Here is a 56,704-nt window from a genome sequence, read left to right on the forward strand (position 1 = left end):
GGATAGCCGTGCAAAGCAACGTGGAATACGTCGTGGATGAAACGCCCGATCCACCGAAATTCGAAGCAAGATCAATAGCGCTTGGCGGAGGGTAGGTCCGCCTAGCTTTTTGGCCTTCGACCGCCTTTCAACGGCCGAGGCGCCACTTCGCCGGATCTAGGCACTCTGAATAGTTCTTCAATATTGGCGGACAACGCTTTGGCAAGTCGCTCAAGGACTGCCACGCTTGGGTTTTCGAGATCGCGTTCAAGGCGGCTAACATAAGTTCGATCAATCGCAGCATCTACGGCGAAGACTTCCTGGGAAAGTCCGCGCGCGACCCTCAACCGACGAATATTTCTTGCGACAAGAGCGCCTGCTTTCATGGGAGCAGGCCGACAGGGTGGGGCCTATTAAACCACGGACAATAGCGCTATGAATTTGGCTGCTGTCTCTTCGAGGTTGAGGGCTCGGCACTCCGAGGGGCAGTGTGATTCCGGAGATAACCGCGTGGTTATCAGACTGCCAAACGCAAGGGGCACATCATTTTCACAATAGCTGGCGGAATTCTGCTCGCGGTTTTGATGCTATCCGCCCGATTTGCAAGATGCGGCTGTTCAGACGGTGCTTCGTCAGGCAGAAGCTTTATCTGCAAGTTGGGCGGTCTAACGGCAGGCTGGGCGAGCCCCGAATGTTCATCTTGAGATTCGTCCGTCCGGAAACAGCACTATTCCGATCGGCTGGGCCTAGCGGACTTCCGAGCGGCCCGCATTAACAATACCTCCGACCGATGAGGCTTTTCGTGGTCATAACGAGCAAAAAGCAGAAACCCACGCCCGAAATGATGGAAGCGTATCTGAACATCGCCCTGCAGATGCGATTAATCATGATGCCCTTCGTTATGCCGCTCGTCCGAACCGACGAGGATGGTCCGACCCATGTTGGCAGCGGCGGCTACATCGAGTTTTCCGGACATAAGTTGGCGCTGACCAACGACCATGTTGTGCGGGAAGGTCAGGGCCGCCTTGCGCACAAGTTCTACGATTCCGACACTTACTTTGGTTTTCCAAATGCTTTCGCCTCCGAAGCGTTTCCCATCGATTTGGCGGCGTCTTCCGTCGATTTAACCTGGACTGCGACTACACACAGCGCGATGGCTTTCCCGGAACATCGAATGGCACTGATCCATGCACCGGTAGCGCGGGAGCTCCTGTTTCTAATGGGATTTGCGGGATCTCGAGCTTACTTTTCACCCATCCTCAACATCATCGTGACCAATGGAACGCCTTATCTGAATCAGGAGTTCGATCCGCAAGCAGAAGAACGCGATATTCGTTGTGAGCACTACGATCCCAACCTTCATTTCGCGATACCGTGGGAGCCTGAACAGATTGAAGTCGTGGATCGCGACGACAAGGCGATACCAGTTAACGCAAATGGGTTTAGCGGCTCGCTGGTTTGGAATACGCGATATGTCGAATATGCCGCGGCCGAAAAGCCGTGGGATCCGAATGTTGCGCAACTGACCGGTGTCGTTTGGGGGTGGCCTCAGCAAGATCGGGTGCTGCTCGCTACGCGCATCGAGCATGTCCGGACCTTTCTTGCAAAGAGTTCAAAATGAGCGCAACCCGGCCCCGCAAGATTTTCCTAGACGCCAACGTTGTCATCCGCGCCGGCAAGCCACCCGGCGGACCGCTAATGAAACGCGTCGCCGACCTGGTCGATGCCGGCTATGTGAAGGTGGTTACCACCGATCTCACCAAGATGGAAATTGCGAAGAAGCATGCTAGTAACGACTTCGAAACAATCGCCGACGTGGCCAAGAAGCGTTTCCGCGACTTGGCGGCCGAGATACTGAAAGTCAGTCTGCCTGCAATCTCTCCAGCGGACCTTCATCAGAAACTGCTTGAGAAATACCAAGCGGCAGTCGAAGAGATGTTCAAGTCGCTCCGGGCCGAAACTCTCTCGATTGACAGCATCAAGCCTTCAATAGTTTTCGATGCCTACGCCCGTAGGACCGGACTGTTCGGCGACGAAGCCAAGAAAGACCAATTCCCGGACGCCTTCATCTTTGAGGTTCTGAAAGCGGTTGCAAGGCAAAGCGATCCGCTCACTATCGTCTCGGACGACAAAGATTTCGCAGTCGTCACTCAAGGGGCCGATCATATCTCTCGACTAAAGTCGATTCCGGACTTATTCGCCGACCTAAATCTTACGATTGAAGCGGCTCCCGACGTCAACGACTTTGTTGAGAGGAAGCAAGAAGAGATCGTCGCTACCGCTCACAACGAGCTTAATCAGTGGGGCCTCCAGGTCAGTGACGTCGATGATGCGGAAATCGATGAATCTACAGTCGAGAACGTGAGCTTCATCGATTTTCGCACCTTCCGGACGGCTGGCGACGGAAGGGACATCCTTGTCGTCGGTCGGTTAGAGATGGACGTCAAGGTTTCCTACCATCATCCCGACTGGGACACTGCGACCTATGACAGCGAGGACAAGGTGCTACTCCCGCACCACACCGTAGAGGGCGAAAAGAACATCCAGGTGGAAGCCGATTTCAGCATGACGTTGAAGGTTGACGGGCATGGTAAGCCGGCTTCGATCGCGGAGTTTTCGTTCGACGACGATAACTACATATGGGTGTCGATCGGGCATAACGACTACGATTACAAATAAGCCAGGTTGTAGCAAAGCAGTTGATCAGGTTGCCAGCCGGAGGCTGATTCAAGCTTCTCGCGCTCAACGCGACCGCGCGCGGCGACGTTAGTTCTCCGCTGTGCCATGAAGAGCTTATCGGGTGGTCTGTCGGCGAATGTTGCTCTAATTCGGGGATGATGCCGTGGAGCAAAACGGAGAAACGTCAAAACATTCAGAAAGATCAACAGCATTCGGAGGATGCTGCATCCTCCCAATGCGGTTGAGACAAAAAGGGCGTTCGGCCCGCGTTTGTCTAAATATTCGTTGAGTGGAATGCGCTCAGGTGAGCCAACAGGGACACCAAGGCTCTCACAACCTGGCGTCCCGCGAGGGGCAAAGGATCAGATCTGATTGTTTCAACGAGAGAACGAGGCCGAAATCCCGCAGTACGCGCGCACGCGAGCCGCCATCAACAGATAACCGTCGCCGCGTGCCAGACGCCCCCGGTGGGGGGCGCCACTCTAAGCTCGTTGAGTACCGTGGCGATCTTGCGCGCTGAACCGGAGGACAGAATCTGTGTACACTAAGTAGGTTGCTGACCAACAGGGCGGGGGCTTTGTGTCGTGATGAAGTATCTTATTGCTGGCATCATCAGGCCACGGCCCCGTTCTGAATCTCGCCCGTTCATCAAGCGTCAGATACTGAACAAGAACAATCCGCTAGCCGATGCCACAGGCGGAAGCCAGTTCTCGGAGCCAGATTTGCTTCGCCGACGCAGATAATTGGCATGCGCAACGCATGAGAGAATCGGGCGGACTCCTATCGATCGGTCTGAATCGATGAAACAGGGCTTAGGGAGAGAAACAGGTGCGCTTCCAGTCAGGCAAATACGAGGGAAAGACTACGGAGGAGGTGCTGCTCAAGTATCCGGACTGGGCGCGCTGGAATACGCAAAACTATCGTGAGGCTAAGCACTCAAGAGAGTTCGGTGCGCTGGCTAAGAAGTTTACGGCCAAGCCGTACGTCGTCGAATGCGCCAGCACGCACTGCGGTAATAAGGCCACAAGGGCAAGTGCCTATCAAGGTAGTGGCGACTTGATGTTTTGGTGCGATGGCTGCAACCCGGGTCAGTCAGGAGCAGAGTCGCCGAAGTTGAGGATCGTGAAGACGATCGGCGATGTATTGGACCATGTGGAGTTCACTATGGATGCTAGCCGCAGCTGGGCTAGAATAATCGTGCGGTCCTTGACGGAAGCAAAGGGACTTCCGAAGCGAGTCGGTGAAAAGCAGGCTCTCGCGTCCTTCCGATAGCTAAACAATGCAGACAAACTTTGCGACTTCCAGCCGGGCTAGACGCCCGTCATCGCAGGTTAGTGCATTTAGGGCCTGGCGTTCGCCGGACCTGGCGAAAGAATTTCGACGGCGACTGAAGCGCTAAATTGGGGGACGCGATGGAAGGGTTTGGAATCGTATTTCAGTCGATAGGGGCGATCCTGCTCATGTACTCGCAGTTTGAGATGAACCGGACGGTTTCGCTGTGGCTGCAATCACTTGATTTAACAGTTGATCAAGTCGTGAGCGGTTCGGACATCACTCGAATCCGCGGGATCGACAAGCACTGGGGTCGTGATCTGAAGTGGGATAGGTGGCTCTCGCTATTCGGCTGGCTGTTTTTCGTTGGCGGCTACTTGTTGCTTATCTGGCACGTCGTCAACGTCAGGGAGTGACACTTCTTTCTACTCTCACGTCTCTGCGTGCTTAGTGAGTTCGATGTCCGTGTTGGCTGCTCCCGTAGACCTGCGCCAACGTGCTTCATCGCTGCTCTGGGAAGAGTCGCACTGATAAGTCTTTGGATTGTGGGGTAGAGCAAAGTTTTTATGGGTTATGTAGGCCCGTAAAGTGCTGAGGCGACTCCGGGGAGGATTGCTATGTCGATAATCGACTCCAAATACGAAGCCGAAGAGAACGATCAGTTTGCACAATCGCGGAGTCACGAGGCATCAAAGATAGCCTACGACTTCGGGAAGTCTTCGGCTCAAGCCTGCTTAGTCATCAATGGTGGTGCCGCGACCGCTGTAATTGCCCTGGTGGGTAAGAGCGATGTCAGCAACGTTCGCGTGATTGGTTGGTGTCTGGTGCTGTATGCGATCGGAGTGGCTGCCGGTGCTTTTATGATGTTCGCCTCAATGCGAATGGCCGATCACTGGAATTACTTCTGGTACCACATGTCCTATACCGGCGAAGAGGAGCGCGGTCGGCAGCATGAAAAACATGCCAGTAGATGGGACAAGGGGGTGAAAAGCTCGTTCGGCCTTTCGATCGTCTGTTTTATCGTGGCCAGCATTATACTTTCATACTCGCTGACCGCCAAGATCACTGCAGGACTTTCGGCAGCACCATGACGATCTGAACGTCGCACTTGATGATGAAGGCGGCGATGATGGAGATGTGCAGGGCAAGGTTGTCCTCGATCTCGGCAGCGGTCTCCTCATCCTTGGCATAGACGAAGAGGATATCGTTATCCAGCTCATCGAGCCTGATCGAAGGTCTTTGCACCGACGACGAGCGCCATGCGAGCCTGGATTGCCTGATCATGGATATCGGTGAGCTTCATCATACCGATTAGATAAGAGTCGGCCGTCTCAAAACAAGGTGAAATAAATGCGGGCAGGGTGCTTGATGCTACGATTCCTCTCCGCAAGCTTGCGCGTTGATGTTGGAAGCACACCGTGTCGCCGTAGATTACGTGCACGTCCTTAGCACCGATCGGCTCGCTGTGTGCGGCGGCTGCCGTGAACATCATGATTGCTGCTGCTGTTACAGGCGCTTCATATCGAGATTCCGAGCCGTTCGAGTTCTTCAATCACGCCGGGCTCTCGCATCGCGATCGCCCTGGATATGATGTGGTCGAGCACTGCGTCAATCTTGCTGTAGTCGTAGCCTTCTACGCGCCCGCGCTGCTTGATGAATTCGCGAGCATAGCGTTCCTTATTGACCAACTCGCCCTGATAAGCATCGATTTTGGAGACGTAGCTGGACCATCGGACACGCGCATCGGACGGCAAATCCAGAAAGCACTCAATCGCAGCCGCGCGGCCAATGATGTCGGCTTCGCCATCGCCGTTTGGCCCTTGCGTCGGAAAGCGCGCAAATTCGGGGCGATCCGGGAGTTTGAGAACCGCCATGTTGTCGGGAACTTTTAGGCTGAGCGTGCGCTCGTAGTTCGCGAGGCCTTCCGCATCATTGTCATAGATCACAATGACGCTGTTCAGGACGCGAATGCTTATGAGGCCCTGAATAAACCGAAAGACGTTGCCGGTGCCGGAAAATGGATAGCCTTCCTCCATATCCACGAAATCAAAGAAATCCGCGATGTGGGGTCGCAGGAGTGCGAAGGCTTTTCGCAAGATCGCCGCATCGGAGCTGCCTTCCGTTACCAGCAGGAAGCGGTGCGTCTGGTCCAGGGGCCGCACAAAGTCATCTCGCTTAGCCCAACCACCATCCTCAACGTCATTGAACGCCCATTGCACGTTCAGCTTTTGGGCCGTGGGATTGTCTGCCAGCAGGTGGAGGATTGTGTAGGAGGTCAAATTCTCCATGCCTTGGGCAACGCCACTGAGACCCATTGGGTCGAGGCCGCCTTGCCTCAAGTTGAGGCGAGGTAGAATCTCCCGGCGGAAGAACTTGCCGAAATCCTCACCCCCTTCGCCGTAGTTGGGCGACAGCGCGGTCCCGTCCAGCGTGCTCAACGCCTCACGCAAATCATCGAAGGTGAAACTTGCTGCGTCGAAACCATTGAATTCCGCGAGCGCGGCGAATTCCTTTTCGCAAACCGCGCGGGTATGGCCCAGCAGATTGATCCGGTCGATCACTTGAGCAAGGGGCTTCGAAAGCCCAGCCTTCATTTCGGTGATGACTTCCCAAGCTCGTTCACTATCCTCGCCTTCGATTTCGTCGCCCGCGTAGTAGTACGGCACAGCTGCAACATCGCTCGTTTGGAAAAGCGCGCTGTGATCGACAAATCCGCTGTTCTTGCCCCAGTCGATCTCAAGCCGACCCACGGCAAGGCTAATCATTGAGCCCATTTAGACCGTCCATTCAGGAGAAGGCGCGGTACCCCGGCGCCTGCTGTTCCAGCATTCGGCCTCAGTCGCCCGATGGTCAAGGCACTTCTCACCGCTGCAGAGTCGTTCTCGGTGGGAATGCCGCGACGTTGTTGGCAACATGAGGCGTGCCATCGGAGTACGCTCCTCCACGGCTGCCTCGTCGGGGATTTCCTCCCGAGCGGCGGCCCGACCAGAGGCACGCGTCGCCGCCGAGAGATCAAGGGCGACAGCGCCGGGGTCAGCAGCTGCACTGCCCACTCTGCTCCTCCACTTTTTCGGCTGGCGGGTGGGTCTCATGGTGCGAACGAGGAGGGCGAAGCTGGCCGCGCAAAGCAACGTGGAATACGTCGTGGATGAAGCACCCGATCCACCGAATTTCAAAGCGAGATCAATAACGCTTGGCGGAGGGTAGATCCGCCGACTCGCCAGTTGGTTTAATCCGTCAGTGTCGATATGGTGAGCCTGACATGGGATGGGCACAAGCGGATCAATGTCTGGCTGACGACAAGGCTCACCACTGAGCCCGCCTGCGTCTGGATGTGGACGGCAAAGCAAAAGACGATGGCCCGGTGACGACGCAAGCGTCACGCGGTTTCCTGTCATCGATGTGAGCAAGATCAGCGTTTGCTCCGCTCGCGCCGATCTCTCCCACGGCCGTATTTTGTTCACCGTCTCCCAGCCAGCCCCCCGACTTTCGCCTAACACCTGCTCTCGTTGAGGTTTGTGAGCCGCAAGTGTTAGTTTCGCTGATCCGGCCACCGGTCGGAGGGGGGACGGGGGGCTCGGTCAGGTGCGGACATGCCGGGCCCCTCCGAACCATCACTGATTCATCGGCCCAGATGGTAGTCGCCGTCACACCGGCGCGGCCGCCCGTGCGGCAAACTCCAATTCGGCCCCCCCTCCAGTCACAACCCCGACCTACACTTTCGCGTGTTGAGATAAGCCCCTGGTATTGTTAGGGCTTTCTTGCACCGAGAAAAATAGGACGCGAAACGAGGACCAATGACTGACCTGTACCCCATCATGAAAGGCAAGGCCTACCGCCTCGCCGAGTCCATCATCGCACCGAAGCATCAGGGGGAGGATCTGCTAGCCACAATCATGTCGAACAGGGACCACACCCGTCACGTGGCGTTCCTGACGATGCTACCGACCGTGATCCCGGCCGACGCGCATCGCCAGATTCTGCTCGACGGCTTGGCCCGGGAATATGCTGGTGTCGATAGCTGGATGGCCTATGTCGACCGCGAGGTGTTGTGATGACCAAGGTCGTCGTTGATAACTCCGCACCCGAGGCGCGCCAGCGACAGCTGGAGGCGCAAGTGCAGGTGGCCTTCGCCAAGGCTGCGAGCAAGGTATTGGCTTTTTTAGTCGGAAAGGCTGAGGGAAATATGATCATGGCAATGCAGGAGTTCATCGCCGTTCATGAGGCCGCCGAGCAAGAGAGCATTGACCCTAAGGGTATCGCGATCCGTGTGCCGAAGCTCGGCCGTACCGGCAACGACGAAAACGAGCACATCAACATGATCCTGCGCGGCTCACTGAATACGGTCGCCGCAATGCTGAAGATGAACGCCAAAATCCCAACCAAAAACCGGGGGGGGCAGGCCGTGGACCAAGACAGAAAAGCGCGACTACAACAAGGCGCTGGAGGAAATTGGAAAGGGGATTGAACTGCAACTGGAGGCGCGGATGGCTAGTGCGCGCCCCTCGCGCCGAAGCCGCAGGCCTTCGCCCGATAGTCAGCCTAAGCTCTAGCTGGATTTTCAGACGCGAGATTTGGCCCTTTGCCGCAGAGTTGCCGTTTTAGTTAAGTGTGTCCGTTTCGCTGGGAGTGCAGATGGCCTGCCCCATTAACCCGCGAGGAAGATGAAAGTGCCGAAGTACAAGATTGTAAAAAAGACGTTCACCTATCTCGTCTATGATGGTGAAGCCTTGCGCCGTAAGGCCCACAAAGTCGCGGCTGAGCAAGACAAGGACTTTGACGAGAATCATCCCGATCTCAAGGACGATGACCGCTATCTGAAGCATTGTGAGCATCTCGCCGAGGCCGAAGCCGATGCTGCAGAAGCAGGTGACGAAGGCGGAGCCATGTCGGCATGGCTAGATGAAGCTCTCATTGCAGCCGACGACCCTGAAGCCGATGGCGACGGCTACACGCTCCTGCATACCCTTGCCGAAAATTCGAACGAGCAGCCATCCGACTATGAGCTTGGCGTTCTCCGTCTCGGCATCGAGATTGGTCATAAGCTGGTGCGTCGGAATGCCGATGGATCGACAGACATCGTCGCAGTACGCAAGGTAACGCCGCACGACGTCTATATCGAGGGTGACGAACGGCGCTACTGGAGCGTTGGCGAGTTTCCCCTGACCCACTCCGAAACTGCCACGACCCTAATTGGCTTCGCCGATAATGTGGTACCGCTCGGCAATACGCGCCGAGACATCAAACCATCACTGCGCGGATATCTGCGCCATGAAGCGGCTTATATCATCCTTCGGGAGCGGGGCGAGCCCATGACAACAGCCGATCTCGTCGCCGAGATGCAGAGCCGAGGCCAGCCGTTTTTCGGCCAATATCCCGTCGAGTCCCTACAGCGAGCGATCCGCAAACATGCGGACCGCGACGGCTCAATGGTCTATCACGACAGAAAATGGTCCATTGCGAAGGAGTTGACCATCCCGCCACCATCCAAATGGGACTAGCAACGAGTACTATCTGATCTCCATTCGTGCAAAGAAATCGCAATGAAGCTCGAACGCAATGTTATGATCGGAGGACAGACTGCGAAGCTGGTCCGCGATTTTCTGGGCGATGCTAGTAACTCGGATGGTTTCTACATCGGCTTGGTCAACGATCATCTGCTAAAGGCATGGTGGCGCACAGCCATCGAGGAGCTAATAGAAGCGGGCAAGATGGACCGGCGCAAGCGTGGTCTTTGCCTGCGCAAATGGACTTGGGCGCTCAGGAACGACGAGATATGCGGAGCGCGTTTGCCGAAAGTGCCGGAATTCATGGCTCCGGCGCGGAAGCTAATAGAGGCGCTTCTTGCGCACGAACTGATCCACGAGGATAGCCAAGAGGGCGACGGCCGCACGCTCAATCGTGTCACCGATAAAGGCAACGCGGTTGGGATGAAAATACTCGTGCGGCGCATGGGCCGCGCCAAGAAAGCGGCTTCGTGAGATGCGACCCGTACTCGATGCCTCGCCAGCGCTGATCGACCCGTCGAGAATGTACTCTTCGCTGCCGGAGTCGCTCGACTATCTCAGCTCGTTGGAGCGCTCCGGCCGGCCGGGCCTCGCGCCGTACAAGGCGGAAGTGAAGCGCCACTTCGCGCTGCTCGGTCGCGATTGGGTCGGCAAGCCGCACCCCCGGGTGACTGACGGCCTGCCAGGGCGCCTAGCGCCTCACCCTGGTGCAATTATCTATTGATGTCAGCCCACACGCGCGCGTACTGCGGGGATTCTCGTTATTCTGTTGTTGAATCAGTCGGTTCTGACCATCGCCGGGCGCCAGGTCGAGAGGGCCTTGGTGTCCATCTTAGGTCCCCCGCGCGTCTTCTACTCATCGCTTATTTGAACAAGCGCGGGTCGAGCGGCCTTTTTTGATCTTTCTCCAATGGCGAGATTTCGTCTCATCGCCTCGCGCGGGTCGAACTGGGATGGCGCCGTGGAGTGAAACCGAGAAGCGTTCAAACGCCCAGCAGAATCAAACGCATTTAGAGGATGCTGTATCCGCCGATGGTCAATAGGGCGGCGGCGAGACGGTGAGGGGAGCGTGTTCGATCGTCTTCGCGAAGCTGCCTTTCAAGTAGGCCTCGATACCCGCGAATATCTCGGATGGCTCTACATCGCCTAAGCGAGCCGCCTCAATCGCATCGAGCACGCCGCGCAGTTGCGACCACTCTTGCGGCGCTAACCCGTCCTATTCGTGAGAGTGCGGCTTTTGGGCCCGATTGATGCGGCCGCACATCTTGTCTGACGAGGCGCACAGGATTGCCTTCGGCTTTTCGCCGCCTGACGACCGGTACTTTGCAACGCGCTTGAGGGATGGGTTGGGCGAACGGGGGCGGACGCCCCGCCGGTCAAGGACCGAGCGGCAGCAGCGCGCCGGGCAAGCCGCAGATCAGGTCGGCTTCGGGACATGCCGCGGCAAACGCAAGGCGAATGCGGCTCGTGGTCTCGACGACACGGGCGGCGATTTTCAAGAGCCGAAGACGCAGCGTCGCGAACTCGGCAGCGGCCAATTCCCGGGCTTTGGGAATGGCGTCGCGCACGGTCAGCATCAGCCAATAAGCGGCCGTATGGAGCACGAGACGGACCTGGTTGGCGAGCGCCGAACGGCAGCTGGTGCGATCGGAGGCGAGCTGCGTCTTATGCAGCTTGATCAGATTCTCGGCTTGGCCGCGCGCGCAATACAGGCTGTCGTAGATCCACTCGGCCGAGCCGACATCGAGGCTGGTGACGACGAAGCGGATGTCGAGGCCGAGCATCGTCGCCTCAATACGGGCGACAGTGCGCCGTTCGCGATCCCAGGACTTTGCCTTGTGGCGCGTCTCGGTATAGCCACGCAGAACCGGCAGGTTCTCGATGGCGCGTCGCGTGCGGATGTCGTCGGCGACCTCGTCGACTTTTCTGGCGAGAGGCTTGGTGCCGGACAGACCGAAGATGTAGTCGATGCCGTTGGTCTCGCACCACGCCATGGCCTCCGGCCGGGCATAGTGCCCGTCGCCACGGAACGTAATTTGCGTGTTGTGCCATCGCGTCCGGATATGCCGTACCAGGCGGCGCAGATGGGCACGCACCTCGACGCCGCCCGGCGTCTTGCCGGGCCGCAGCACGACGGCCACGGGCCGGCTCTTCTCCGTGTCGTAGACGTGGATCGGCAGGAAGCAGCGTTCGTCATAATGAGCGTTGAACAGCGAGAGCTGCTGATGGCCGTGGACGACGTCGCAGGTATCATCGATGTCGAGCGTGACGGATGCCGGCTCGTGGGGGTAGCTATCCATCCATGCGTCGACCAAAATGTAGGTCAGCCGGATCACGTCGCGCAGGCGCGGAGCATTCTCCAGCCGCGACAGCGTCGGCTGGGAACACAAATCCCGGCCCGTGTCCGGCAGCCGTCCGCAGGCCAGTTTGAATGCCGGATCGGACCTCAGATGATCGAGGTCGTCGGCGTCCTCGTAGCCGCAGCAGATCGCGAACATGCGAGCGCGGAGCATATCGACCAGGCTGTGCACGACCCGCGTCGGATCGCGCCGATCCGGGAACACCCGGGCCAGATTGTTGGCCAAACCGAGACGCCGCTCGGCCATCGCCAGAAGCATCACGCCCCCGTTCGAGGTTAGGCGCCCACCATCGAAGGCAGCTGTGACTTTCTTGGCGTGAACGGCTGGAAACGAGAAGGGCGGAATCGTATCGTCGGTCATGGCGGGCGTGGCGTTCGCGGTTGGAGGTGATGGGGTTGGCTTCGCAACCGAATCCTACGCCGCATCAGCGCTTTACCCCTCAGGCGCACTCTTACGAATAAGACGGGCTAAGTTGCCAGGGGTGGCTTGCTGGACCTGCACGAACACGTCGCGCGGCATCAGCCCGAACGCGATCGTTGCGAACTTACCAGGGTCTTCCGTCGCCAGGTGTTGCAGCACCGCGGCGCCGTGCGTTGACCAGGTGTCGGCCAAATCGGCAATCAGCCGCTCGGCGATCTTCTGGCGGTTCGTCGGGCCGCGTCCCTTTGGGTTCACGGACGGCGCACCGGGGCGCATGTTCGAGTTTCCACGGGCAGGCAATTGGTTCATTGGTTTACTCCTATTCGTACTCAACCGCTATTTGCAGTGACCCGTTGATTTTGATCCGTCCGAAGCGCGGCGACACTCATTGAAACGCATTTTCCAGGTTTGATGCTCATCGCCGTTTAAGCCTTTGAAGTTGCTGTGTAGCGTGTAGCAAAGCGTAGCAATGCTACGGGCCGTGAGTGTAGCGTAGCGTAGCAAACCCCTATAAGGGGTTGCTGCTACAGCGCTACGGCTACGCAGGACACGTGGGTGTGTTTCCAGGTTGAGTTTTGATCCGAACAAGTCCGGTCGGCTCTTCAAATATGTGTTGACTCAATCCCTTTCGAATTCGCGCAAAAGTTGCGCGCGGGTTTTTGTCTTCCGGCCTTATCAAACCATCCCTGGCCAATTCCCCTTTCCAGTAATCTGGATGTACGGCGCCGTCCTGACCGTGCGTCGTGATCACACGCGCGAGCGCGTCCAAGGCCTGCGTCTGTTTGCCGGTGGTTCGCTGTGAGGCTGTACGGGCTTCTGTGGCCGGCGTAGCCGCCGCCAGGATGGCGACGGTGTACGGGTCGCGATCGGAGCCATCCGACCATTTGCTGCACACCACGACCTCTTCCATCTCGAATGACGCAATCAGTCCTTCGGGCTGGTCGTTGGCCTTGACGATCGTCGCAGTGCGTACCTTGTCGCCAGATATTTGCACCGCCATGTCGACGTGCCCAAGCTTAGCGTTGCTGCCGCGCTCGCCCGCCGACGGGTTCTTGCCGGTATGACCAATCGTTGCGATATGAGCGCAGCCGCACAGGCGATCGTGTATTCGCTGAATGTTCATCGCCGCAAGGTTCTGCGTTTGGGCTTTGTCTTCGTCTCCTCCCGCGATGGCCTTTGAATATGTGTCGATAATGATGAGCGCGATGTGTGTCCCGGTCGTCTTCTCGAATTCCTCGACCGTTCTTACGACTCGGTCAACGCAGGCGGGGTCCAGTAGGTCAAGCGGCTCGGAAATTACAGCAATGGGAAGCTTGCTTGGTAGTTGGTCGCGAAACGCATGGGCTACTATGCGACGCCCCGTGAGTTCTGCGCGCTCCAACGCGAAATAAATGACGCCCCGACTGTCGTCTGCGGGATCAGGATTATGAGAAAACCTGTACCCCCTCCAATCTCTCCCGGCAGAAACGCTTACGCCGATGTCAGTCAGCACAGCGCTTTTAAGTGAACCCGGTGGACCGAACCAGGACGAGGTGTCGCCTTTCGCTAATAGATTTTCCAAGACCCAAGACTTCGGGGCCTCGTTATAGAGAAGGTTTTCGAGAGTGCTGAATTCGAACACACCAACGTCGGACATAATTAGGATTTCTGCGGCACGAACGTGCAGCGGTCAGAAACCCAACCGAGAAGAGCGCTTGATTTTTGGAGCTAAATCCAGTAGAAGAGAAGCGTTCCGCACTTCTTTAGAAATGAATTCAGCCCCGGTCGCGCGCGACGCGGTCGGGGTTATTCGTTTCAGGCGGCTTCGGCTTCGCGTGCGGCTCGCCAGGAAATGTAGGCTTCCCGGCTTATGCGCCGATTGCTGCCGACCGGATACGTCCGCGGCGCCTTGCCCTGCGATTGCAGCTTATAGAAGAAAGCGCGTGAGATTTTCTCGGCGGCGCAAAACTCGCTGATCGTGAAAGCTTCGTCCATTGTTGGTATCCTGACATAGCGAAGCGTGCGCGGAAGCGACGCATTCGCGGGTTGAACGGATGTGATGGGCGCGCGCGGCACAATCGCCGTGTGCCCATATGCATAACCATGGCGCTCTAAAATTCACCAAAAGTAAAACGAAATTCCGATTTCAGGCGCCGTTGCAATAGGCGGCCCACGTCGTCATCAGGTCGCGTCGCTTTGCCAGGGCGGTTGATCGCCGATAGGCCGCCTCGGTTTCGTCGTCGACCGCGTGCGCGAGTGCCATTTCAGCGATTTCGCGGGGAAAGCTCGTGCAGTCGCCGGCCCAATCTCGGAAGGTCGACCGCATGCCGTGCGTTGTCGCCGTCGTGTTCGTGTGGCGCGCGATGCAGTTTGAAAGCGTTACGTCCGACACCGGGCGGAACGGAAGCTGTGCCAACGCCAGGTTCGTCAACGGCACCTTGTGCTCACGCTCCGCTTTCATGCGAATCGCCGGGATCGTCCAAAGCTCGCCTTTCACTTCGGCGGCCGGATCCATGTCGGCAGATTCGTTGAAGCGGCACGCGGTCAGGATGATCCAGCGAAGCATTCGGGCGGCTTCGCTCGTGTCGCTGGCCAAGGATCGCCAGAACTGCGGCATCTCTTCATACGGTAACGCCGGGTGGTGCTTCACGTCTGACTTGCGGCGCCGGGCAAGCACCTGGTCCAGATGGCCGCGCCAGAGTGCAGGGTTTTCGCCTGTTCGCAGGCCTTCCGCTTTTGCGGCGTTCAAGATCGCCTCAATTCGCCCCCGAACACGGCGCGCCGTCTCTTTCTTGACGTTCCAGATTGGGCGCAGAACCTTCAAGACCGCCTCAGTGTCGATGTCCGAAACGGCGAGCTGCCCGATGATCGGATGAGCGTAGTCCCGCAGACTATTTGACCATTGCTGGCGGTGCTTCTCGTTTTTCCAACCTACCTCTTTGCCAGCGATGTATTGCTTTGCGTAGGCCTCGAAAGTGAGTGTCCCAGTTGCGGCCGCCTTGGCCTTGGCGCGTTCACTGATACGGTGTTCGATCGGATCAACATGATTGCGCACCAGGGCGCGTGCAGCGCTGGCGGCCTCGCGAGCCTCCGCCAACCCGACGTCCCGCAGGGGACCAAGTCCCATGAACCGCTCTTTGCCGGTTACGGGCGACTTGAATCGGAAGACCCAGCTCGCGTTACCGTTCTTGTCAACGTCGAGTCTCAGCCCATCGCCATCAGCGAGCTTTTCACCCGGCTTCGCATGTTTCACCCGCACCGCTGTTAGAATCCCCATCTGCCGTTCTCCAAAAGTGTCCGCCTAAACCCACGTCCCAACCCACGTCGGCACCGCAGATGCCGGTTGACATGCGAACACATTGAACGACACGAAATTGAAATTTCGCTTTACGTCTCAACGGTTTAGGTGTCAGGGATGGACGCGTATAGACACTGATGGATTAGCAGGTGGCGGAAGGGGTGGGATTCGAACCCACGGTACCCTTGCGGGCACGCCGGTTTTCAAGACCGGTGCCTTAAACCACTCGGCCACCCTTCCGGACAGAGAATGGTTGTCGCTTAACGCAGTCGACCGCGCAAGGCAACGCGAAGTTGGCGCTTGCGGGGGAAAACCAAGTCCGATGGGGAAACGGGCCGGGAAGGGCGGAGCTCGGCTTCGTCGAGCAGTCGTTCGGCGCGGATTCGCTCCCGGTGTGGCTCGGCTTCATCCCACGACGACTGGAAATGCACGCTACGCTCAATCACGCAGCGTTTGATGACCGGACACGTCCGATGGCCGGCGCTGAGCTTGAGCAACGCACTCGTGCTCGCATCCGCCTCATCCACACGACGCATGGCCAGATCTGTCGTTTCGATAAAGGTTGTATGAAATAGATCACGCAACCCCGAAAAATATTCGCGCTTGCTTCGACGTTGAAGGTGCGTGTCTACGTGACATCACCCAAAAGTTGTGATTAGTCTCCGGCCGCCTTCTTCGTCTTGCTGTCCGGGGGCTGGAATGGACACCGAAGCATTGACCGTTGCTTATGCGCGCGTGAAGGCGATCCTGGATGAAGCTGCCGGCGATAGCACCGCTGATTATGGTGGCGCTGGACGGTTTTGGGATAAGGGCGCACAGGCGCTGGAGACGGCCGAGATCTTCGGCATCAAGATGGTTGCTCCAGTGCCGGAGGGCCACGCCTGCTGCATCCCGCCGCATGCGCGCAGCGACGCGTCCGGATTGATCAAGGGATTGCGCGGTGAAGCACCGTTCGACGGTGGCCGGTTCCCGGCGCTGCCATGGGGCGGCAAGCGCGTCGCGCCCGCTGACGTCGACCGCGTTGCCGACTGGATCGATGCCGGTTGCCCGGATGATGCGACCAGCGTCGCAGTCGAGCTTGCGCCCGGCAAGCCGGCGAAGACTTTGACGGTGAAGGTGAGCGAGATCGCCGAATTTGCGGTGGCTGCCGACGGCTATTCGCCGGCCGCGGATGCCGGCGAGCCCCGGCGACGCATGAACATCGATTGCATGAGCGAGCCGCAGCTCGAACGGCTGCGCCGCGGCTTCCGCCGGCTTTACGATCTCGACCACTGGCCGGAAGACCGGCGCAACTACAACAACCAGGCGCTGATCCACCAGAACCATTGCCAACACGGCTGGGAGCGCTTCCTGCCCTGGCATCGTGCCTATCTCTACGAGTTCGAGCAGAACCTTCAGGACTTCGAGCCCGGGCTGATGCTCCCGTACTGGGACTTCACGATGCCGGAGTACCGGCCGGGGGAGCCGGACAAGGGCCGCATCATTCCGAATTCGATGAAGGCCTATCTCACCGAGGAAGCGGCCGAGACGCTGTTGGCGGCGCTCGATCCGGCGCCGACGGCGGCGCAGAAGAAGGCGATCCTGGCGCTCGCGCATGACCGCGTCACCTTCACCTCACAGCACGGCTTCTTCTGCTACGTCATCAGCAAGATCGGCTATGCGGCTGTCACGCCGGATCCTGACAATGCCAACCGCCAGCGCTTCATTGACGCGCTGCTTCAGTCGAACTCGCTCTGGTATCCGCTGCGCTATCCGGCCGAATATCCCAAGGGACAGACTATCAACCAGGCGATCAACTATCATTACCCGCCGGCCGACGACATCGCCCAGATCCTGAGCCTCAACAATTTCCGCGACTTCGGCGGCGGCAGCATCTACGACGCGGCGTTCGGGTTCCTCGACCAGAATCCGCACAACACCATGCACATCTGGACCGGTGGCCAGAATCCGGATGCAGGGCAGGCGACCTATGTCTGCAAAGATGCTCCGATTGCGGCGGCTGCGTCGCAATCCGACGCCGAGACCACACGTCTGCGCGCGCTCGCCAAGCGCCGCAACGATGCCGTACAGGTCGGCGGGCGCCGTTTCCACGCCCGCCCGGATCTTTATTCGCAGCCGCGCTCCGGCGACATGTTCAGCAACCTGACGGCCTCCTACGACCCGGTGTTCTGGCCGATCCACGTCAATATCGATCGGATCTGGTGGGAGTGGCAGAAGCTCAATCCGAATGCGCTGCCGGCCGATCTCGATTCCGTGCTGTCGCCGTGGAACTACACCATTCGCGACACGCTCGACATCGCGCCGTTCGGCTACGAATACGTTCGCAGCTCGCATTTCATGCCGGTCGGACTCGATGCGCCGGTCAGCCGCTTCGTGTCGCAGCCGATCAACGTGCCGCAGGCCGCGCGCAGCTTCAAACGCGCGGAGATCCGCCTGCATCAGGTGCCGCAACTGATGCGCTCCTGCTTCGTGCGCGCCTTCCTGAACGAGCCCGGGGCCGACGCCTCGACGCCGATCAAGGGCAACCCGCACTACGCCGGCTACATCTCGATCTTCGGACATGGGGCCTGCTACGGCGGTCCCGGCCATTGCGATATCCCGCCGCCGCAGCCGCGGCGCTTCGACCAACGCGGGCGCAGCCACAACACGCCACGCGTCCATCGCATCGACGTCACGGCCGCCGCCAGGCAGGCGCTCAAGAAGAAGGGCCCGCTGCAGATCACGCTGGTCGTGATCGGCGGCGACTACCAGGAGGAGAGGGAGCTTCTGAAGCTGGAAGGCGTGTCGATCAGTTTCCTGGATTGAGAAAGCGGCGGGGAAGTCATGGCGACGTATCGAATCCATCCGGGCATCGGCATCGCGCGCCTGGGCAACAGCGACAACGAATTCTACCTCGCGCCGGAGACGCCCGCGGCGATGCCGCTCGCCTGCGACAGTTTCGGCAATCCCCTGCACGGCCCCGACGGGGTCACGCCCGTTCCGGTCAAGACGTTCAAGGATGCGCAGGGCCGCGTGAAGCGGCAGGCCGCGCGCTTCCAGATCTTCGTCTATGACGATGAGTCCCCGGAAGGCAGGCCGCTGGCGCTCGGCGATGCCGTGGAGGGCGGCGGCAATCATGGTGTGCTCGTCGACATCCAGTGGCGCGTCTATGTCGCCAACAAGAAGGCCTCCTGGTACCCGTTCACCGAGCTCAAGGGCGAGCATGGCTACGCGCCCGGCAGTGCACGCCGTAACGCTGACATCACCGGTCAGGACCGCGATCTGCTCATCATTGATCCCGGCCCGCGCAGCGTGAACGCGACCACCAACCGTCGCGCGCATTTCGATCGCTCGGGCGGCCCCGGCAGCTATGCCACCACGTTCCCGCCCAGGGGCCTCCAGCCGTTCGACATCGACACGCTGGGCGAGATGATGACCGACAACAAGGGCCGCCTGGTCGTGCTCTGCGGTCACGGCAATTCGGGCATGGACGTCAACGGCAGCTTCGGTCCGAAGATCGAGGACTATGCCAACACCGACGGCTGGTACGACGACATCTCCGATGGGCCGGTGATGGCGCGGCTGATCATGTATTCGAAGCAGGTCGGCCAGACCCGCTACATCGACGTCGAGTTTCCTGCCTGGGTCGTGGTCGGCTACCCGCGCTTCGTCCCTGAGATCCTCGACATGATCACGATGGACGAGGTGCTGTACGATCTCTATGTGCGCCAGTTCGCCACCGACACCGGCATCTACGGTACGCTCGGCACCTATGACGATCCGCAGCAGATCCCGTTCCGCGACGAGGCGGCGCTGCGTCACTGGCAGGCCGGCCGTCTTGCCTGGAATCGCAACTACCGGCCGTGGTTCTATCGCGACATCTGGCCGATCCTGTTCCGGCCGGATGAATTCAGGTATCTGAACGATATCCTTCAGCAATCGAACTACCCGCACGATCAGGCGCAGCGCGGCACGTTCGATCCGGACAAATTATCAAAGACCCCGAAACGCGCGACGCGGCCGACGGCGACGGCCACACCGTCGGATGCACCGTTGCGCGATGCCAGTCAGGGCGAAGCGGTCATGGCGGTGGCGGCGGTCGCAGGTCCGACCCACTACTCCAAGGCCGACGATCCCTACGGACCGATGCGCCGCTTCCTGTTCGATCTGTTGCGCCGTGCGGGCGAGGCCAATTCGTTCCAGGTGCAGGACCGGGCATCGTCGCGCGTCCATTCGCTGCCGCTGATGCCATTGCTGTGCGGCGACAATCCGCTGACCAACGAGACGCCGTCGAAGTTTCTTCATCTCACCGAGTACCAGCTCTTCATCCTCGGCCAATGGGCACGCGGCTGGTTCATCAACGAGAAGGAGGAGGGCTGGCTGCCCGACGGCTATTCACCCTTCGCGCCTTATCCGAAGACACCGCCGAAGACCGGCCGCGAGCTCGACCGCGGCGTGCTCAGCAACGTGCTCGGCGGCGCCTTTTGTCCGGGCGCCGAGCTCGGCTGGGTGATGCGCAACCCTTCGATCTACTGGGCGCCGTATCGCATCAACGCCGATCGCAGCGTCTCGGATTTCCTGCAGAGCGCCGCCCAGGCCAATCAGGACCACGGCACCGTGATTGCCGACCCGACCTTCAACGTCAACTCGCCGCTCAGCCAGGACAACGACTTCGAGACCGGTCTTCAGCCGGGTGACCTCACCAAATATATGGGGCTGCCTTGGCAGTCCGATTTCAACGAGTGCACCACGCAGCCGATCAACATCACCTACGCCGACTGGAACAATCTCTGGCCCGGCAGCGACAATGACGATCGCTTGCGGCGCGACGAGAAGACCTGGACCACACTGTGGTGGCCGGCGCATCGGCCGTTGCAGTCGTTCGAGATCGCCTCGGTCTCGAACGGTAAGCCCAATTACGTCTGGACCACGTGGAGCCGCGGCGTCCCGCAGACGCCGGTCGGCGACCTCAAGATGGTCACCGAGTGGTCGCTGCTCGGTTTCATCGTGCGCAATCCCTACGAGCCGGCCGTCAAGCCTGCCGACAGTTATCAAGGGCCCAAATACATCAGCGTCGAGCGAACAACGGGGTCGCGGCCCGATCCCAAAAGCGAGGCATCATGAGCGACAATCCATTCGTCGGACATTGGACCTATCGCAGCCTGCTCAACGATCCCGACGTCAACACGGCCTTCAACAATCTCGAATTCGGTCGCGGCACGATCGATATCGCGGACGGGCCGATGCAGCTGCTGACCGGAACGATCGGCGGCCCGGGCTGGTCGCTCGCGCTGAAGGGATCGCGCGCCTACGGATCGCCGATGCAGGTGCGTTTCCAGGGCACCGGCGTCGTCGGCGGCGAGGAATGGATCTACGATTATTGGGGCTCGCTGGTGCCGGCCTGGCCCAATGGCGTCGACCAGCGTCCGGCCATCGTCGGCTCGGTGATCCGGACCATCCCGCACAGCGGCGGCTCGCCCGGCACGGTGGCGCCGGCCGGCGTCGTGGCGTCGTTCTACGCAGTCCGGGCCGACTGACCTTGGCTGCGTTCGACATCATCGTTGCAGGCGCAGGTCCAGCCGGAACGGCCGCTTCCCGCGCGCTTGCGATGTGCGCGCCAGAGCTTCGGGTGGCCGTGATCGCGCCGTCCGGGCGGCGCGGGCGAGACGAAGGACGAGACCAAGGACGAGGCGAGGTCTTGTCACCGCTGGTCCAGCCGGTGCTGCGGCAGCTCGGTCTGTGGACGACTTTCCTGGCGCAGGGCTTTGCGCCGTCGCACCGCACGCTCACCTCCTGGGACCAGGTCGGCCTGACGTCGAGCGAATTGCTGCTGGAAGCGCGCGGGCCGTCATGGCGCGTTGATCGAATGGCGTTCGATGGCTGGCTCACGGCGGCGGGTTGCCGCGCGGCCGAGCGCGTCGATGCGAAGGTCTGTCATCTCGCGCGCGAGGCGGACGGCTGGTCGGTCGTTTGCGACGACGGCACCAGCCGTTCGGCCCGGCGACGGGCCGCGCCCGCGCACTCGCCGACCGCCAGGGTTCGCGGGCGAAAGCGCAGGACCGCCTGATTGCGGCCTATGCCGAGGCGACGACATCAGGACCGGCGGCACCGGAACTGCTCGTCGAGGCCTTTGAAGACGGCTGGTGGTACACGATGGCACTCGACCAGGGCAGGCGCGCTTTTGCCTGCATGACCGATGCCGATCTCGCGCGCGGCCTCAGGCTGAACACGCCGGACGGCTGGCGCAGAGCTCTCGCCAGGACGCAATTCGTCTCGGCGCTCGCGAGCAAGATCATTCGGCTCGAACAACCCCGCTTGATCCCTGCGGGCAGTCGATACGCCGCGATGACTGCCGGCTTCCATTTCCTCTGCGCAGGCGATGCCGCGAGCGCTTTTGATCCGATCTCCGGCCATGGCGTGGTCAAGGCCATGCGCTCGGGCGTGTTCGCCGCCTATGCCGCCTGCGATTGCCTCGCGCGCGGTGATGCGGCCGCTCTCGATCGCTACGGCGCGTGGATCGCGCGCGAGGCCGCGGCCTACGCGACGACGCTGAGCGAACATTACGGCAGTGTTTCGCGCTGGTCCGAGCGGCCATTCTGGCGGCGCCGGCATGCCGACGCGCCTTCACGCAATCCTTCGAGCAGTCTTCTGGAACAGTAGGGCGGACAACATGATGAAGAGCTTCGCGCGAATTGGTCTTGTCATCGCCGCGCTGGGACCGAGCCTTCCAGCATTCGCGGCGCCGGTTCCCCGTGCTTTCGAACCGCCGCCGACGCTGCCCGGACAGGGCAATGTCGTGGCCCTGGAGGCCGGCGTGGCGCCGGCCGTTGGCGGCTGCCGGCCGCAAGGATCGATCTCGCGCAGCGGCTCGATCGTCTCGGTGGTGCTCAACTTCGTGCGCGGCCGCTTCTTCATCAACAACCCGGATCCGACCGATCCGCAACCGGATGGCCTCGACCCCGTCGAGCTGCGCTCCTACGGCGGCTGCAAGTCGGGCCCGGCGATCTTCGTCAAGCCCGGCGACACGCTGCGCGTCGACCTGATCACAACCAGCTCGCGAAGGACGACCCGAGCTGTTTGCCCAATCCGCCGGAGGGGCTGGGCTTGCCGGCGTTGGTCGGGTGCTTCAACACCACCAACCTGCACACGCACGGCCTGCACGTTTCGCCCGCCGGCAATAGCGACAACGTGCTGCTCAACATCGCCCCGCAGACGAAGTTTCCGTATGAGATCAACATCCCCAACGACCATCCGGCGGGGACGTTCTGGTATCACGCCCACCGTCATGGCTCGACGGCAGTGCAGGTGGCGAGCGGCGCCTCGGGCGTGCTGGTCGTCAAGGGCGAGCGTCCCTATACGCCACCGTCGCCGCAGAACCCGAAGCCGATTGCCGATATCGACACGGTCCTGCATGACGTCAACGGCGCCCCGTTCAAGGAGCAGCTCTTCCAGTTTCAGCAGATCGCCTATGCCTGCTTCGCCAACCAGCCGAACCAGCCCGGCGGCCCGTGGCAGCAGATCTACACCACGCTGGGACTCTACAACGCCAACAGTCCGGCAAATATCGCCAACGCGCCGTGGACGTGCCCGCTGGCGACGTCAGGCAATCCGGTAAGCCCCGGCGTCGTCGAGAACTTTGGCTTGCAACTGGACTCATCGTCGATCTGGGACACCAATGGCCGCTTCACCAGCGTCAATGGCATCGTGCAGCCGACGCTCACCGTGCCGGCGGGCGAGATCCAGCGCTGGCGCTTCGTGCATGCCGGCATTCATGACACGATCAACATTCAGCTCGTGCGGGCTACGCCGGTCGGCACAACGAACCTGATCGCGACCTCGGCGCTGAGCGGCAACCGCCAGCAGCAGAAGGCCGATCTTCTGGCCGCCTGCAACGCCTCGACGGGCACACTGATCCCGCAGTTCGAGATCGCATCCGACGGTCTGACCCGGACCAAATTGCGCACCGTGCACGCCTCGCAAGTCGGCGGCGTGCTTGAATCGAACTACATGCAGCCCGGCTATCGCAGCGACGTCCTCGTCGTATTCCCCTCGGACGGTGACTATTGCCTGCTCAACCAGGCGGCGCCGAAGGCAGAGCGCGTGTCCAACGGCAATGGCGGCGGGCAGGGGCCGTCGACCCCGCAATTGCTGGCCTACGTCCATGTGCGCGGAGGCCAGCCCGTGACGGGGGACCTGCAGGCCTATGTCGGCAAGGCGCTATACGATGCCAACCCGACGCTGCCGGACGCCGTTCGCACCGGGCTGCGTGACGGCGATCTGCAGCCGTGGGCGCCATTCGAAAACCTTGCGCCGCCGGCTGCGGGCAGCCAGCAGCAGCAGGCGGCCTTCGCGATCAACTTCCCGGCCTTCACGGTCAATAACGCCTCGTACGATCCCGACGTGGTGAACTTCACGCGCGAGGTCAACACCACGGACGACTGGATGCTGTCCGCGCAAGGCGAGCCGCACATCTTCCATATCCACGTCAATCCGTTCCAGGTGATCGACGTCACCACCACCAACACCAACGGTCAGCAGATCTCGATCTACAATCCCGACGGCACCTGCAAACCTGACATCGTGTATGCCGACAAGCAGCAACTGGCCAACCAGTATTGCGGCATGTGGCACACATTCCGCGACACGATCATCGTCGAGAACAACTATCAGATCCGGGTCAGGACGCGGTATGACCGCTACATCGGCGAGTATGTCCTGCATTGCCACATCCTGGACCACGAGGACGCGGGCATGATGGCCAACATCGCGATCGTTCCCGACCTCAACGCGCCGGGCGGCGGCCTCGGGATGGCGGGGATGCCATGCCAAGCAGCCGACGGCGACACCCGCGGCGACGCCCGTAGGCCACAAACATTGATCGTCACAAAGCAGGGAGGATTACGCGCGATGAAGATCGGCATTCCCGTCTACGACGGCGTCGACATGCTCGACGTCGCCGGTCCCTTCGAAATGTTCGACTGGGCCGACTTCGACGTCGAGATCGTCGCGGCAAAGTCGGGAATGAAACGGTTTCGCAACCGGGGATTTCCGTTCGAGGTCGCAAAATCCTTCGCGGAATGCACCCAGTATGATGCGGTCTGGATTCCCGGCGGCGATCCAGACGCGCTCACCGAGATCATCAACGATCCGCACCGGACCTACGTCCAGTTTCTGACCGGGCAGGCCGCCGGTGCGAAGTACATGTGCTCGGTCTGCGAGGGAGCGATGCTGTTCGCGGCATCGGGTCTTCTCGACGACCACTGGGCGACGACGCACTGGGCTTTCCTGGAATGCTTCCCGACGCTGTTTCCGAAGGTGAAGGTTGCCGACGGACATCCGCGTTTCGTGCTGGATCGCAATCGCCTGACCGGAGGCGGAATATCCGCGGGCCTCGACGAGGCCCTGATGTTGATCACGCTGCTCGGAGGCACGGAGCTGGCGCGTGAGGTTCAGCAGAACACCCAATACTATCCGGAGCCGCCCGTCCGCAGCGCGATTCCCGCGGCACCGCAGTGCCCTCTCCCAGGCGTCAAGCCACCGGGGGCGTCGCAATAGGTCCGGCCGACCGAATGCATCATCTAACTATCTGATATGTTGATACTTCAATCGGCCGCGTCGACTGCCGGGTTCAACTCATGGAACCGTTTCGTTGCTTGCGCGTTGTCTCCGCATGACCGAAGACCTTTCCTTCCGACGCAAACCCCTGACCCCTGAGCAGCGCCAGGCTCGTGATGCCGCACGCCGGATCGAGGCCGAAAAGGCCATGCGCGATCACGAAGAGGCCCAGAAGGCGTTTTACGCCAATAAGGAACGGCTGAGGGCCGAGCGGCTCGCGCGCGAAGCGGCCGAGGCGAAGGGCTGACCGAACGCGGTCTCCGCCCACAATCTTCTGAGGCGATCTCCCAACCGGAGACCGGCAGCTAATGCCGATTGGACATTCCCGTTGCGCTCAAAGCCAGCTTGAGCGCCTGGACGGCGCCGGCGAACGCGCCGCGGGGCGCTTGCGCCTCGATCGCCTCGGCCGCGATGCGACAATCGTCGGCGACCTTGAGCAACCCGCTTCGCGCGAGATCCATGGTGGAGAGGGCGGCCTGCTCCAGGCAGACCCGTTCAAGCCGTCGAAACTCCCGCAGCTCTTTGTTCATGCGCCAGCTCTCGATGTCCCCCGGCCCATCCGGCCGCCGAGTCTGCTTAACGGACGGTAAACATCTCTGCCTAGCCGATTTGGCTGGCGCGGCGCTGGTGCGGCGTGCCGTGCCCACGCCCGGGCTGCGGTGCACCACCGCGCAGGCTTGACGGCCTCTGCCTTCCGGGAGGAAGATTCAAATGATCCTAAACTGACGAGAACCACGGAGACGTTCGCTCCCAGCCAGTCCGATTCTCCTCAGCGAAAACGCATTGGAGCTGACCATGACCACGTTCGACAAGCGCGAGCAGGGCTTTGAGGCCAAATTCGCCCACGACGAGGAATTCATGTTCAAGGCCACGGCCCGGTCCAACAAGCTGCTCGGGCTCTGGGCCGCGGGCCAGCTCGGGCTCAGCGGCGACGCCGCGGCAAGCTACGCAACGGCGCTGGTGACAGACAATCTGGAGAGCCAGAGCATCGACGATGTCGTGGGCAAGGTGTCCGGCGATCTTGCCGCCAAGGGCGTGGCGCGCGAGCAGGTCGCGCAGAAGCTTCAGGAGTGCCTGCACCAGGCGCTCGCGCAGCTCGAAGCAAGCAAACAATAAGAAGGCCGGCCGTTGCCCTCACTCGGCGTGCTTGCGCATTCCGGAGTCGCTGAGCCTGTCGACGTAGGCAATGCCGATCGCCGAGGCGATGAAGGTGATGTGGATCAGGACCTGCCACATCACGCCGGTCTCGGTGAAGCCGGCGCGGTTCGAGCCGAGATTGCCGGCCTCGATGAAGGTGCGCAGCAGCGCGATCGAGGAGATGCCGATGATGGCCATGGCGAGCTTGATCTTCAGGACGCTCGCATTGACGTGGCCGAGCCATTCCGGCTCGTCGGGATGACCCTGGAGGTCGAGCCGCGAAACGAAGGTCTCGTAGCCGCCGACGATGACCATCACGAGCAGGTTGGAGATCATCACGACGTCGATCAGCGCCAGCACGCTCATCATGATCTGCTGTTCGGTGAGGTCGATCGCGTGCCAGGAAAGATGCCAGAGCTCCTTGAGGAACAGCACGATGTAGACGCATTGCGCCACGATCAGTCCGAGATAGAGCGGCAGTTGCAGCCAGCGCGAGCCGAAGATGATCATCGGCAGCAGGCCCAAACGCGGCAACGGCGGGCGGGGTTCGGTGCGCAGTTCGGACTCGGGTCCAGGCTCAACCGACATTCAGGCAGCATCCTCGCGAGCTGAGATGATCTCGCCTTCATGTAACCCGACAAGATGGCCGGTGGAAGACGGCCAAGCCGCTGGCTGCGGCCGGCAGATCGCGCAGTCTCGTGCTACCGTGCCGAACGGCCAAAGAGTCAGGGCTTGAATCGGGAGGCGGGGGTGTCTTGGAGCGGCTTCGGCAAAGGGCTCGGCGGCATCGCGGTCGCCGTCGCAATCGTGGTTGGCGCCGGTGGCGCGGAGGTCTCGGCGACGCCGCTGACGCCGTTTCGCTACGAGGCGCAGGCGCAACGTCATTGCCCGCACGATCAGGTGGTCTGGCTCGATTTCAGGAAAGGCATCTACTACGGCAAGGGCCAGAAGCGGTATGGCCAGGGTTTCGACGGCAGCTTCGTCTGCCTGAGCGAGGCCCGCGACAGCCTTTATCGCCGCTCGCTATTGGGCCTGCGCTGAGCAGCGCGTGATTCGGAGGTTTGGGGGACGGCTATTTCCGGTCCGGCAGCTTCACCGGCACGTGCGGGGAGGTGCTGATCACCCGGGGACTTCCGTCAGGATAGGTGCGGTCGCCGCGGATCAGCGATTCCAGAACCAGAAAAAATTTCTCAGCAAGCATTTGCGTCACCCTCGTTGGTGATGGCCTCTTGAAATGAGTCGAGGCGCCGAACGCAGAAATTCAATCAACTAAACGGGAGCAGGGCAATACCGGACAGCGCTGTATGCTGCATCGCGGTGTAGTTGTGGTTAGAAAGAAGGAGACTGGTGGTGGTGCTCAGGCGAAGGCCAGTGCCACGAGGCTCGAGCAGAGAAGAAACAAGCCGCCGGCGGTCAGTGCCAGGAAGCCATCGGATACGAAGTCATGGTTGCGCATGGGACACCTGCCGCTCTCGTGTTCGATGCTCAGTCGGATCGATTAAGATTGTCCGAACGTGCCGTCTTGAAAGAGGTGATCCTTGCCGTCCGCGCGAATGCCCTCAGGCCCTCGTGCGGTAACCTTCAAACGCATGGGCCAGGAAGATCCCCGCGCTTACCAGACCCATCAGTGCCGAAACCGTCTCGATCATCATGAAATTCCAGTTCGCCCCTGCAACCGAGAAAACGCGTGCGGCCTTGCACAGTCAAAAGAATTCCAGTGAGCCACAAGACAATGGGGGTGGAGTGAGGATTTGGCGCAACAGAATGTCCAGGAGTGGCACAGAGCAGGGTGCCTGCGCTCCGTAGATCAACGGGGAGAAGCGAACGCCCCGTTTACCATCCCGGCGTGAACGCTGTGGGCTCCCCATTTCCGCCGTGTTCGGGTTGCGTTATCCTTACTGCTTCCGACGCGGTGGTGGGCCGCCTAGGATTTTGGGACCGGACAGCGCTCCCCCGTAGCCAAAGCGGGTTGGGTACGCCTCCGGCGAAGTGGTATTTGGGGCGCATGGGGATCCGACGGTCAGATTCGGTTTTGCGGGCCGCACGCGGTGTTGCGGCGGTCGCGACCTGCCTCGCGCTCGCCAATTGCGCCTCCTCGAACAAGTTCGCCAGCCGGGTCGATCCGAAATACGGCGTGTCCTCGAGCCCGCGGGTCGTGGCGTTTGGGGATCCGGTTCCGAAAGGCGGCGGCACCTACCGCGTCGGCAAGCCCTATGTTGTGGGCGGCCGGACCTACGTGCCGGAGGAGGACGTCAACTACCGCGCCGAGGGTATGGCGTCCTGGTACGGCGACGATTTCCACGGCCGCCTGACCGCCAATGGCGAAGTGTTCGACATGACCTCGCTGACAGCGGCGCATCCGACCCTGCCGATGCCGTCCTATGCGCGGGTGACCAATGTCTCGAACGGCAAATCGCTGATCGTGCGCGTCAACGACCGCGGGCCCTATCACGGCAACCGGCTGATCGACGTCTCGAACAAAGCCGCTGAACTCCTTGAATTCAAAGGCAATGGCGTCGCCAAGGTCCGTGTCGAATACGTTGGCCGGGCGCCGCTGGAAGGCTCCGACGATCGCCAGCTGATGGCGACCCTGCGTACCGGGATCCCGGCGCCGTCGCCCTCGATGGTACGGGTCGCCTCGGCAAGGCCCTTCGTGCCGGAGCTGCCATCGTCGAACCGCGGCGCCATTCGCGGCGAGGTTCCGACGCCGGAAGGGCGGCCCTACAATCTCGGCCACACCTCCGCCGACATGGCGTCGCTCAACGCGACCTCGGAGATGTCGGCCTCGAGCCGGGGCCGGGGCCGGGCGCTCCAGAACGCGCGCGCCGTGTCCTATGACGAGGATGGCCGCTACGCGACCGAGAACGCTCCGTCATCGGCCGACGGCGCCGCCGAGGCCCGCAGCATCCTGAGCGGCCGCGGCCTCTACTAAGCAGGTACCAAGCCGGCAAATCCGGCGAGCGACGTAGCGCCGCTGACACGTCGTCGCGCTCAGGGATCAGAATGGGATGCGCGCGCGTCCCGTGAACGTCCAGATCTGCGTGTTGCTGCCGATGCCGCCGAGTTCGGCGCCGAAGCCGACCGTGGTGCCGCCCGCCAGCCTTGCGCCGATGCCGCCCGTGACGCGGGCTGACCAGCCCTGGAGCAATGGTGTCGAAGCGAGCGGGATGCCGCCCGCAGCAACGATCGCGGCCGCATCGTCCTGCGTGAAGTAATAGTCGGCAAAGACGCCGGCATAGGGGACCAGCAGCACGCTATCGAGCCACGGCACGGGATAGGAGACCCTGTTGCCGGCAGACGCGCGGCCGCTCGAGAAGGTGCGGGCCGCCTGCTGGGTGCCGAGCGAGTCGACATAGGCGTTTTCCCACTCCCAGATCGCGTAGACCTTGGCCGACGGTTCGATATTGAAATTGGCCCAGCTGTAGCTGCCGGTGAAGCCGGTCGCGAATATCCAGCGATTGCCGTTGAAGTTGCCTTGCGCCGTGCCGGCGGTGCCGTCATAGCCGATGCCGGAATAGGTCACGGCCACGTCGTAACGCAGCGTCGGGATGATCTTCCAGCCGAGATAGGCGCCGACGGTCCAGCCGTCGCCCTTCAGCTTTCCGTTGATGTCGGTCTGGGTGTAGCTGAAGTTCTCATAGCCGCCGGTCACACCGACCAGCAAATTGGGTCTCGCCCGGTAGGTCAGTCCGGACAGCAGGTTGATCGATAGCGGTACGACGACCCCACCTCGTTTAGGTGGACGGGATGAGCGAGACTCGCGCGTGGATTTGACAACGCGAGGGACGCTCGTTCCATGCATCAAGACAGACATCAAGACGGGCATGATGCCGCCTCCTATCAGCGGATCGAGGTGATCACAGGGGAGAGGCGACGGCGCAGTTGGAGCGATGCGGAGAAGGCGCGGATCGTGGCCGAGAGTGCCGATCCGGAGACGAGCATTTCCGAGGTGGCTCGACGCAACGGGGTGAACCGGGGACTGCTCAGTGTGTGGCGGCGCCAGGCGCGGCTCGCGTCGAGCGAAGCGCCGCAGTTCGTGCAAGTCAGGCTCGAGGCCGCCGTCGAGGCGCAGCCGAACGCGATCGATAAGGCGCATGTTCTGACGGATCCGGCCGAGCGGATCGAGGTGATGATCGCGGGCGCGACGGTGCGCGTGCCCGTCGGCGTCGACGCCGCGACGCTGGAGCGCGTGCTGGCGGCGGTGAGATCGACGCGATGATCTCTTTCGGTCCAATGGTCCGTGTGTTCGTCGCGACGCAGCCGATTGACTTTCGTAAAGGCGTTCATGGCCTTGTCGCGCTGGTAGCGGAGGGATTAGGCGGCAAGCCCTACAGCGGTGACGTTTATGTCTTCCGATCGAAGCGATCGGATCGTTTGAAGCTACTGGTTTTTGACGGCTCGGGAATGGTTCTAGCGACGAAGTGGCTGGAGAATGGGGGCTTTGCCTGGCCACCTGTTCGCGAGGGTACGATGCCGGTGACGGGGGCGCAACTGGCGATGCTGATTGAAGGTCTTGCGGAGTGGTCGCGTGTGGTCCCGAAGGTGACGAAGCGGCCGACGAAGGTTGCCTGAAGCGTCTTGTTTTGCTGGCGATTGCGAGTGCGTTCGTGTAGCTCTGCGATATGGCGCTTCGCCCCGAAGATCTCCCCTCTGACCCTGCGGCTCTTGCCGAGATGGTGCTGGCTTTCGAAGGCGAGAACGATGATCTGCGCGCAGAGATCGCCACGTTGAAGAGCCTGATCTTCGGCGCACGATCGGAGCGCGCGGCGATCGTCTGCGCCGAACAGATCGCGTTTGATCTGGAACGGACCGCCGGCTCACAGCTCCCGGCCAATGACGACAAACCGGACGCGCCGCGGCCGGAGCGGCGCAAAGCGAAGCGCAACATCGGCGCGCTGCCGGCGCATCTGCCTCGGGTCGAGCGGGTGATCGAGCCGGCGTCCACGCTGTGCCCGTGCTGCACGGGTCAGATGCATCGGATCGGCGAGGAGAGCAGCGAAGCGCTCGATCGGGTTCCCGCGTGGCTGCGTGTGCTCCGCACGATCCGTCCAAAATACGCCTGCCGCTCCTGTGAGGGCCCGATTGTCCAGGCCCCGGCACCGGCGCGGCTCGTCGAGGGCGGCATGGCAACGACGGCGCTGATCGCGCATATCGCCGCGGCCAAATATGCCTGGCAATCGACGCTCTATCGCCAGACGCAGATCCTGGCGGGTCAGGGTGTCGTCGTCGACCGTCAGACGCTGGCGCGCTGGATGGGGAGCGCGGCGTGGCTGGTCAGGGGCCTCTACGATCTGCAACTGAAGACTATGCACGGCTTCGAGCGGCTGTTCTGCGACGAGACGCCGATGCCAGTGCTCGATCCGGGACGCGGCCGCACGAGGATCTGCCAGTTCTGGGCGCACGCGACGGACGATCGGGCGTGGAAGGGGCCGGCGCCGCCGGCGGTCGCCTACGTGTTCGCAGGTGGTCGCGGCAAAAAGGAGATCGTGGCGCAGTTAGCCGGCTTCGAAGGCGTGCTGCAAGTCGACGGCTATGCCGCCTACGCCTCGCTGGCGGGCGATGCGATGATGTCGGGCCAGATCCAGCTGGCGTATTGTCTCGTTCACGCGCGCCGCAACTTCGTGAGGGTGCACAAGACGACGAACTCACCCTTCGCCGCGGAGGTCATCGAGCGCATTGCGGCCGTCTACGCGATCGAGGAGAGGATCCGCGGTCTCGATGCTGGGGAACGCCGCGCGACGCGACAGGCCGAGACGAAGCCGCTGATGGAGGCGTTGAGGGCCCGTCTGATCGCGGTGAAGGACGGGATCTCCCGCCGCTCGACGCTCATCAAGGCGATCGACTACATGCTCGAACGCTGGCAGGGCCTGACGACGTTCCTGGATGACGGGCGGCTCGAGCCGGACACCAACACGGTCGAACGATCGATCAGGCCAATTGCGATCGGAAAAAAGAACTCGTTGTTCAGTGGTGACGAAGGCGGGGGCGAGACCTGGGCGATACTCGCTTCGCTTCTTAACACAGCGAAATTGAATGGCCTCGACCCCGAGGCGTATCTCGTCGACGTTCTCGATCGCATGGTGAGCGGCGCCACGAAGACCAACCAGCTTCACGAACTTCTGGCCTGGAACTGGAAGGCCGCACGCGAAGCCGAAAAGCGGGCCGTGGCATGACGAAGCCGAAGCAAGGGCGGGGAACGCGAAAAGCACGCAAGACGACGATGGCGGACTATGCCATGTCGTTCGAACGGCTCGGGCAATGGATCAGCAAGCGCGCCAGGTCGCCGACGCTTCGGCATCCGCGGGCGACGTCGCTCTCCATGCTCGATGGCGCGGTGGCCGCGGTCGTCGCCGGGCCGGTCTCGATGGCGTCCGAGGAATGGGTGTGCCCGCTCCTCGGCGTAGATCCCGACGCCTTCAATCACGACACCGAGGAGTTCTCGGCAATCGCCGCCACGCTGATGCGCCACAACGCTATCAGCGAGACGCTGTCGACGAGACCGGAGAGCTTCGAGCCGCTGTTCGTGCGATCACCGGACGGCGAAGTCGACCCGCAGCCCTGGTGCATGGGCTTCTACGCCGTCATGAAGCTTCGGCTTCTCGTCTGGTCGCGGCTTCTCCCCCCGAATGGAACCGAACACCTTATGCTGCGGCCGATCTTGGTCCATTGCATCGACGACGCCGGTCGACCCTTGCTACCCCCGGCCCGGCGCACGCTGGGAACGCAGCCCATCATCCAAAACGCCTGGCGCAACATTCCAGCAACCGTCGAGGCCCTCCGGCAGTTCTGGATGCCTATACGCTTCAAGCGCGGTGCGTAGGCCGTCCGCACCAAGTCCGTGGCTCCGTGGGCCTCTCGTACCGTTTACGGTTGATCTGCTGACCGAAGAGTGTGGCCTGGGTTGCACCCTGACCGATGTTGCCGGACGAGCCCCATTGATCGATGCCGCTGCCGCGCACGTCGATCCAGAACAGCCAGTCCTTCTGCTCCCTGAAGCGCGCAGCCGGTGCCTTGGTCGGAGCCGCCCGATCGATCGCGGCGAAGGCGTCATCGATCCGCGAGGAGCCGCGCCCGCGGCCGCCGGTCCGGCCGGGGCCGCCGTCGCCCGAATAGGCGTTCAAACTTTGAGAACCGGGCTGCTGACCGGATTTGGGCTTGTCGTCCTCATCGCCGTCGGGCGCGGCGGCGGAATTGACGCGCAGTCCGCCCGCGCCTGGCGTGATGTATTGCCCGCCGTCGCTGAACCCTTCGGAAATCGCGGTGTCAATCGAACCGGAGATCGCCTGTCCCGAACTCTGCGCCACGATCTTGGTGACGTTGAGCTGGAGGGCGCGCAGCTTGGCGCTGTCGGCGGGAATGTCGACCGACTGGTTCAGGGCCGGCGAGGTCGAGGCGTTGAAGGCCACACTGCCGTTGTAGGTCACCGTGATGCTGTGATTGCCGACGGCGAGCGTGGTCGTGGCAAAGGTGGCGACGCCGGCCGACAGGCTAGACGTGCCGATCGGCGTGCCGCCGTCGTTGAAAGTGACCGTTCCCGTCGGCGTTCCGCCCAAGCTGCTCACCTTGGCCGTGAACGTTACAGACTCGCCGTAGCTGCTCGGATTCTTCGACGAGGTGAGCTCCGTGGTGGTCGTCGCGGACAGATAGGTGAACCTGTCTGCCGCCGAGGTCGGCGACGTCCCTCCGGCCGTCGTCACGGTGACATCGACGGTGCCGGCGCCGGGCGGCGAGGTTGCCGTGATCGACGTTGCCGAATTGACCGTGAAGCTGGTCGCGTTGTTGGCGCCGAACTTCACTGCGGTGGCGCCGGTGAATCCGGTCCCCGTGACCGCCACGGAGGTGCTGCCGATCGCGGATCCGGAGCTCGGTGAGATCGAGCCGACCGTTGGTGCCGGCGTGTAGCTGAATTGGTCCGATGCCGATGTGGCGGACGTTCCGCCTGGCGTCGTCACGGTGACATCGACCGTACCGGCGCCGGCCGGCGAGACCGCGGTGATCGAGGTTGCCGAATTGACAGTGAAGCTGGTCGCATTGGTTGCGCCGAACTTCACCGCGGTGGCTCCGGACAACGCGGTGCCCGTGATGGTGACCGTCGTTCCGCCGGCGAGCAGGCCCGCATTCGGCGCAACCGACGTCACCGCCGGCGTCGCGGCGTAGCTGAACTGATCCGCCGCGGACATTGCCGACGTTCCGCCTACCGTCGTTACCCTGATGTCCACGGTGCCGGCCCCGGCAGGCGATGTCGCGGTGATCTGGGTTGCCGAATTGACGGTGAAGCCGGCCGCCGCCGTGGCGCCGAACGTCACCGCCGTTGCACCTGACAGATTGGCGCCGGTGATCGTGACAATGGTGCCGCCGCCCAGGGGGCCGCCTGTCGGCGAAATCGACGTGATCGAGGGAGGGCCGGCATAGGTGAACTGATCAGCCGCCGAGATCGCGGACGTCCCGCCCGGCGTCGTGACCCTGACGTCAACAGCACCGGCGGCCCCCGCCGGAGAGGTCGCGGTGATCGAGGTCGCTGAATTGAACGTGAAGCCGGCCGCGGCCGTCCCGCCGAATGACACGGCCGTGACGCCGGTGAAATTGGTGCCCGTGATCGTCACCACCGTGCCGCCGGCCGCCGGCCCCGACGTCGGCGAAAGCGACGTGACGGCTGGCGTGGCGACATAGGTGAACTGGTCGGCGGCGGAGGTGGCCGAGGTGCCGCCGGCTGTCGTCACCCTGATGTCGATCGTGCTGGTTCCTGCCGGCGACGTCGCGGTGATCTGGGTCGCCGAATTAACCGTGACGCCAGTCGCAGCCGCTGCTCCGAACACTACGGTCGTCGCGCCTGTGAAGTTGGTGCCGGTGATGGTTACGGTGGTGCCGCCAGCGCCCGGACCCGAGGTCGGCGAAATCGAAGTGACCGTCGGTGCCGGAACATAAGTGAATTGATCGGCTGCTGACGTTGCCGATGTTCCGCCCACGGTCGTCACCGTGATGTCGACCGTACCAGTGTCTGCGGGCGATGTCGCGGTGATCTGGGTCGCCGAATTGACCGCGAAACCGGTTGCCGCCGTTGCGCCGAACGTGACCGCAGTTGCTCCGGAGAAGTTCGTACCGGTGATGACCACGGTCGTGCCGCCGGTCTGCGGACCCGATGTCGGCGAGATCGACGTCACGGTCGGCGGCGCGGCATAGGTGAACTGATCCGCAGCCGAGGTCGCTGATGTCCCGCCCGGTGTGGTGACGCTGATGTCGACCGTGCCGGCGGAGCCCGCCGGCGAGGTCGCCGTGATCGACGTCGCCGAATTGAACGTGAAGCCGGTCGCCGCGGTCCCGCCGAACGTCACGGCCGTGACTCCGGTGAAGTTGGTGCCGGTGATCGTCACCGATGTTCCGCCGGCGGTGGGGCCTGCGGTCGGTGAGATCGAGGTGACAGTCGGGGCGGCAATATAGGTGAACTGGTCTGCCGCCGACGTCGCCGACGTCCCGCCGGCCGTCGTCACTCGGACATCCACGGTGCCAGTCCCGGCCGGAGATGTCGCAGTGATCTGGGTCGCCGAATTGACCGTGACGCCAGTCGCGGCCGTTGCCCCGAACGTCACGGCCGTCGCACCTGTGAAATTGGTGCCAGTGATGATCACGTTGGTGCCGCCTCCACCTGGACCTGAAGTCGGCGTAATCGAAGTGATGGTCGGCGCGGGGACGGGCAGATTGATCGTGAACGTGTAAGCGGTGTTTGCTATCGAACTGCCGGAGCAGCGCACGTCGAAATCGCTGCAGCCCGGCGCGTAATACAGGATGATCGAGTCCTGTCCGTTACCTGTCTTGCTGTTCAGCGTGATATCGATCTCGGCCTGGCCGGCCTTCGCGGATTGACCGTTTTGGTTCGGGTTCGTTGGGTGAAATGTGTAAGTTGCCTTTGACGTGGTCGGATTATAATCGGCCGCTGTGAGCAGTGGGCTGCCCGAATGGCCGCTCGAATTTGCGATCGGTGCATTGTAAAAGGCGTCTGTACCCGCGACGGAATAGACGCCGTATACAACCGAGTCGTCGGCCGCGGCTGCGCCAACGGTCAAACACAGGCGATAGATCTGACCGACCGACGTGAAGTTGATGGTCACGCCCGACGTCGGAATCCGTCGTTTGATCGCAAGCCGCGTTCGCCGCTGCCATCGCGCCGAGCATCACGACGGCCGCGATGCAGATGCGTTGAGCCGCCCGCCAGAGAGAGCGCAATATCCGCGAAGGCTTAGCTTCACCATCGCGTGTCGGGGCCACCAATTCCCCGATTATCTCTGGAATGGCCACCGCAATCGCGTGACTCACCGGCCCCCCTTGGCGGCAGCTCTCGATAGAGCATCCGCCTAAAATCCCTGATTGTGAAATTATTCGCCTATATCGTTGCGTGCATTTGACGGGACGCGGTGCGCAACGCAAGCGAGCGAGCCAGCCAAACTGCCGATACCAAGTCGCGGGCACTACTTTGCGGCGAACCGTTGCATAGCGGCAACAAAAGCGTGCTTTGATAGCAATCGACGGAAACGCTTGGCGTGTCAATGGTTGCGCTTGCGCTTGACTGTCGACGCTGGCTGTTCAACAATCTTGGCGAGTGGGCCGCAATAAATTCATTCTTTAATTTAAGTGCCGCCGTCGTGGTCTGCATCATCACGCGACGGGTCGTTAGATTTTTGGGGGAGGGGTCATGCCGTTACAGCCGGTTCTCGGACAAATCATGCCTTTTGCGGGCGCAGTGATTCCCAGAGGTTGGGCGCTGTGTAACGGTGCGCTGCTGGCTATCCAGCAAAATGCCGGGCTGTTCTCGTTGCTCGGCACCTATTATGGCGGCAACGGAGTGACGACGTTTGCACTCCCGGATCTGCGCGGTCGCGCGATCCTCGGCTCGAGTGGCGCCGGGCAAATTCCCGTGGGCATGACCGGCGGGTCGTATATGGCCAGCCTCAATGCGCAGCAGCTCCCGGCCCACAATCATCTCATTCAAGTGTCCGCAGCGGTCGGAGGAGGCGGTCGCGGGGCCGTCCCTCCCACAGGCAACGTCTTCGCGACAAACTCACTGCCGGCGACCAACCCGACGAAGATTTTTGCCGCAGCCGGGAGCGGCGACACGCCATTGGCCACCGGCACCAATCTGGTGAACGAAGGCGGCAACCAGCAGCATAACAACATGCAGCCCTATCTCACGATCAGCTATCTGATCGCGACGCAGGGGATTTTTCCGTCGCGAAGCTGAGCGGCTGCACGGCCGCATTTTCGCAAACGTAATCCGTCCACTTCAATTTTCCCATATTCGCGCATTCGCCGATCGGATCGGAACGGGCGCACACCAAAGGATCATATGCGATGGCAGATCCGTTTATCGGCGAGATCAGGTTGTTTGGCTTTCCGCGGGTGCCGGACGGCTGGTTCGCCTGCAATGGACAGTCGGTCTCGATTGCCCAGTTTGAGACGCTTTACGCCGTGATCGGCACCACCTATGGCGGCGATGGCGTCAACACGTTCAACCTTCCCGATCTACGCGGCCGTGTGCCGATCGGACAGGGACAGGGGACAGGCCTTCCGAACTATACGCTGGGCCAGCCCGGGGGTGAGGAGAACCACACCCTGATCGAAGCCGAAATGCCGACCCACAGTCATGCGCTGATGTCCTCGACCGTGACGGCAACGGATGTAACGCCCGGGCCGACCCTTCATCTTGCCACGGCGTCAGCAGGTGAACTCTACGCACCGATTGCGAACGCCGGGACGTACTCCACGATGGCCCCCTGCGTCGCCACTTCGGGCAACAGCATCGGGCACAACAACATGATGCCGAGCGTGGTTGCCAATTACTGCATTTGCTACGCGGGCGTCTTCCCTTCGTCCGGTTAGGCCGCGCACGCATCCGTATTCAGTCTCAAGGAAAGACAACATGTCAGATCCGTTCGTCGGAGAAATCCAGGCTTTTACGTTTCCTTTTGCAGTCGGCGGCTTCAACAGCGCCTGGCTGCCGTGCGGCGGCCAGCTCCTGCCAATTCAGGGTCACAGTGCGTTATTTGCACTCATCGGTACCTATTACGGCGGCAATGGCACGACCAATTTCGCCTTGCCGAACCTGAACGGTTCGGTCGCGATCGGTCAGGGGCAAGGCCCGGGATTGCAAAATTATGTCGTCGGCGAGACCGTCGGCAGTTCGACGGTGACGCTGATCGGCGACAACATGGCGAGGCACACGCACGCCCTGCAACTCGGCGACAAAAGCGCGACAGGCGCTACGGCAGGTCCCGGCGCGGCGGGGACCACGGTTGCGATCGACCCGAACTTCACCGGCTTCACGGCGCCACCCGGCAGTCTCACCTTGGTGCCAAGCGCCGTCACACTCACCGGGCAGAACCTGCCGCACGACAACATGCAGCCGACCCAGGCGATCGTCTGGTGTATCGCCTATGCGGGAATCTTTCCGGCTTTCGGCAGCTCCTGAACGATCTTGAGTGCGCGACGGCATGATTGACGGCGCGCCGCTCGACATCGTCCCGGACGATCCGGCTCTTCGGCTTCGGCCCGCAGGCCCGAATGACGAGCCGTTCATCCGGCGTCTCTTCGAGGAGGTGCGGACGGGGCAATTCACCGCGACCGGATTGTCCGGGCCGATCGTCGGCCAGATCATCGCGCAACAGTTCCGCAGCCAAGCGGCCGGCTATGCCGCGCAGTTTCCGGGGGCGATCTCGCTGATCGTCACACAGGAAGGGACCGCGATCGGCCGGCTGCTGCTTCATTGCGAAAGCGAGCACTGGCACATCATCAACATCGCGCTGCTGCCGGCCGATTGCGGTCGCGGCGCCGGCACGAAGATCCTCGACGCTCTCGAAGCGAGCGCACGGCAGCAGGGTGTCGGTGCGCTGACGCTCTCGGTGCTTGCGGACAATCCGGCCGCGCACAGGCTTTACCTGCGGCGAGGATTTGCCGAGATCGGGCAGGCGGACGCCGCCCACATCGCGATGAAAAAAGATCTCGCCTAACGCACAGCCACTTCGCGCAGGAACTTCAGCAGCGCAGCGTTGACCTCGTCAGGCCGCTCCTGCTGGACCCAATGGCCGGCGCCCTCGATGATCAGCTTCCGCGTCAGATTGGGCAGCACGCGCTCGAGCTCGTTGACGCGCTTGGCTTTCGATCAGGCCGGTGATGACGGCGTCTTTGGAGCCGGCAATGAAGAGCGACGGCTGATGGATCTGCGCGTCCTGCCAGGGCGCGGTCAGCTCCCAATTGCGGTCGAGGTTGCGATACCAGTTCAGCCCGCCGCGGAAGCCGGACTTGCGGAAGCTTTCGGTGAAATAGGCGAGGTCAGCCTCGCTGAGCCAGTTGGGCAGCGGCTCCTCGGCGAGCGCGTGACCGAGAAAGCCCTTGCCCTCCTGGACGAACATCGCGGCACTGGGATCGGCAAGGCCGCGCCCGCCGAGCACGATGCGCATGGTGCGGGCGATGTCACGCTCGAACTCGCCCTCGGCGACGCCGGGCGTCTGGAAATACTGCCAGTAGAAATTGGTGACGCCGCCCTGGCGCAGCAGATCGAGCGGCTTGCCGCGGCCGCGGAATGGCGGCGGCACGCTCAGGCCCGCCACCGCCGTGAAGATGTCGGGCCGGAACAGCGCCGCGTGCCAGGCGACCGGCGCGCCCCAGTCGTGGCCGACCACCATCGCCTTGCCCTCGCCGAGCGCGTGCACGAGGCCAACGACGTCGCCGACCGTGTCGAAGATCGAGTAGGCGGCGACGTCCGCCGGCGCCGCGCTCTGGCCGTAGCCGCGCATGTCGGGGGCGACGACGCGAAACCCGGCGTCCGCCAGCGCCGGGATCTGGTGGCGCCAGGAGTAGGATAGCTCGGGCCAGCCGTGGCACAGCACCACCAGCGGACCCTGGCCGGCCTCGCGGATGAACAGGTCGATCCCGTTGGCCTTGATCACGCGGGTGGACAACATCGCTTTTCCGCCTTGTTTCAGGGGTTTGGTCGGGAAATATCAGGTGCCACGATAGGGGCGCGCCGAGAATCGTGCAATCTCGGGTTCGGTGGCCAGCCCCGTGTTGTTCGCACCGGTTCCTGCTGTTAGAACGCCGCTCTCAGGGCTTCGCCATGGCATTTCGTCTTTTTCCGCTCCGTCGCACCCGGTTTTCTGCCGGTGCGCTGGCGCGCGGGCTGATCGCGGCGGTTCTGGTGGCGGGCATCGGCTGGGGCGGGGCCCTGTACGCCGCCAACCAGAGCATCCAGGGCGCCAAGAAAGCCGAGGATTCCGGCTTCGATGGCGACGCCCCCACCGCGATCCTGATCGAGGCTTCCAGCGGCAGCGTCCTGTTCGAGAAGAACGCCGACGAACTGCGTGCGCCCTCCAGCATGATGAAGCTGATGACGGCCGAAGTCGTCTTCAATGCCATCAAGAAGGGCGACATCAAGCCGACCGACGAGTACCGGATCAGCGAGAACGCCTGGCGCAAGGGCGGGGCGCCCTCGGGCGGCTCGACCATGTTCGCCGCCATCAACAGCAAGGTTTCGGTCGATGACCTCCTGCATGGTGCGATCATCCAGAGCGGCAATGACGCCTGCATCGCGCTGGCCGAGGGCATTGCCGGCAATGAGAAGATCTTTGCCGCCGACTTCATGACCAAGCGTGCCCGCGAGCTCGGCATGACGAAGTCGACCTTCGGCAATTCCAACGGCCTGCCCGATCCCGGCAACAAGATGACGGTGCGCGAGCTCGGCATCCTCGCGCGCCACATCATTCTCGACTTCCCCGAATTTTACAAACTGTTCGGCGAGAAGGAGTACACCTGGAACAAGATCCGCCAGCCCAACCGCAATCCTCTGCTCAATTCAATGGAAGGCGCCGACGGTCTGAAGACCGGCTACACCAAGGAAGGCGGCTACGGCATGGTCGGCTCGGCCGTGCAGAACGGCACGCGGCTGATCGTGGTCGTCAACGGCCTGGAAGATCCTGAGGATCGCGCCACCGAAGCCAAGAAGATGCTGGAATGGGGCTTTCGCAATTTCGAGACCCGCACTTTGATCGCGGCCGACCAGCAGGTTGGCTACGCAAAAGTGTTTGGCGGCGAGAGCCGCTCGGTCAAGCTGGTCGCCAAGACGCCCGTCAAGGTGATGGTGCACAAGAACGGTAGTGACAAGCTGATTGCGCGCGTCGTCTATAGCGGTCCGGTGCGCGCGCCGATCGAAGCCGGCCAGAAGGTCGGCGTGGTCAAGGTCTGGCGCAGCGGCAATATCGCGGTGGAGACGCCCGTCTATGCCGCCGAAGCGATCGGCACCGGCTCGACCATGCGCCGCGCCATCGACGGTGCCAGCGAGCTCGTGATCGGCATGTTCCGCGCGGGCGCCGAGAAGCTCTGACCATGAGTGAGAGCGCAGCACAGCGGCCCTCCGGGCGCGGACGCTTCATCACCTTTGAAGGCGGCGAGGGCACCGGCAAGTCGACCCAGATCAAGAAGCTCGCCGACCGCCTCACTGCGGCCAGGCTGCGGACCCTCGTCACGCGCGAGCCCGGCGGCTCGCCGGGTGCCGAGATCATGCGTCACCTGGTGCTGTCGGGCATGGGCAAGCTGCTCGGGCCCGAAGCCGAGACGCTGCTGTTCGCGGCTGCTCGCGACGACCATGTCCGCACCGTGATCCAGCCTGCGCTCAATCGGGGCGCCTGGGTGCTGTGCGACCGCTTCGCCGACTCGACGCGGGCCTATCAGGGCAGCCTCGGCCGCGTGCCGATGGGCCTGATCAACGCGATGCAGCGGGTCACGATCGGCGATCTCAAGCCGGACCTCACCCTCATCCTCGATTTGCCGGTCGAGATTGGATTGCAGCGCGCCGCCGTGCGTCGTGGTAGCGGCACACCTGACAGGTTCGAGGGCGAGCAGCTCAGCTTCCATCAGGGCCTGCGCGAGGCCTATCGCAAGATCGCCGAGGACGATCCCGGCCGTTGCGTCCTGATCGATGCCAATTCCGATCCCGACACGGTTGCTGGACGAGTCTGGACGGCGCTGCGCGACCGTCTTCTCCCAACCCCTGCATCGGTGGTTTCCCTATGAGCCCGCGCCAGGCCGAACGCGAAACCGCCATTCCGCATCCGCGCGAGACGAGCCTTCTGTTCGGCCATCGCGAGGCCGAGACGGCGCTGCTCGCGGCCTATCGCAGCGGGCGCATCCCGCATGCCTGGCTGATCGGCGGGCCGCAGGGGATCGGCAAGGCGACGCTGGCCTATCGCATGGCGCGCTTCGTGCTTTCCAACGGCCAGCCGCTGGCGCCGTCCGTGCAGCAAGCCCAGACCCTCGCGATCGATCCTGATAACGCCGTGGCGCGGCATGTTGCGGCCAGCTCGCACGGCGGGCTGTTGAAGCTGGAACGCACCGCCAACGACCGCGGCGTGATGCGCACGGTGATCACCGTGGACGAGACGCGGGAGACGATCGGCTTCTTCGGCTCGACTGCCGCGGCAGAAGGCTGGCGCGTCTGCATCGTCGACACCGTCGACGAGCTCAATCCGAATGCCGCCAACGCGCTGCTGAAAATCCTCGAGGAGCCGCCGCAGCAATCGCTGTTCCTCCTGGTCAGCCACGCGCCGGCGCGCGTGCTCGCCACGATCCAGTCGCGCTGCCGCAAGCTGCGCCTGCGCCCGCTCGGCACGGATGATGTGATCGGCGCCGCAGCTTCGACGGCTGACCTCGATCCGAACGATCCGGCGCTGCGCGAGGCCGCGGAGGCCTCCGAGGGTAGCGTCGCGCGGGCGCTGACGCTGCTCGGCGGCGATGCCCTGAAGCTGCAGCAGCGCACGGCGGCGCTGCTTGCGCGCCTGCCACAGGTCGATCCGCGCGAATTGCACACGCTCGGCGATTCGCTCGGCACCAGTGACCGCGTCGCGCTGGCGGCCTTCATCGACGGCATCGATCGCTGGATTGCGGAACGCCTGCATTCCGACGAGGCCAATGCCAACCAGAATCTGCCGCGCCTTGCGCGCCTAGCTGAGGTATGGGAAAAGATCGTCCGCGCCGCGCGCGACACCGAAACCTACAATCTGGAGCGAAAGCCCTTGGTTTTCTCGGTGTTCGGCTGGCTGGCGGACGCAACGCGCTAGAGCATGATCCGGAAAAGTGTGCAGCGGTTTTCCGAGAGGATCATGCTCAAGACAATAACCGAACGCAGGTTCGTTTCCAAATTTCGAGAAGCCGGTAAAGGAATTCGTCGTGGCCACGCGAGCTAAGAAAACCGCCAGGGGCAAGAGCAGCAAGAAGAAGGCTGCCAACAAGGCCGTGAAGAAGGCCGTGAAGGCGCTCGCGCGCAAAGCTGCCAAGAAGGTCAAGAAGACCAAGAAGGCTGCTGTCAAGAAGGGCGTGAAGAAAAGCGCTGCGAAGACGACAAAGAAGGCCGGCAAGAAGGCTGCGAAGAAGCAGGTCGTCGCCAAGAAGGCGGTGAAGAAAGCGGCCAAAAAGGCAGCCAAGTCTCCGGCGAAGAGCAAGGCTCCCGCGAAGAAGGCCGCCAAGAAAACGAAAGTGGCTGCGCCTGCCGTGACCGTCGCACCGGCTCCCGTCGCCACGCCGCCGAAGGTTGTGAAGCCCAAGGTGTCGAAGCCGAAGGTGTCGAAGCCTGAGGCGCCGCCCGCGCCAAAGCCCGTCGCCGCTCCGCAAGCCGCAACTCCCGTTGCTGCGCCCGCGCGCGACAACGTCTTCTACATCTCGACCGCCATCGCCTATCCCAACGGCAGCCCGCATATCGGCCACGCCTATGAGGCGATCTCGGCCGACGTGCTGGCGCGCTTTGCGCGGCTCGACGGCAAGGACGTGTTCTTCCTGACCGGCACCGACGAGCACGGTCAGAAGATGGTCCAGACCGCGCAGAACGAGGGCCTGACCCCGTCCGCGCTCGCGACCCGCAATGCTGGCCGCTTTAAGGAGATGGACGAGCGTCTGAACGTGTCGTTCGACCGCTTCATCCGCACCACCGAAGAACAGCACCATCGCTCCAGCCAGGAGATCTGGCGGCGCATGGAAGCGAACGGCGACATCTACGCCGACAGCTATGCCGGCTGGTACTCGGTGCGCGACGAGGCGTATTACGCCGAGGACGAGACGCGCCTGAACGACGACGGCGTGCGCCTCGGACCGCAAGGCACGCCAGTCGAATGGGTCGAGGAGAAGAGCTATTTCTTCCGCCTGTCGGCCTATCAGGACAAGCTTCTGAAGCTCTACGAAGATCATCCTGAATTCATTGGCCCGGACTCGCGCAAGAACGAGGTGGTGAGCTTCGTACGCGGCGGCTTGCGCGATCTCTCGATCTCGCGCACGACCTTCGATTGGGGCGTGAAAGTGCCCAGCGACGAAGAGCACGTGATGTATGTCTGGGTCGACGCGCTGACCAATTACATCACCGGCGTCGGATTCCCCGACGAGAGCGACAAGAACTGGCGCTACTGGCCGGCCGACGTGCACATCATCGGCAAGGACATCATCCGCTTCCACGCGGTATACTGGCCCGCATTCCTGATGTCGGCCGGCATTTCGCTGCCGAAGAGGGTCTATGCCCATGGCTTCCTGTTCAACAGGGGCGAGAAGATGTCGAAGTCGGTCGGCAATGTCGTCGACCCCTTCAATCTTGCCGACCAGTATGGCGTCGACCAGATGCGCTATTTCTTCCTGCGCGAGGTCTCGTATGGCCAGGACGGAAACTACAACCACGAAGCCATCGTCGCGCGTATCAATGCCGATCTCGCCAACGACCTCGGCAACCTCGCGCAGCGCTCGCTGTCGATGATCGCCAAGCAGCTCGGCGGCGTGCTGCCGGAGCCGGGCGAGTTCAGCGACAACGACAGAGCGATTTTGGCGATGGCGGACGGCATGATCGCCGCATCGCGCGAAGCGATGGCGACGCAGCAGATCCATCACTGGCTCAACGCCGTGTGGGCCGTGGTCGCGGAGGCCAACCGCTATTTCGCGGGCGAGGCGCCATGGGCGCTCGCCAAGACCGATCCTGTCAGGCAGAAGACGGTGCTCTATGTCACCGCCGAGGTCGTGCGCCAGATCGCGATCCTGGCCCAGCCGGCGATGCCGACTGCCTCGGGCCTGCTGCTCGACAGCCTCGGCATTCCCGCGGGCGAGCGGTACTTCGCGATGCTCGGGGGCGCCAAACGGATCGCGCCAGGCTCGACGCTGCCGGCGCCGACACCGGCGTTCCCGCGCTACATCGAGCCGGCGGCCTAGGGCGTTCGGGCGATGCTGGTCGACAGCCACTGCCATCTGGATTTTCCGGACTTTGCGGAAGACCTCGACGGGATCGTCTCGCGTGCACGTGCGGCCGGCATCGGCCGTATGGTCACGATCTCCACGCGGGTGCGAAAGCTCAATCAGCTTCTGGCCATCGCTGAGCGCTACGACGACGTCTACTGCTCGGTCGGCACCCATCCGCACAACGCGGACGAGGAAGACGGCATCTCGCCGGACGAACTGATCGGGTTGACCGGGCATCCCAAGGTGGTCGCGCTCGGCGAGGCCGGGCTCGACTATTTCTACGACAACGGCGCGCCGGAGGCGCAGGCGAGGGGCTTTCGCGCCCACATCGCCGCGGCCCGTGCGACCGGCCTGCCGCTGGTGATCCACACCCGCGAGGCGGACGAGGATTGCGGCCGCATCCTGGAGGAGGAAGCGGCCAAGGGTTCGTTTCGCGCCGTGCTGCATTGCTACACGGGCGGGCGCGAGCTGGCGCTGAAGGCGGTGTCGCTCGGGCTCTATATCGGCTTCACGGGCATCCTGACCTTCAAGAAATCGGAGACCCTGCGCGCGCTTGCGGCCGAACTGCCGTCGGACCGTATTCTGGTTGAAACAGACTCGCCCTATCTTGCGCCCGGCAAGTTCCGGGGCAAACGCAACGAGCCGGCCTATGTGGTCGAGGTCGCCAAGGTGCTCGCCGAAACGCGCGGCGTGTCGCTCGACGAGATCTCACGCCAGACCACCGAAAACTTCTTCCGCCTGTTCTCCAAGGTGAAATCTTAGGACTGGGAGCCGCATGACGCTGACGCTGACGATCCTGGGCTGCGGCTCCTCCGCCGGCGTGCCGCGCCCGGCACTCGGCTGGGGCGCCTGCGACCCCAACAATCCAAAGAACCGCCGCCGCCGCTGCTCGCTGCTGGTTGAGCAGACATCACACCACGGCACCACGCGCATCGTGATCGACACCTCGCCCGACCTGCGCGAGCAGCTCATCGATACCAATGTCGACCACATCGACGCGGTGTTCCTGACCCATGAACATGCCGACCAGACCCACGGCATGGACGATCTGCGCTCCGTCGTGCTCCACATGCGCAAGCGCATTCCGGTCTATTTCAACCAGTCGACCGCGAAAGACATCATGGCGCGGTTCTCCTATTGCTTCATTTCGCCCGAGGGCAGCGACTATCCGCCGATTTTGCACCGGCATTCGATCGAGGCCGGCGAAAGCCGGACCATCAGCGGCAAGGGCGGGGACGTGACCATGACCGCCTTCCTGGTCCAGCACGGCCAGATCCCCGCGCTCGGCTATCGCATCGGCAATGCCGCCTACACGCCCGACCTCAACGACATCCCGCGCGAGAGCTGGGGCGCGCTGGAGAATCTCGATCTCTGGATCGTCGACGGCTTACGCTACACCAGCCATTCCAGCCATTTCAGCATCAACGATGCGCTGTCCTGGATCGAGCGCTTCAAGCCCAAGCGCGCCGTCATCACCAACATGACGGCCGACGTCGATTACGAGGTGATCCGGCAATCGCTGCCCGCGGGCGTGGTGCCGGCCTACGACGGCATGCGGCTCGAGACGCACTGATCGCGCCGGCTCGGTTCAGGCCGAGATCGCCTTCGACGAGCCGACCTCGTTACGCAGCAAGAATTTCTGGATCTTGCCCGTGGACGTCTTCGGGATCGGTCCGAACACGACGGCCTTCGGCGTCTTGAAGCCGCTCATATGCGTGCGGCAGAAGGCGATGATCTCGGCTTCGGTCGCGCTGGCGCCGTCCTTCAGTTCGACGAAGGCGCAGGGCACCTCGCCCCATTTCGGATCGGGCTTTGCGACGACGGCTGCGAACAGCACGGCCGGATGCTTGTAGAGGACGTCCTCGACCTCGACAGAGGAAATGTTCTCGCCGCCGGAAATGATGATGTCCTTGGAGCGATCCTTGATGATGACGTAACCGTGCTCGTCGAGCACGCCGAGGTCGCCGGTGTGAAACCAGCCGCCCTCGAAGGCTTCCTTCGTCGCCTTCTCGTTCTTGAGGTAGCCCTTCATCACGATGTTGCCGCGGAACATGACCTCGCCAATGGTCTCGCCGTCGCGGGGCACCTCCTGCATCGTCTGCGGATTGATGACGGTGACGCCTTCCTCGAGCGGGTAGGGCACGCCCTGCCGCCGCTTCATGCTGGCGCGCTCGGCGGCGGGCAGATCGTCCCAGCCGGGTTGCTCGGCGCAGACGGAGGCGGGGCCGTAGACCTCGGTCAGGCCGTAGACGTGCGTGAGCCTGATGCCGATGTTTTCTGCGCCTTCGAGCACCGCGACCGGCGGCGCAGCGCCGGCGATCAGGCCGACGACGCGGCGCGCGGCACCGCCCTTCGGCGCGTCGGGTGCGTTGATCAGCGTGTTGTAGACGATCGGCGCGCCGCACATGTGGGTGACGCCGTGCTGCTTGATCAGCTCGAAGATTTTTGTCGGCTCGACCTTGCGCAGGCAGACGTTGATGCCGGCGGCCGCCGCGATCGTCCATGGGAAGCACCAGCCGTTGCAGTGGAACATCGGCAGCGTCCAGAGATAGACCGGATGCTGGCCGAGCTGGCCGGCGAGGATGTTGCTGACGGCGTTGAGATAGGCGCCGCGATGATGGGTGACGACGCCCTTGGGATTGCCCGTGGTGCCCGAGGTATAGCTCAGCGCGATGGCATCCCATTCGTCCTTGGGCGGGATCGCGGTGAAATCAGGATCGCCTTGCGCAACCGCCGCCTCGTACTCGATCTCGCCGATGCGCTTGCCGCCCTTGAAAGCGGCGTCGTCGACGTCGACGACGAGCGGCTTCGGGCCCTTCATCTGAGCGAGCGCGTCGGTGATGACAGTCGAAAACTCCGGATCGACCAGGATGATCTTGGCGCCGCCGTGATCGAGCTGAAATGCGATCGAGGGCGCATCGAGACGAATGTTGAGCGCATTGAGAACGGCGCCGGTCATGGGGACGGCGAAGTGCACCTCGTTCATCGCCGGAATGTTCGGCAGCATCGCCGCGACGGTGTCGCCGACGCCGATGCCCTTGCCGCCGAGCCAGGACGCAAAGCGCTTGCAGCGCTCATGCGTCTCGCGCCACGTGAAGCTGCGGCCCTCATAGACCGTGCTGACGTGGTTGGGATAGACGGCGGCGCTGCGCGCGAGGAAGCTCAGCGGGCTCAGGGGGACGTAGTTGGCGGGGGTCTTGTCGAGGCCGATGTTGTACTGGTTCTGCCGCTCGCTCATCGAACCCTCCTTGACGCCGCGCTCTACAGGAATCCGATCGAGATCCAGGGGAAGATCGCGACGATGATCAATCCCACCAGCAGCGCCAGCAGATAGCCCCAGATCGGCCTGATGCCTTCGGCCGGATCGACGCGTCCGATGGCGCAGGCGGCATAATAGCCGACGCCGAAGGGCGGGGCGAATAGTCCGATACCCATGGCGAGAATGATCACCATGGCATAGTGCACCTCGTGCACGCCGACGGCACGGGCGATCGGAAACAGCAGCGGCCCGAACAGCACGATTGCCGGAATGCCCTCGAGCACGCTGCCGAGGATGGTGAAGGCCAGGATGGACACGGCGATGAAGGTCGCAGGCCCCCCGGGCAATCCGGTCATGGCTGAAGCCAGCGAGCGCGAGAAGCCGGATTGGGTGAGCCCCCAGGCCATGCCGGTCGCCGTGCCGATGATCAGGAGGATCGCGCCCGACAGCGCCGCGGTCTCGACCAGCATCGGAAACAGCCGCCGCCAGTCGAAGCGGCGGTAGACGAGGAGGCCGACCAGGGCGCCGTAGACGATGCCGATGGTGGAGACTTCGGTCGCGGTCGCGATGCCCTCGACCACGGCGTAGCGGATCACGAAGGGCAGCGCGAGCGCGGGCAGGGCAATGATGAAGGTCTTGCCGATCTCGCCACCCGTGGCGCGGCGGACATGGCTCATGTCCTCGTGGCGGTAGCGCCACCACACCAGCATGCAGAGCGTGATGGCGAGCACGACGCCAGGCAGCAGGCCGCCGGTGAAGAGGGCGGCGATCGAGACGCCCGTGACCGAGCCGATCGTGATCAGCACAAGGCTCGGCGGAATGGTCTCGGTTTGGGCACCGGTAGCCGCAAGAAGCGCCACGAGGTCGCCGGGCTTGGCGCCGCGCTGCTTCATTTCCGGGAACAGCACGGGCGCAACCGCCGCCATGTCGGCCGCCTTGGCACCGGAGATGCCGGAGACGAGGTACATCGCGCCGACCAGCACGTAATGCAGGCCGCCGCGGACATGGCCGAGCAGGCTCGCCAGGAGCGCGACCATGGCCCGCGCCATGCCGGTCATCTCGATCAGGAGGCCCAGGAACACGAACAGCGGCACCGAGAGCAGGATGAGGTGGCTCATGCCCTCGTCCATCCGCCCGACCAGCACCATCACCGGCGTCCGCGTGGTCAGCGCCAGATAGCCGTAGATCGCGAGGCCAAACCCGAACGCAATGGGAACGCCGGCAAAGACGCAGAAGCCGGCGACGCCGACGAAGAAGATGACGAGGTTGAGGTTGCCGAGCGGCCGCAGATAAGGCTGCGCCAGCCAGAACAGACCGATGATGACGGCAACCGATATCACCGCCGTCAGCACCATGCGGTAATCGGCGGCGCGCAGCAGCCGCAGCAGCGCGAACACCGCCATCAGGCAGATGCCGGCCGGCAACGCCGCGGCGCGCCACATGTTCGAGATCTGGAGCGCCGGCGTGGTGATGAAGCTTTCCTCGAAGGCGTATTCGGCGGACGGCCAGACGATCAGCGCCAGGAAGGCCAGCGCCGCACAGGTCGCGACCACGTCCAGATAGGCGCGCAACGCCGGCCGCGCGCTCGCGACGAGCGCCGTCATGCGCATGTGCTCGGAGCGGCGAAATGCGACCGCAGCGCCCAGCATGGCCAGCCACAGGAACAGGATCGAGGCGAGCTCATCCGACCAGATCAGCGGCCGGTGCACGCCGTAGCGTGCGACCACGCCAGCAAACAGGATCACGATCTCGGCGACGACCAGGATTGCCGCGGGGATCCCGACGGCGAGGCCGAGGAGGCGCTCCAGCGAGGCCAGCACGAGGGATCGGCGAGGGGGCTGAACAGCCACCTCGCCCACCACTCCGGTCGCCTCAACCTCGACATGAGCCATCTCGATAAGAACCTCGGCGGCCCCAACGCGCGTTACGACAACTTGCCGACGGCCTTTTCCAGGAGATCCCAGGCCTGGTCGCCATACTTGCCCTTCCACTCGGCATAGAAGCCGGCGGAGCGCAGCTTGTCGCGGAACGGCGCCACCGCAGGCTGGTTGAAGGTCAGGCCCTTGCCCGCGAGCTCCTGCTGGAGGTTCGCATTGAGCTTGGCGGTATCCTCACGTTCCTTGACGGCGGCGGCGTTGATGTTCTTGGCGACGATGGTGCGCACATCCTCCGGCAGCGCGCTCCAGGCGCGGCGGTTGGCCAGGAACCAGAAGCCGTCCCACATGTGGTTGGTCAGCGAGCAGTACTTCTGCACCTCGTACAGCTTGGCGGTCGAGATGATCGCCAGCGGGTTCTCCTGGCCCTCGACGATCTTGGTCTGGAGCGCGGAATAGACCTCGGCGAAATTGATCGAGGCGGGCGCGGCGTCGAACGCCTTGAACATCGAGGTCCACAGCGGTGACACCGGCACGCGGATCTTGAAGCCCTTGAGGTCGTCGGGACCGGTGATCGGCTTGCTCGACGACGTGGTCTGGCGGAAGCCGTTGTCCCAGATCTTGTCCATGACCTCGAGGCCGGCCTTCTTGATCTCGCCGCGGACATGGGCGCCGAGGTCGCCGTCCATGGCCTTCCAGACCGTGCCGTAGTCCGGGAACGCGAAGCCGATGCCGTTGATGGATGCGGCCGGCACCAGGGTCGACAGGATCAGGCCTGACAGCGTGAAGAATTCGACGCCGCCGGACCGGATCTGGCTCAGCATGTCGGTGTCGGAGCCGAGCTGGTTGTTCGGAAAGATCTGGAGGTCGAACTTGCCGTTGGTCTCGGCCTTGATCGCCGCCGCCATCTCCTTGGCGCGCACGTTCAGCGGATGGGTGTCAGGCAGGTTGTTGGCGTATTTGTAGGTGAACTCGGCGCTCTGGGCGCGGGCCACATGGGGCGCACCGAGGCCGCCCAGGACCGCGGTCGCGGCGGAGGCCTTGAGAAGCGTGCGTCGGGAAAAGCTCATGGGTCTGCTTCCTCGGAAGTTTGTTGTTGTTCTGAGATGCAAACCTATACGGACGGAAGGCCTGAAGGTCATCTGCGATCTCGCGAGGTCTCGCTTATTGCAGCCGGACACCGTCGCGGCAATATCGGCTTTCGGCAGATGGGCCGGGATTCAAAATCTGAAAAACAACCCCATGCACAGTAGCCGTCAAGAGCCGAGAGGCCGGTCGCGGCGTAGACCGAAAATGGACGGCAAGCAAAGGCGCAGGATCAGGAATTCGATCTAAATATCTGATCTAATTGCATATAAAGATATTCCATAATATACCTTATGCGAATTACGGATATGGCGGTCCGGGCTGGGACCCGCTTGGTGTAGCGCTCATCACAATCCTGCATTCCATTCACACCATTCCTGCACGCGATTCCTCCGGTCCTCTTGCCGGCCCCTTAGCAGGCCAAATCAGACCTCCACGTCCCCAATGTCTTATGCGAAGCTCCCGGTTTGCGAGCTCATCGAGCGTTTGGCAAACATAGACGGACAGACGGTCTCCAGCATGAAAATGGAGAATGGCGCCACTTTCGGCGAATTCGCCGCGTTGAGGGCGCTGAAGGCTAAAGGTGGAGAAGCCCCCTTCTCCGAACTGGCAAAGATCGAATTGCGGGGCATCGCGCTAATCCTTGGCCGAATGCTTTCGCCGCGGTCGCGTCAGAAAGGCGTGTCCGGCCGACAGACCATGAACGGCGACGGAGAAAGGCCGGCCCTTGTTCGTCGCCACTTCGTCGGATCGGGCCGAAGCTGAAACCGCGATCGACGTCTTCGTCGAGAAATACCACGTCAAATACGGACGTGCGGTGGAGTGCCTGATCAAGGATCGCCATGCGCTGCTCGCCTTCTTCGACTTCCCTGCTGAGCACTGGATCCACCTACGCAGCTCGAACCCGATCGAGAGCGTCTTCGCCACGGTGCGCCACCGAACGGTGCGGACCAAGGGATCGCTGTCGCAACAAACTGCGAAGCTGATGGTGTTCAAGCTCATCGACGCCGCATCGAAGACCTGGCGGCGATTGAAGAGCACGAACCAGTTGCCGAAAGTCATCGCCGGTGTAAAGTTCATCGACGGAATCGAAGTCATTCCGAACACTGAAAGCCACGCCGCCTGATCAGGCCGCGTCACCCAAAATCAGCCATAGCTCGGGCGGTTGCGAGCGTCGTTGTTGTCGCCGCAGTATAAAGGGCTAGCGCGAGCGCGCTCTTTAGGATTTCTGTAGCCGACATTATCTCCTGCCTCTGTTTGAGACCTCGGAAAGCAGCGTACGCCGGATACACCACCAAGGCGCAAGGCGGCCAGGAAATATCGGATCGCGAAGTAGGCCGCCCGCGTGAGCCGGCGGGCCTGGCTTCACGGACGTATCGTCCGCTCAATTTCACGGGCCGCCCAGGTCGCAACCATCATCGCGAACCGGAAGCGCTCGCGCGTTTCCGCAGGTATTTGGATGCTGCGAATTGCGAGGCTGTTCACATGTCCGGACCCGACAGCATGCTATTGTCGGTGCGGTCATGCCGAACTGTTCGTTTGAATGGCTTCCAATAGAATTAAGTAGGACGAGCAAATATTCGGCTCTGATGCGCTGAAGCTGTTCGTACACACAGGGGTCCTGCCATGGAAATCGGGACTTGGCTGAAAAGTTTGGGCCTAGGACGACATGAGTCCCTGTTCATCGCGAACGCCATAGATTGCGATGTGTTGCCGCAATTGACAGAAGTTGACTTCGAAAAGGTTGGCATCCCACTCGGCGACCGGAAACGCCTCGTGAATGCGATCAGTGCGCTTCCCTCCAGCCTTCCCTCCACTGTCGTGAATGCTGCAATTGCGCAATACGCGGAACGGCGCCACCTCACGGTAATGATCTGTGACTTGGTCGATTCGACCGCCCTGACGGCACGCCTTGACCCGGAAGATATGGGCGCCGTCATCGATGCCTATCACGCTGCTTGTGCTCGTATCACGCGCTCCTATGACGGCTTTCTCGCCGACTTTCGCGGAGACGGCATTCTTGCGTATTTCGGCTATCCCATTGCGCACGAGGACGATCCCGAACGAACTGTAAGAGCTGCGCTCGATATCATTGCTGCTGTCGCACGGCTTGAAACCCGCGCTGGAGAACCGCTCGCGGTGCGTATCGGTATCGCTACCGGCATGGTGGTAGTCGGTGACCTGGGCGGCGAAGGCAAACTTCGGGAGCACTCCGTGGTTGGGGGCGCTCCCAATATCGCGGCTCGCGTGCAAGCCTTGGTCGAGCCGAACACCGTGGTCGTCGCAGACTCCACCCGTCGTCTCCTTGGCGATATCTTCAGTCTTCGCGACCTTGGCGCCCACCACCTCAAAGGCATTAGCGAGCCGGTGAGCGCGTGGGCCGTCCAGGGCGTCTCGGCTTCCGAGAGCCGCTTTGAGGCGGTGCGTCCGACAGAACTCGCCCCTGTCATCGGCCGCGATTCCGAGTTGGAGTTCTTGTTGGAACGTCAACGTTTGGCTCGCACGGGCGAAGGCCAGATCGTTCTCATCTCAGGCGAGCCGGGTATCGGGAAATCGCGCTTAGCAGCGGCTCTGGCTGAACGTGCAGCTAAGCATCAACCACACGTGCATTTCCGTTATCAGTGCTCGCCTTACCACGCCAACAGCGCACTTCATCCCGTGGTCGAGCAGTTGGAAAGGAGTGCCGGATTTAAGGCGGACGATCCCGTCGAGACGCGGCTTGACAAGCTGGAGGCACTCCTCTCGTTGAGAGCACCGCAAGTTCAGACGGTAGTACCACTTTTTGCTGAGCTGCTATCGATCCCATTCGCGAGCCGTTATCCAAAACCGCAGCTAAGCCCCGCCCAGCAGCGTCGCCGCACACTTGCCGCGCTGCTCGATCAATTCGAGAGCCGTTCTCGCAAACAGCCCATCCTGTTGCTTATCGAAGATGTTCAGTGGGCCGACGACACCACCCTCGAATTGCTCGACCTCATCGTAGAGCGAGCCCGACAGTTGTCTATCCTTGCGCTGGTTACCTTTCGACCAGAGTTCGAGCCTCCCTGGACCGGTCTTGCAAATGTCGGAAGCCTGGTCCTCGGACGGCTCAACCCAGATGATGTCAAAGGTGTTGCCACGCAGGTGGCCAATGGCCGAGCGCTTCCGATCGACGTGATGAAGCAGATCGTAACAAAGACTGACGGAAATCCGCTCTTCGTGGAGGAACTCACCAAGGCTGTCCTCGAAGCTGGCATTCTGATCGAATGCCAGGATCGCTATCAGCTCGGGGGACCGTTACCGCCCTTTGCCATCCCGGAAACCCTTCACGACTCCCTGATGGCGCGGCTCGACCGCCTGCATTCGGTGAAGGAGATCGCCCAGATTGGCGCCACCATCGGTCGCGAATTTTCCTATTCCTTGATGCGGGCTGTGGTCGCTCGAGAGGAAACACGGTTGCAGCATTCCCTCTCCGAACTCGAGGAGGCCGGGCTTATTTTCCGCGAAGGTGACCTGCCGGATGCCATTTATAGCTTCAAACACGCATTGGTGAGGGATGCGGCTTATCAGAGCCTGCTGAAGACACGGCGGCGGCAACTCCATGCGCAAATAGCGCGCGTGCTAGAGGAAAGATTCCAGGATGCCGTCGTGAACGCCCCTGAAATCCTTGCGCACCATTTCACCGAAGCCGGCATGCTTGAGAAGGCAACGGACTATTGGCTCAAGGCCGGAAAGCGCGCGCTCGGGCGCTCCTCCAATGCCGAGGCTGTAAAACATCTCACGAGAGGAATGGAGCTGACCCAGCAACTGCTCAGCTCGCCGCAACGCGATCGCAAAGAACTGGATTTCTATCTGGCCCTTGGTCCTGCAGTCGCCGCAACTGAGGGCGATGCGGCGGCTGAAACGTCGCGGGTCTTCTCACGGGCTCGCGCGCTGCTAGGCGAAAGTGTCAGCCTAGAAGAACGGATGACGATCCTGTGGGGCAGCTACCTAGCCCACAGTGTGCGCGCGGAGTATAGCTCAGCGCTGGAGGATGCCCGGTACGGCCTCGCGTTGGCCGCAGAGCATGATCATCCCGGCGTGGCCGTCCTAGCCACGCGCTTTATTGGACAATCATTGCATCTCACGGGTGCCTTCGCCGACGCACGCGAACACCTCGATCGCGCCCTCGCACTGTGCTCAACCAATCCAGCCACGATATCGACCTATCGCCGCTTCGGAGTCGATGACGCGGTGAACAGCCTGGCGTGGCTCTCGACGACGCTATTGGTCCTTGGCTATCCTAAACAGTCTACAACAATCGTCGAGCGTACTGAAACTCTTGCTCGAACGAGGGAACAAAGCTTTACGACGGCCCTGGCCCTGGGGAACATAGTCGTTTTGGGCACAATCGGCGGCGACGCAAAGCGCGCTTTGGCTCACGCCGACGAAGCGATATCACTCAGCATCGAGCATGAATTTGCGGCAATTGAACGAAGAGCACGTTTTTTCCGCGGAGCGCTATTAGCCCAAGGAGGGGATCTTCAAGTCGGGATCGAACTGATGCGCGGCGCTTTGACGGCAACTTACCAAAACTCTGAACGGTGCCGCCGCACTCTCTATTTGGGCCATCTCGCCTTCGCCCATGCCCAGCTCGGAGAGCTTGAAGTTGGACTGCGCCTGCTGGACGAAGGCGTTCAGCTGGCCGAAACGACTGGGGAGAGATTCTTTGAGGCCGAGTTGTATCGTCTTCGGGGCAACATCAACCTAAAACTCGGCAGGCGTGACCAGGCAGAGGCCGCACTGCAGCGAGCCGTGGCGATTGCGCGGCAACAACAAGCTCGCTGGTGGGAGTTGCGTGCCTCGATCTGTCTCGCGCGGCATTGGAGTAACGAAGGCAGATATTTCGAGGCTTGGTCCCTCTTAGAGCCTATATACACTTGGTTCACCGAAGGTCGGGATACACCCGATCTGACAGACGCGAGAAATCTCGTGGACGAACTACGCTCAGTTTCAGGAATGAAAGATGAGCCAAAGCGTGGCAGCTGTTGACCAGCACC

Annotated in this window: 50 protein-coding genes, 1 tRNA gene and 3 pseudogenes; 36 read left to right on the plus strand and 18 right to left on the minus strand. The window is 62.2% G+C overall.

The genetic code is table 11. The annotated features are described in order from the left end of the window. Positions 1-101: 101 nt before the first annotated feature. Positions 102-365, minus strand: coding sequence for a helix-turn-helix domain-containing protein (locus J4G43_RS26865; protein ID WP_208086817.1), 264 nt, complete (start codon positions 363-365; stop codon positions 102-104). Positions 366-781: 416 nt separating this feature from the next. Between J4G43_RS26865 and J4G43_RS26870 the strand changes: the two genes are divergently transcribed. From J4G43_RS26870 to J4G43_RS26885, 4 genes are all read left to right on the plus strand, one after another. Beyond that, on the plus strand, positions 782-1,600 hold the full coding sequence (locus tag J4G43_RS26870; RefSeq protein WP_208086818.1) for a hypothetical protein: 819 nt from the start codon (positions 782-784) through the stop codon (positions 1,598-1,600). Next, entirely contained in the window at positions 1,597-2,658 is a 1,062-nt protein-coding gene (locus J4G43_RS26875; protein WP_208086819.1) for a PIN domain-containing protein, read from the plus strand. Before J4G43_RS26870 ends, J4G43_RS26875 begins: the two co-directional genes overlap by 4 nt. A gap of 1,412 nt (positions 2,659-4,070) precedes the next feature. Further along, a complete protein-coding gene (locus J4G43_RS26880; RefSeq protein WP_208086820.1) occupies positions 4,071-4,346 on the plus strand; it encodes a hypothetical protein in 276 nt (91 codons plus the stop codon). A gap of 201 nt (positions 4,347-4,547) precedes the next feature. After that, a complete protein-coding gene (locus tag J4G43_RS26885; RefSeq protein ID WP_208086821.1) occupies positions 4,548-5,021 on the plus strand; it encodes a hypothetical protein in 474 nt (157 codons plus the stop codon). On the opposite strand, the gene J4G43_RS26890 is transcribed toward J4G43_RS26885, so the two are convergent. Then, positions 4,993-5,214, minus strand: a complete 222-nt coding sequence (locus J4G43_RS26890; RefSeq protein WP_225005119.1) for a hypothetical protein — start codon at positions 5,212-5,214, stop codon at positions 4,993-4,995. The genes J4G43_RS26885 and J4G43_RS26890 overlap by 29 nt on opposite strands. 233 nt (positions 5,215-5,447) lie before the next feature. Continuing rightward, positions 5,448-6,704 carry a HEPN/Toprim-associated domain-containing protein gene (locus tag J4G43_RS26895; RefSeq protein WP_208086822.1) on the minus strand — a complete coding sequence of 419 codons (1,257 nt, stop codon included), beginning with the start codon at positions 6,702-6,704 and terminating at the stop codon, positions 5,448-5,450. 1,023 nt (positions 6,705-7,727) lie between these two features. Here J4G43_RS26895 and J4G43_RS26900 point away from each other — a divergent pair. From J4G43_RS26900 to J4G43_RS26920, 5 genes are all read left to right on the plus strand, one after another. Then, complete coding sequence (locus J4G43_RS26900) at positions 7,728-7,985, plus strand: hypothetical protein (protein ID WP_208086823.1); 258 nt, start codon at positions 7,728-7,730, stop codon at positions 7,983-7,985. Next, positions 7,985-8,398 (plus strand): hypothetical protein, encoded by a 414-nt coding sequence (locus J4G43_RS26905; RefSeq protein ID WP_208086824.1) that lies wholly within the window; start codon positions 7,985-7,987, stop codon positions 8,396-8,398. Before J4G43_RS26900 ends, J4G43_RS26905 begins: the two co-directional genes overlap by 1 nt. 202 nt (positions 8,399-8,600) lie before the next feature. Beyond that, entirely contained in the window at positions 8,601-9,431 is an 831-nt protein-coding gene (locus J4G43_RS26910; protein WP_208086825.1) for a hypothetical protein, read from the plus strand. A gap of 42 nt (positions 9,432-9,473) precedes the next feature. Beyond that, a complete protein-coding gene (locus J4G43_RS26915) occupies positions 9,474-9,911 on the plus strand; it encodes a hypothetical protein (protein ID WP_208086826.1) in 438 nt (145 codons plus the stop codon). A 1-nt stretch (position 9,912) separates the two neighbouring features. Continuing rightward, the gene (locus J4G43_RS26920) at positions 9,913-10,161 is read left to right on the plus strand and encodes a hypothetical protein (RefSeq protein WP_208086827.1); all 249 of its coding nucleotides are present in this window, start codon (positions 9,913-9,915) and stop codon (positions 10,159-10,161) included. A 652-nt stretch (positions 10,162-10,813) separates the two neighbouring features. Here the strand turns inward: J4G43_RS26920 and J4G43_RS26925 are convergent. From J4G43_RS26925 to J4G43_RS26950, 6 genes are all read right to left on the minus strand, one after another. Next, the gene (locus J4G43_RS26925; protein ID WP_208084195.1) at positions 10,814-12,157 is read right to left on the minus strand and encodes an IS1380-like element ISBdi2 family transposase; all 1,344 of its coding nucleotides are present in this window, start codon (positions 12,155-12,157) and stop codon (positions 10,814-10,816) included. A 72-nt stretch (positions 12,158-12,229) separates the two neighbouring features. Then, positions 12,230-12,526: a hypothetical protein gene (locus J4G43_RS26930; protein WP_208086828.1), complete on the minus strand. Its 297-nt coding sequence runs from the start codon at positions 12,524-12,526 to the stop codon at positions 12,230-12,232. Between the two features lie 229 nt (positions 12,527-12,755). Beyond that, complete coding sequence (locus tag J4G43_RS26935) at positions 12,756-13,853, minus strand: AAA family ATPase (RefSeq protein WP_208086829.1); 1,098 nt, start codon at positions 13,851-13,853, stop codon at positions 12,756-12,758. A gap of 158 nt (positions 13,854-14,011) precedes the next feature. Then, a complete protein-coding gene (locus J4G43_RS26940) occupies positions 14,012-14,191 on the minus strand; it encodes a transcriptional regulator (protein WP_208086830.1) in 180 nt (59 codons plus the stop codon). A 151-nt stretch (positions 14,192-14,342) separates the two neighbouring features. After that, the gene (locus J4G43_RS26945; protein WP_208086831.1) at positions 14,343-15,473 is read right to left on the minus strand and encodes a tyrosine-type recombinase/integrase; all 1,131 of its coding nucleotides are present in this window, start codon (positions 15,471-15,473) and stop codon (positions 14,343-14,345) included. Between the two features lie 171 nt (positions 15,474-15,644). Further along, positions 15,645-15,734, minus strand: a tRNA-Ser gene (locus J4G43_RS26950). 459 nt (positions 15,735-16,193) lie between these two features. Between J4G43_RS26950 and J4G43_RS26955 the strand changes: the two genes are divergently transcribed. The 7 genes from J4G43_RS26955 (at position 16,194) to J4G43_RS26985 (ending at position 25,335) form a co-directional block, all read left to right on the plus strand. Beyond that, on the plus strand, positions 16,194-18,299 hold the full coding sequence (locus tag J4G43_RS26955; protein WP_208086832.1) for a tyrosinase family protein: 2,106 nt from the start codon (positions 16,194-16,196) through the stop codon (positions 18,297-18,299). A gap of 18 nt (positions 18,300-18,317) precedes the next feature. Beyond that, on the plus strand, positions 18,318-20,597 hold the full coding sequence (locus J4G43_RS26960) for a LodA/GoxA family CTQ-dependent oxidase (RefSeq protein WP_208086833.1): 2,280 nt from the start codon (positions 18,318-18,320) through the stop codon (positions 20,595-20,597). Beyond that, entirely contained in the window at positions 20,594-21,010 is a 417-nt protein-coding gene (locus J4G43_RS26965; protein WP_063983279.1) for a hypothetical protein, read from the plus strand. The genes J4G43_RS26960 and J4G43_RS26965 overlap by 4 nt, the downstream gene beginning before the upstream one ends. Before the next feature lie 161 nt (positions 21,011-21,171). After that, the gene (locus tag J4G43_RS26970) at positions 21,172-21,540 is read left to right on the plus strand and encodes a hypothetical protein (RefSeq protein WP_225005121.1); all 369 of its coding nucleotides are present in this window, start codon (positions 21,172-21,174) and stop codon (positions 21,538-21,540) included. After that, positions 21,444-22,133 (plus strand): NAD(P)/FAD-dependent oxidoreductase, encoded by a 690-nt coding sequence (locus tag J4G43_RS26975; protein WP_225005123.1) that lies wholly within the window; start codon positions 21,444-21,446, stop codon positions 22,131-22,133. The genes J4G43_RS26970 and J4G43_RS26975 overlap by 97 nt, the downstream gene beginning before the upstream one ends. A 444-nt stretch (positions 22,134-22,577) precedes the next feature. After that, positions 22,578-25,028: a multicopper oxidase domain-containing protein gene (locus J4G43_RS26980; protein ID WP_225005140.1), complete on the plus strand. Its 2,451-nt coding sequence runs from the start codon at positions 22,578-22,580 to the stop codon at positions 25,026-25,028. 115 nt (positions 25,029-25,143) lie between these two features. Then, entirely contained in the window at positions 25,144-25,335 is a 192-nt protein-coding gene (locus tag J4G43_RS26985; RefSeq protein ID WP_028153368.1) for a hypothetical protein, read from the plus strand. 58 nt (positions 25,336-25,393) lie between these two features. On the opposite strand, the gene J4G43_RS26990 is transcribed toward J4G43_RS26985, so the two are convergent. After that, positions 25,394-25,618 (minus strand): hypothetical protein, encoded by a 225-nt coding sequence (locus J4G43_RS26990; protein ID WP_028153369.1) that lies wholly within the window; start codon positions 25,616-25,618, stop codon positions 25,394-25,396. 265 nt (positions 25,619-25,883) lie between these two features. On the opposite strand from J4G43_RS26990, the gene J4G43_RS26995 reads away from it, so the two are divergent. Further along, positions 25,884-26,204 (plus strand): DUF1476 domain-containing protein, encoded by a 321-nt coding sequence (locus tag J4G43_RS26995; RefSeq protein ID WP_063986370.1) that lies wholly within the window; start codon positions 25,884-25,886, stop codon positions 26,202-26,204. Positions 26,205-26,222: 18 nt separating this feature from the next. On the opposite strand, the gene J4G43_RS27000 is transcribed toward J4G43_RS26995, so the two are convergent. Further along, the gene (locus J4G43_RS27000) at positions 26,223-26,813 is read right to left on the minus strand and encodes a TIGR00645 family protein (protein WP_063983282.1); all 591 of its coding nucleotides are present in this window, start codon (positions 26,811-26,813) and stop codon (positions 26,223-26,225) included. Between the two features lie 162 nt (positions 26,814-26,975). On the opposite strand from J4G43_RS27000, the gene J4G43_RS27005 reads away from it, so the two are divergent. Further along, on the plus strand, positions 26,976-27,266 hold the full coding sequence (locus J4G43_RS27005; RefSeq protein WP_071913898.1) for a hypothetical protein: 291 nt from the start codon (positions 26,976-26,978) through the stop codon (positions 27,264-27,266). 31 nt (positions 27,267-27,297) lie between these two features. Here the strand turns inward: J4G43_RS27005 and J4G43_RS55365 are convergent, their stop codons facing one another. After that, positions 27,298-27,426 (minus strand): hypothetical protein, encoded by a 129-nt coding sequence (locus tag J4G43_RS55365; RefSeq protein ID WP_256374848.1) that lies wholly within the window; start codon positions 27,424-27,426, stop codon positions 27,298-27,300. A gap of 804 nt (positions 27,427-28,230) precedes the next feature. Here J4G43_RS55365 and J4G43_RS27010 point away from each other — a divergent pair. Further along, positions 28,231-29,157: a septal ring lytic transglycosylase RlpA family protein gene (locus J4G43_RS27010; RefSeq protein ID WP_208086835.1), complete on the plus strand. Its 927-nt coding sequence runs from the start codon at positions 28,231-28,233 to the stop codon at positions 29,155-29,157. 66 nt (positions 29,158-29,223) lie between these two features. Here the strand turns inward: J4G43_RS27010 and J4G43_RS27015 are convergent. After that, positions 29,224-29,931, minus strand: a pseudogene (locus J4G43_RS27015) (autotransporter outer membrane beta-barrel domain-containing protein); the annotation flags it as partial. A gap of 90 nt (positions 29,932-30,021) precedes the next feature. Here J4G43_RS27015 and tnpA point away from each other — a divergent pair. Genes tnpA through J4G43_RS27035 form a run of 4 tightly spaced genes read left to right on the plus strand, consistent with a single transcriptional unit; the run spans position 30,022 to position 33,045 of the window. Beyond that, positions 30,022-30,444: an IS66-like element accessory protein TnpA gene (gene tnpA, locus J4G43_RS56070; RefSeq protein WP_018273743.1), complete on the plus strand. Its 423-nt coding sequence runs from the start codon at positions 30,022-30,024 to the stop codon at positions 30,442-30,444. Beyond that, the gene (gene tnpB / locus J4G43_RS27025; RefSeq protein WP_018273742.1) at positions 30,441-30,797 is read left to right on the plus strand and encodes an IS66 family insertion sequence element accessory protein TnpB; all 357 of its coding nucleotides are present in this window, start codon (positions 30,441-30,443) and stop codon (positions 30,795-30,797) included. The genes tnpA and tnpB overlap by 4 nt, the downstream gene beginning before the upstream one ends. 50 nt (positions 30,798-30,847) lie before the next feature. Then, positions 30,848-32,398 carry an IS66 family transposase gene (gene tnpC, locus J4G43_RS27030; RefSeq protein ID WP_035681142.1) on the plus strand — a complete coding sequence of 517 codons (1,551 nt, stop codon included), beginning with the start codon at positions 30,848-30,850 and terminating at the stop codon, positions 32,396-32,398. Beyond that, entirely contained in the window at positions 32,395-33,045 is a 651-nt protein-coding gene (locus J4G43_RS27035; RefSeq protein WP_063712394.1) for a UPF0149 family protein, read from the plus strand. The genes tnpC and J4G43_RS27035 overlap by 4 nt, the downstream gene beginning before the upstream one ends. On the opposite strand, the gene J4G43_RS27040 is transcribed toward J4G43_RS27035, so the two are convergent. Continuing rightward, positions 33,029-36,331, minus strand: coding sequence for a beta strand repeat-containing protein (locus tag J4G43_RS27040; protein ID WP_225005151.1), 3,303 nt, complete (start codon positions 36,329-36,331; stop codon positions 33,029-33,031). The genes J4G43_RS27035 and J4G43_RS27040 overlap by 17 nt on opposite strands. 581 nt (positions 36,332-36,912) lie before the next feature. Between J4G43_RS27040 and J4G43_RS27045 the strand changes: the two genes are divergently transcribed. From J4G43_RS27045 to J4G43_RS27060, 4 genes are all read left to right on the plus strand, one after another. After that, positions 36,913-37,458, plus strand: coding sequence for a phage tail protein (locus tag J4G43_RS27045; protein ID WP_208086836.1), 546 nt, complete (start codon positions 36,913-36,915; stop codon positions 37,456-37,458). Positions 37,459-37,568: 110 nt separating this feature from the next. Further along, the gene (locus J4G43_RS27050) at positions 37,569-38,096 is read left to right on the plus strand and encodes a phage tail protein (RefSeq protein WP_208086837.1); all 528 of its coding nucleotides are present in this window, start codon (positions 37,569-37,571) and stop codon (positions 38,094-38,096) included. Between the two features lie 40 nt (positions 38,097-38,136). After that, entirely contained in the window at positions 38,137-38,685 is a 549-nt protein-coding gene (locus tag J4G43_RS27055; protein WP_208086838.1) for a phage tail protein, read from the plus strand. A gap of 10 nt (positions 38,686-38,695) precedes the next feature. Continuing rightward, complete coding sequence (locus J4G43_RS27060) at positions 38,696-39,223, plus strand: GNAT family N-acetyltransferase (RefSeq protein WP_225005154.1); 528 nt, start codon at positions 38,696-38,698, stop codon at positions 39,221-39,223. On the opposite strand, the pseudogene J4G43_RS27065 reads toward J4G43_RS27060, so the two are convergent. Beyond that, positions 39,220-40,177: pseudogene (locus tag J4G43_RS27065) on the minus strand (alpha/beta fold hydrolase). The gene J4G43_RS27060 and the pseudogene J4G43_RS27065 sit on opposite strands and share 4 nt — an antisense overlap. Positions 40,178-40,329: 152 nt before the next feature. Between J4G43_RS27065 and J4G43_RS27070 the strand changes: the two are divergent. The 6 genes from J4G43_RS27070 to J4G43_RS27095 all read left to right on the plus strand — a co-directional run bounded on the left by J4G43_RS27070 (position 40,330) and on the right by J4G43_RS27095 (position 47,043). After that, complete coding sequence (locus tag J4G43_RS27070; RefSeq protein WP_208086839.1) at positions 40,330-41,592, plus strand: D-alanyl-D-alanine carboxypeptidase family protein; 1,263 nt, start codon at positions 40,330-40,332, stop codon at positions 41,590-41,592. 2 nt (positions 41,593-41,594) lie between these two features. After that, the gene (tmk, locus tag J4G43_RS27075; protein WP_208086840.1) at positions 41,595-42,281 is read left to right on the plus strand and encodes a dTMP kinase; all 687 of its coding nucleotides are present in this window, start codon (positions 41,595-41,597) and stop codon (positions 42,279-42,281) included. Then, positions 42,278-43,324, plus strand: coding sequence for a DNA polymerase III subunit delta' (locus J4G43_RS27080; RefSeq protein ID WP_208086841.1), 1,047 nt, complete (start codon positions 42,278-42,280; stop codon positions 43,322-43,324). The genes tmk and J4G43_RS27080 overlap by 4 nt, the downstream gene beginning before the upstream one ends. 109 nt (positions 43,325-43,433) lie before the next feature. Continuing rightward, entirely contained in the window at positions 43,434-45,443 is a 2,010-nt protein-coding gene (metG, locus tag J4G43_RS27085; protein ID WP_208086842.1) for a methionine--tRNA ligase, read from the plus strand. 12 nt (positions 45,444-45,455) lie between these two features. Continuing rightward, entirely contained in the window at positions 45,456-46,232 is a 777-nt protein-coding gene (locus J4G43_RS27090) for a TatD family hydrolase (RefSeq protein WP_085401499.1), read from the plus strand. 13 nt (positions 46,233-46,245) lie between these two features. After that, positions 46,246-47,043, plus strand: coding sequence for an MBL fold metallo-hydrolase (locus J4G43_RS27095; protein ID WP_208086843.1), 798 nt, complete (start codon positions 46,246-46,248; stop codon positions 47,041-47,043). Positions 47,044-47,058: 15 nt separating this feature from the next. Here J4G43_RS27095 and J4G43_RS27100 read toward each other — a convergent pair whose 3' ends face one another. The 3 genes from J4G43_RS27100 to J4G43_RS27110 are packed head-to-tail and all read right to left on the minus strand — an operon-like array spanning position 47,059 to position 51,673. Further along, positions 47,059-48,708, minus strand: a complete 1,650-nt coding sequence (locus tag J4G43_RS27100; RefSeq protein ID WP_208086844.1) for an acyl-CoA synthetase — start codon at positions 48,706-48,708, stop codon at positions 47,059-47,061. A gap of 23 nt (positions 48,709-48,731) precedes the next feature. Continuing rightward, complete coding sequence (locus J4G43_RS27105; protein ID WP_208086845.1) at positions 48,732-50,621, minus strand: TRAP transporter large permease; 1,890 nt, start codon at positions 50,619-50,621, stop codon at positions 48,732-48,734. A 32-nt stretch (positions 50,622-50,653) separates the two neighbouring features. Further along, positions 50,654-51,673 (minus strand): TRAP transporter substrate-binding protein, encoded by a 1,020-nt coding sequence (locus tag J4G43_RS27110; RefSeq protein ID WP_208086846.1) that lies wholly within the window; start codon positions 51,671-51,673, stop codon positions 50,654-50,656. 460 nt (positions 51,674-52,133) lie between these two features. On the opposite strand from J4G43_RS27110, the gene J4G43_RS27115 reads away from it, so the two are divergent. The 3 genes and pseudogenes from J4G43_RS27115 to J4G43_RS27125 all read left to right on the plus strand — a co-directional run bounded on the left by J4G43_RS27115 (position 52,134) and on the right by J4G43_RS27125 (position 56,696). Further along, the gene (locus J4G43_RS27115; RefSeq protein ID WP_208086847.1) at positions 52,134-52,454 is read left to right on the plus strand and encodes a hypothetical protein; all 321 of its coding nucleotides are present in this window, start codon (positions 52,134-52,136) and stop codon (positions 52,452-52,454) included. Further along, positions 52,441-52,815 (plus strand): annotated as a pseudogene (locus tag J4G43_RS27120) (transposase); the annotation flags it as partial. The gene J4G43_RS27115 and the pseudogene J4G43_RS27120, both read left to right, overlap by 14 nt. 500 nt (positions 52,816-53,315) lie before the next feature. Beyond that, positions 53,316-56,696: an AAA family ATPase gene (locus J4G43_RS27125; protein ID WP_208086848.1), complete on the plus strand. Its 3,381-nt coding sequence runs from the start codon at positions 53,316-53,318 to the stop codon at positions 56,694-56,696. Positions 56,697-56,704: the final 8 nt, after the last annotated feature.

The organism is Bradyrhizobium barranii subsp. barranii (genome assembly GCF_017565645.3).
Classification (GTDB): domain Bacteria; phylum Pseudomonadota; class Alphaproteobacteria; order Rhizobiales; family Xanthobacteraceae; genus Bradyrhizobium; species Bradyrhizobium barranii.

What these genes read in the sequence shown, in the direction of transcription:
- J4G43_RS26865 (WP_208086817.1), bottom strand. Translation starts at nt 365, where the DNA reads ATGAAAGCAGGCGCTCTTGTCGCAAGAAATATTCGTCGGTTGAGGGTC.
- J4G43_RS26965 (WP_063983279.1), top strand. Translation starts at nt 20,594, where the DNA reads ATGAGCGACAATCCATTCGTCGGACATTGGACCTATCGCAGCCTGCTC.
- J4G43_RS27010 (WP_208086835.1), top strand. Translation starts at nt 28,231, where the DNA reads ATGGGGATCCGACGGTCAGATTCGGTTTTGCGGGCCGCACGCGGTGTT.
- J4G43_RS27050 (WP_208086837.1), top strand. Translation starts at nt 37,569, where the DNA reads ATGGCAGATCCGTTTATCGGCGAGATCAGGTTGTTTGGCTTTCCGCGG.
- J4G43_RS26995 (WP_063986370.1), top strand. Translation starts at nt 25,884, where the DNA reads ATGACCACGTTCGACAAGCGCGAGCAGGGCTTTGAGGCCAAATTCGCC.
- J4G43_RS27110 (WP_208086846.1), bottom strand. Translation starts at nt 51,673, where the DNA reads ATGAGCTTTTCCCGACGCACGCTTCTCAAGGCCTCCGCCGCGACCGCG.
- J4G43_RS26905 (WP_208086824.1), top strand. Translation starts at nt 7,985, where the DNA reads ATGACCAAGGTCGTCGTTGATAACTCCGCACCCGAGGCGCGCCAGCGA.
- J4G43_RS26985 (WP_028153368.1), top strand. Translation starts at nt 25,144, where the DNA reads ATGACCGAAGACCTTTCCTTCCGACGCAAACCCCTGACCCCTGAGCAG.
- J4G43_RS26955 (WP_208086832.1), top strand. Translation starts at nt 16,194, where the DNA reads ATGGACACCGAAGCATTGACCGTTGCTTATGCGCGCGTGAAGGCGATC.
- J4G43_RS26895 (WP_208086822.1), bottom strand. Translation starts at nt 6,704, where the DNA reads ATGGGCTCAATGATTAGCCTTGCCGTGGGTCGGCTTGAGATCGACTGG.
- J4G43_RS26925 (WP_208084195.1), bottom strand. Translation starts at nt 12,157, where the DNA reads ATGACCGACGATACGATTCCGCCCTTCTCGTTTCCAGCCGTTCACGCC.
- J4G43_RS26930 (WP_208086828.1), bottom strand. Translation starts at nt 12,526, where the DNA reads ATGAACCAATTGCCTGCCCGTGGAAACTCGAACATGCGCCCCGGTGCG.
- J4G43_RS27115 (WP_208086847.1), top strand. Translation starts at nt 52,134, where the DNA reads ATGTCTTATGCGAAGCTCCCGGTTTGCGAGCTCATCGAGCGTTTGGCA.
- J4G43_RS26915 (WP_208086826.1), top strand. Translation starts at nt 9,474, where the DNA reads ATGAAGCTCGAACGCAATGTTATGATCGGAGGACAGACTGCGAAGCTG.
- J4G43_RS27090 (WP_085401499.1), top strand. Translation starts at nt 45,456, where the DNA reads ATGCTGGTCGACAGCCACTGCCATCTGGATTTTCCGGACTTTGCGGAA.
- J4G43_RS26990 (WP_028153369.1), bottom strand. Translation starts at nt 25,618, where the DNA reads ATGAACAAAGAGCTGCGGGAGTTTCGACGGCTTGAACGGGTCTGCCTG.
- J4G43_RS27100 (WP_208086844.1), bottom strand. Translation starts at nt 48,708, where the DNA reads ATGAGCGAGCGGCAGAACCAGTACAACATCGGCCTCGACAAGACCCCC.
- J4G43_RS27095 (WP_208086843.1), top strand. Translation starts at nt 46,246, where the DNA reads ATGACGCTGACGCTGACGATCCTGGGCTGCGGCTCCTCCGCCGGCGTG.
- tmk (WP_208086840.1), top strand. Translation starts at nt 41,595, where the DNA reads ATGAGTGAGAGCGCAGCACAGCGGCCCTCCGGGCGCGGACGCTTCATC.
- J4G43_RS26875 (WP_208086819.1), top strand. Translation starts at nt 1,597, where the DNA reads ATGAGCGCAACCCGGCCCCGCAAGATTTTCCTAGACGCCAACGTTGTC.
- J4G43_RS27125 (WP_208086848.1), top strand. Translation starts at nt 53,316, where the DNA reads ATGGAAATCGGGACTTGGCTGAAAAGTTTGGGCCTAGGACGACATGAG.
- J4G43_RS26945 (WP_208086831.1), bottom strand. Translation starts at nt 15,473, where the DNA reads ATGGGGATTCTAACAGCGGTGCGGGTGAAACATGCGAAGCCGGGTGAA.
- J4G43_RS27045 (WP_208086836.1), top strand. Translation starts at nt 36,913, where the DNA reads ATGCCGTTACAGCCGGTTCTCGGACAAATCATGCCTTTTGCGGGCGCA.
- J4G43_RS27055 (WP_208086838.1), top strand. Translation starts at nt 38,137, where the DNA reads ATGTCAGATCCGTTCGTCGGAGAAATCCAGGCTTTTACGTTTCCTTTT.
- J4G43_RS27105 (WP_208086845.1), bottom strand. Translation starts at nt 50,621, where the DNA reads ATGGCTCATGTCGAGGTTGAGGCGACCGGAGTGGTGGGCGAGGTGGCT.
- J4G43_RS26880 (WP_208086820.1), top strand. Translation starts at nt 4,071, where the DNA reads ATGGAAGGGTTTGGAATCGTATTTCAGTCGATAGGGGCGATCCTGCTC.
- tnpB (WP_018273742.1), top strand. Translation starts at nt 30,441, where the DNA reads ATGATCTCTTTCGGTCCAATGGTCCGTGTGTTCGTCGCGACGCAGCCG.
- tnpA (WP_018273743.1), top strand. Translation starts at nt 30,022, where the DNA reads ATGCATCAAGACAGACATCAAGACGGGCATGATGCCGCCTCCTATCAG.
- tnpC (WP_035681142.1), top strand. Translation starts at nt 30,848, where the DNA reads ATGGCGCTTCGCCCCGAAGATCTCCCCTCTGACCCTGCGGCTCTTGCC.
- J4G43_RS26935 (WP_208086829.1), bottom strand. Translation starts at nt 13,853, where the DNA reads ATGTCCGACGTTGGTGTGTTCGAATTCAGCACTCTCGAAAACCTTCTC.
- J4G43_RS27000 (WP_063983282.1), bottom strand. Translation starts at nt 26,813, where the DNA reads ATGTCGGTTGAGCCTGGACCCGAGTCCGAACTGCGCACCGAACCCCGC.
- J4G43_RS27070 (WP_208086839.1), top strand. Translation starts at nt 40,330, where the DNA reads ATGGCATTTCGTCTTTTTCCGCTCCGTCGCACCCGGTTTTCTGCCGGT.
- J4G43_RS27080 (WP_208086841.1), top strand. Translation starts at nt 42,278, where the DNA reads ATGAGCCCGCGCCAGGCCGAACGCGAAACCGCCATTCCGCATCCGCGC.
- J4G43_RS26940 (WP_208086830.1), bottom strand. Translation starts at nt 14,191, where the DNA reads ATGGACGAAGCTTTCACGATCAGCGAGTTTTGCGCCGCCGAGAAAATC.
- J4G43_RS26960 (WP_208086833.1), top strand. Translation starts at nt 18,318, where the DNA reads ATGGCGACGTATCGAATCCATCCGGGCATCGGCATCGCGCGCCTGGGC.
- J4G43_RS26920 (WP_208086827.1), top strand. Translation starts at nt 9,913, where the DNA reads ATGCGACCCGTACTCGATGCCTCGCCAGCGCTGATCGACCCGTCGAGA.
- J4G43_RS55365 (WP_256374848.1), bottom strand. Translation starts at nt 27,426, where the DNA reads ATGCTTGCTGAGAAATTTTTTCTGGTTCTGGAATCGCTGATCCGCGGC.
- J4G43_RS26885 (WP_208086821.1), top strand. Translation starts at nt 4,548, where the DNA reads ATGTCGATAATCGACTCCAAATACGAAGCCGAAGAGAACGATCAGTTT.
- J4G43_RS27035 (WP_063712394.1), top strand. Translation starts at nt 32,395, where the DNA reads ATGACGAAGCCGAAGCAAGGGCGGGGAACGCGAAAAGCACGCAAGACG.
- J4G43_RS26900 (WP_208086823.1), top strand. Translation starts at nt 7,728, where the DNA reads ATGACTGACCTGTACCCCATCATGAAAGGCAAGGCCTACCGCCTCGCC.
- J4G43_RS26890 (WP_225005119.1), bottom strand. Translation starts at nt 5,214, where the DNA reads ATGATCAGGCAATCCAGGCTCGCATGGCGCTCGTCGTCGGTGCAAAGA.